Below are 56,246 nucleotides of genomic sequence, written 5' to 3'. Positions count from 1 at the left end.
GTTGATTTCATAATGGCATCAATGGTTTTTAACGTTTCATCTTCTTCCACATAAGAAGCTCTTCCAAAGAGCCTTCCCCTGCCGAGCTGTTCAAGGGCACGCCGGAGTTCCGGCTGAAAGATAATAATAATTGCAAGCAGTCCATATGTAACCGAGTTTCCCATAATCCATTGAAGCGTCCGCAGACCAAAAAAACTGCTTATAAACCAAACAGCTAAAATAACGGCAATGCCTTTTACCAGCTGGACGGCCCGAGTGCCCCGGATAATCGTGATCGCTTTGTAAATGACATACGCCACCAGCGATATGTCTACGACAATTCGTATGATGTTAAGTAAATCGAAATCTTGTCCAGCAAACATGGCACTTCCTCCAATTGGTTCTATCCCGTAAGCAAAGTAACGGTTATATTATATCACAATCACTTCTATTCTCTGCGTGCTTTATTCGGATTTCCGGCAAATTTTATTATACAGTTTGCCGCTAGAATAATATACAAACAGCAGCACGCTCTGCTGAAAGCCTGCTGCTGTTTATGAACGCCAGTATTATGCCGCTTCGTCATCATCCATATGCCAGGCTTCCTGACTTATCCGTTTCGTATGGTACCAGATCCATTCAAGCACCTGGTCCACTTCCTCGATATTGCCGGAAACACTCCCGGCCGAAGCCATGTAGGGTTCCCCGTTAATCACCGTAAGGTCCCCATTTACGTTTCCGTGTACATCAACTTCTCCGTTTCGAACGGTTAAATCCCCCTGAACCGTTTCATCCTCCGGTATGATTACTGCCTTGTTATCGTAATCAATATTTACATTCTCCCGGTCGCCAGTAACCGTCATCTCAGCCCCCGACTGATCATTCCAGGCAAACAGCACGCTTGAAGCCATCAGCACAATAAACATGGAAACTGCAACCAGCACTGGATGCTGCCTGGACCATGATTTCCAGGCTTTCCGTTTTCTTTTCTTAGGCAGTTCTTTCATGATGCTGTCGGTAAACGTTTCTGGAGCCCAAACGTGCGAAGTTCCCTGCACTATTGTCACTGTCCGCTTCAACTCCTGGAGACGGTGCGCACATTCCGGATTTTCTTTGATGTACGTATGGAACTTTTCTTTTTCACTTTCATCCATATCACCGTCAATGTAGCGCTGGATGTACTCTTCCTCCCGCTCGTTTAAAGCCATGGTCCCACCCCCCTCATTCACGTGTTCCCCAAATGTTTTCTTAAAGCTTCGCGCCCCCTGTGCACATGCGTTTTCACCGTATTTTCGGGAAGCTCCAGTATGTCACTGATTTCCTGAATCGAAAGATCTTCAATGTAGCGAAGGACGATAGCTGTCCGGTATTTCGGGGGAAGCTTCAATATTCCTTCCTGCACCCATTCCTGCATTTCCATCGTCACGACTTGTTCATCCGGCAGCTTGTCTGGCGAAGAAAGCTGCGAATATCCATCAAGGCCCTCCGCTCCGGGTATTTCTGCGTCCAGGGAATAATCCGGTTTTTTCTTACGAAGACGGTCAATGCAAAGATTTGTAGTAATACGGAAAAGCCAGGTGGAGAATTTTCTATTTTCATCATAGCTTTCAATATTGGCATATGCTCTTAAAAAAGCTTCCTGAGCCATATCCTGAGCTTCATAGGCATTGCCCACCATCCGGTAGGCGATTTGATATACCTTGTCTTTATACAAATCAACCAGTTCCCGGAAAGCGTCCTGATCCCCGTCTTTTTTCACTTCTTTCACTAGCCGTTTCACTGTTGCATCCATTTGGCGACCTCCACCTCGTGGGACTATACATACGTTCAATGGGTCTATCCGTTTCATTTATTTAACAGCATTCGGCTGCTTAACCCATCTTTATTATGGTAATTTTTTCAATTCAGCCAATTGTAACATGATTTCGCTCCCCTATCTTTATCCATATTACTATTTATGCACCCTCTAGAACCATAGTCACATTTTGGAAAATATGGCATAAATACCTTTGAAAATGAGGTAAAATGGGTAATAATGTAAACACGAATAAAATAGGAGGTGAAGAACGTTTGTCTCAACAATATTTACGGCAGGAGATAGAACAAACAAGAGACAGACTCCATCAACTGACTTCCGATCATACGGCTTCCCTGATTTCGGATGATGTCCTGGCTTTAAGTAAGGAACTCGATGTTCTTTTAAATAAATATGAGCTTATATCCCGTAGAACTCTTATGCACTCTTCCTAAATGCATAAGAGTTTTTCTATGTCCGCGTATTCTACCATGATTCTTCAAGACATTCACCCCTGGGAGATTTAAATTCTTAAAATGGACATAAAAAAATCAGCCCATCAGGCTGAATACGTTCGTGTTGTTTGGTGGAGCCTAGCGGGATCGAACCGCTGACCTCCTGCGTGCAAGGCAGGCGCTCTCCCAGCTGAGCTAAGGCCCCCTGAGCATATTTGATATAACAAAAATGGAGCGGGTGATGGGAATCGAACCCACGACATCAGCTTGGAAGGCTGAGGTTTTACCACTAAACTACACCCGCACAATCTATATACAAATCAATATTATTCATACTATCACTGCTTACCCTGCTCGTCAAATAATGGAGCGGAAGACGGGATTCGAACCCGCGACCCCCACCTTGGCAAGGTGGTGTTCTACCACTGAACTACTTCCGCAGTTCAAAGCATGAAAATTACAATGGTGAGCCATGGAGGATTCGAACCTCCGACCCTCTGATTAAAAGTCAGATGCTCTACCAACTGAGCTAATGGCTCGTATAAATGGTGGAGGGGGACGGATTCGAACCGCCGAACCCGAAGGAGCGGATTTACAGTCCGCCGCGTTTGGCCAACTTCGCTACCCCTCCACATATGGTGCCGGCCAGAGGACTTGAACCCCCAACCTACTGATTACAAGTCAGTTGCTCTACCAATTGAGCTAGACCGGCGTGTGGAAAACCTGATATATGCCTCCCGGCAAAAACAGCTTTATGTATGGTGACCCGTACGGGATTCGAACCCGTGTTACCGCCGTGAAAGGGCGGTGTCTTAACCACTTGACCAACGGGCCATAAACTGCATGAAGCTTTTCTTTCATTGCTACAGTAAAGTATTTTAAAGCATTTTTTTCTCTCTTGCAACCAAATTACTATATTCAAAAAAGTTTGATATTTTCCCGTTTTATTCTGTCGGCATATAAAAAGCCGGCCCTTCTATCAGGCCGGCTGAACAATTATTACCGATTGGATGATGTTCCTGTTTTTGTGCCGCCTTTGCTGCCCTGGCCGCTTTGAAGAGAAAACAGGTTGGAATCGATCGAAAACGTCAGTCTTTCTCTTTCCCGTTTCCGCTTTAACGCCAATTGAATCAGCTGGTGAATCAATTCGCTGTAGCTTTTTCCAGCCGGATCCCAGAGATAGAAGGAAAGCGAGCCCGGGATCGTATTGATTTCATTCACAAATACTGTTTCGGTACTGTCCTCAATCAGGAAATCAATTCGGGAGACACCACTGCATCCAAGAATTTGGAACGTGTCCTTGGCAAGCTCCCGTACTTCACCTGCTTTTTCTTCAGTGATGGGCGCCGGAATCTCCCGGTCTGTCGCTTCCATCCCCTTGGAAGAACTTCCGTTTTTGCCGCCCTGGTATTTGTCCTTATAGCTCAATATTTCATCTGTTTTGAGTACCTTTTCGATTACCGACGCTTCCACATCTTCGTAGTCACCTACAACAGAGCAGTTCACCTCTGTCATACCTTCGAGCATTTTTTCCACTAGAATTTTTCCTGCGAATTCAGTGGCTTCCTCAACCGCCTGCTCCAATTCCTGCCGGTTTTTTGCCGTGCCGATACCGACGCTTGAGCCAAGGTTAGCCGGCTTTACAATTACCGGATACGGAACACTTTCTTCAATCATGGCAATAACACTTTCAGTATCCTCTGCCCAGTGGTTGCTGTAGAACCATACATCATTTAGTACCGGCAGACGGGAGTCTCTCAAAATCTGTTTCATCATCACCTTGTCCATACCCACGGCCGAAGAGGCTACATCGCAGCCGACATAAGGCAGACCGTAAAGCTCAAACAGCCCCTGAAGCGCGCCGTCTTCGCCGAACGTTCCGTGAACAATTGGAAAAGCAACATCAATGGCTGCCACTTCTTTTTTGCCGAATTTAGGTGCAGGCTTTTTCTGAAGCACTACATTGTCTTCCTCACCGTATGTGATCAGCACCTGCTGAGCTTCGTTCAATAATTTCGACATGTCTTTGTAGGCTTCAATGTCCCTTAAAATATCACCGGTGTACCATTTGCGTTCTTTACTGATATAAATCGGGACAATTTCGTACCGGTCTTCATCCATGGATTCCATAGCCTGTACAGCTGAAATGACAGAAACCTCGTGTTCGACAGATATGCCCCCGAAAAATACTCCTATTCTCGTTTTCATATTATTCCACTCCCTATGTCTTTACTCGTTGAATGAATCCGGAAGGTCATTTTCAAGCAGTACCACGGATGGCTGGGTCGCGATTTCGTTCATTTTTGCCAGGGCGTCCTGAAGATCGGAGGCAACGTACAGCTGCTCTTCTGGATAATTTTTTTCTTTTAATCCGTCCTGAAGCGGCACCGTCTGTTTCTTCCCGACCAAAATAATGAAATCACACGCATCTGCCATGTAAGTACCGAGCGCTTTATTTAATTCATATTCTTTTTCCCCAAGCTCAATCATCCCCGGGGTTATGGCAATTTTGTATTCCGGCATATGACTTAATACTTCCATGGCCATCTTAGAGCCAACCGGATTGGAATTAAAGCTGTCATCAACAATCGTAATGTTACCGTTCGTTTTTTTCAGCTCCAGACGGTGTTCCACCGGCTGAGCCTTCCGCAGCGCTCTCGCTATTTTTTCAAACGAAATGCCCTTCTCAGAACCAATAGCCACGGCTGCTAAAATATTATAAATATTATGGCGGCCGAGCAGCTTGGTCTGAATCTCTGCAGTGGTCCCGTCATATTTTACCACGGTAAATGTCGTCCCTTTGGAAGAGTATCCAATATTTTTAGCCCGGTAATGCAGATCTTCGGCATCGATGCCGTAGTAAATTGTCCGGCACTGATTCTGCTGCTCGTAGCTCATAATGTTTTCATCGTCTTTGTTCACAAAAGCAGTACCTTCCTGTGGAAGCGTTTCGACAATTTCAAATTTGGTTTTTTTAATATTATCGAGCGTTTTGAATGTTTCGAGATGCTGCTCGCCTACCGCAGTTAAAACGCCGTACCGCTGGTGCACAATGTCACAGATTTCTTCGATGTCTCCCGGCCTTTTCGCACCCATCTCAGCAATAAAGATTTCGTGGTACGGCTTTAGCATCGTCCGGATCGTTTTCGTCACACCCATCGGTGTATTGTAGCTTTCCGGCGTCATCAGCGTATTAAATTCAGAGGAAAGCACTGTTTCAAGCATATGCTTTGTGCTTGTCTTTCCGTAGCTTCCCGTGATGCCTATTACTTCAAGGTCCGGCATCGATTTGATAATTCGCTCTGCATCATTGACGTAATGCTGGCTGATTTTTCGTTCCATTGGATAGTTAATATAGTTTGCGCCCATCGTAATAAAATACGTAAGGATCGTCGCGATGACTGTTAAAAACACGAGCCATCCATACGTATAAAATAAAGCCGTGTTACCGAGCAAAAGACCTGCTGCAGTAAACAGCGCGAAGAGAATACCGATCGTGATAAACAGCCGTTTCACCCGTGCCGTGACTACCAGCGCCTTCTTTTCCTTCAGCTTCGGCATAGTCAGAGCCATAAATAGAAAGTAAAGAAAGCCAATAATCAGTCCCAGTGCTTCTGCTCCGAACAGAAACGGCACAACAGCTACAAGCCCGATCGTGTTCCGGATCGGAAATGCCCTTGAAGCATGGCTTTTAATCCATCCCCAGAAGCGCTCGTTCTTGTAGGAATTCTGCTGGAGCATATGTGTGCTTCGTTTCGTAAAGCGCACAGTGTAAAATGCCCAAGCCGCCAGGTATAAAATTGCTAATATAGTGTTAATCATGCTGTGCGGCCTCCTGCTCTTCGTTTCTTAAAAAGTGGTCAATAATGATTAAAAACTCATTTAAATTGTCAATGTACGAATAATGGCCGGCCCCGCGCAATACCACAAGACCCGCATTTGGCATTTTCTGTTCCATGATCCTGGCGTCTGATACAGGAGTAGCCTCATCATTTTCTCCCCATACGAGCAGCACTGGAGGCGTAACATGCTCAAAATGGTGCTGGAGGTCTTCATTGACCACCTTCACCATCGTCTGCTGCATCACACCGGAAACATTTTGATAATCCGCCGACCCCACCCGGCCTTTAACTTTATCGAGAATTTCCTGCTCCCGGCTTTTTAATCCAGGCAGCTTCAGCAGCTTTTTAAAGGTTTTGTACGTATATACTTTCACGTAATATTTCAGCTTTCGTTTTGGCTTTACGCCCGCGCTGTCCACCAGAATAATTTTTTTCACCGGGTTGTCTGCTGCGTACTTGATCGAAACCCGGCCTCCGAAGGAGTGTCCGATAAGAATCGGGTTTTCTATGCCAGTTTTCTGCAGCCATTTTTTCAACATTTCGGTGTAGTCACCGACCGTCCAGGATTCAGGCGGCTCCCCGCTTTGACCAAAGCCCGGAAAATCAATCGACCAGACCCGGAAGTTTTTTTCAAGCGATTGATGCACGGGGGCAAATGCTTGAATGTTTGCGCCCCATCCATGTAATAAGACGACATCTTCCCCTTCGCCGGACACATGGTAGTTCACGTTAACCCCATCTATATCTATATACACAGTGAGACTCTCCTATTCTAATTTTTCTATAGTCTGCATGAGGCAGACCTGTCATTTATAGCCGTACCCTATGTAATAAGTCTTTATAATACAGTAAAAAGTCAGCTGAGACACACTTCTCAATGATTTTTCGTATACACAAATCCACCACTTTATATTATCACATAATCTTAAAGACGAGAATGACGACTTTGTGATTCAACGAGGCACCGGTGCAGCTTCGTTCATTATATTTGTCTCCGGGTTTTGTTTCAGTTAGTATATGATAGTTCCATACAAAACCAAATTCCCTGAAACTAACAATAGAAAGCGTGAATTTTTATGACGAATGAATCCTTACATGTTGGCCCGGCCCAGAAAAAGAAGCTTATTTTTCTGGTGGCTCTGATTTTAACCATTGCGGTTATGAACGGCACCATGTTTAACGTGGCCATTCCGGATATCCAGTCGTACTTCGGCATCTCTTCCTCCCAGGTCAGCTGGGTACTTACCTCGTACATTATGGTCTACGCTATCGGGGCCCTGATGTACGGAAAACTAGCAGACTTTTATTCCATTAAAGCTCTGCTCACCTTTGGCATCATTCTTTTTGCCGCCGGGGCCACGCTCGGCCTTTTTTCTCAAAGCTTTGCCATGCTTCTCGTCGCCCGGGTGCTTCAGGCGGCAGGCGGAGCAACCATTCCCGCACTCGGGTTTGTGATACCTGCCCGCTTTTTCCCGGAGGATAAAGGCCGGGTATTTGGCCTGATTTCCTCCACAGTAGCCTTTGCTTCGGGCGTCGGGCCAATTGTTGGCGGGCTGCTCGGGGGGTGGCTCAGCTGGCGTTATTTGTTCTTATTTTCTATTCTATCGCTTTTAGCTCTCCCTTTTCTTAGAAAATGGCTGCCGGATGAAGAAAAACGTTCCGGGTTTATCGATTATTTAGGTGCTGCTCTTTTCGGGGTGGCAATAGCCGGAATTTTATTGTTTGTTACTACTCTTCAATGGAGCTTTCTTCTTCTATTTATCGTTTTCATGGCTGTTTTCGCTGTCCGGACGGCAAAAGCGGACGATCCATTTATACGCCCGTCCCTTTTGAGAAACAAATACTATACGGTTACTATTTTGACGAGTTTTCTCGGCGTCTGCAGCATGTTCGGCCTTTTGTTTATCATTCCGCTGATGACCAGAGAGCTGTATGAACTTTCCACTACGCAGATCGGCCTTGTTATCTTTCCGGGAGCAATCCTTGCCGGCTTTCTCGGACGCACCGGGGGCGACCTTGCGGACCGCCACGGACCAAAGGTAGTCGTTATCGCCGCCCTGGTTTTCATTGCTTTTGGAACCATGCTGCTTTCCGGATTTGCCGGCGTTTCCGCGGTCGCTGTTTCTGTTGTCCTGATTATTGCTTATATAGGATTCCCACTCATTCAGAGCTCGACCGCCAACATTTTGTCTTCTGTTCTTGAAGACAATGAAACAGGCGTCGGCATCGGTATGTTCAACCTGATGAACTTCATGGCCGGAGCTTTCAGCAGTGCCATCTTTGGAGCTGTGCTCGGAATTCAGGGCGTGACCACTTCGTTGAACCCGTTTGCTTCCGGAGGCAGCAGCGCCATTTATTCCAACGTTTACCTCGCTTTGACCCTGATTTCCTTATTTGCCCTTGCCATGTTTACGTACACCTTCCGTGCCTTCCGGGTCGAACCCCGGTCGTAGAAGAACCCCGAATAAAGAGTCCGGCCCGGCGCCGGTCTCTTTTTTGCTATAATAGATAAAATCAAACTGAAAGGAGCGACTGCCTGTGCAGAGACGCCGTGTATCCGTAAGCGATTTAGCCTATGAAGCTTTAAAGCAAAACATCATTGAATTTCATTATTCCCCGGGGCAGGCGCTTCGCGAGGAACAGTTAACTGAAGAAATCGCAGTAAGCCGTACGCCGCTCCGTCAGGCTCTCTACCGTCTCGAGCTCGAAGGATTAATTGTAAAAAAAGCGAATGGCCGTATGGAAGTCCAGGCGCTCAGTATTGAAGAAGCCGTCGATATTTTTGCCGTCCGGGAAGCGCTCGAAGGGCTTGTGGCTAAAGAAGCTGCCATGCGGGCCTCCACTGAATCTGTAGCAGCTATGAAAGAGGCGCTTCTGCATATGGCTGAGGCAGATGAACGATTTACTTCCATTACCTACGGCAGCCGCTTCCATCATTTATTGTATGAACACGCTTCGCCCACCGCGGTCCAGTTTTTAAACCAGCTGAACAGTCGCCTCGAAAGATACCGGCGACTCAGTGGCTACCGCCACCCAGAATATACAATCGACACTCCAGTATCTGAACACGAAAAAATACTCGGCGCTATCGAACAAAAAGACGGCCCGGCGGCTGAGTATTACATGCGTGCCCATATTCGCAGAAGTCTCTCTTCTACGAAAGAAACGCTTGAATTTCATATTTCTTCTTCCTAGGAGTTTGGCGAAAAGGGTTTTGCCTTTTTCCAAATAATTGTATACAATTATACAAAGAAGCAACTTATATTTTTAACCGTTTTTGAAAACGCTTTAAAAATAAAGGAGGCACCACTATGTCTGCAGAAAACGAGTACAGCCCCGGCCTTGAAGGGGTTATTGCTGCCGAGACATCAATTTCCTATCTTGATGTCGAGCAGGAACAAATTGTTATACGCGGCTACGACCTTATTGAACTAGCGGAAAATCGTCATTTTTTGGATGTTGCTCATTTGCTTCTCTACGGCTCTCTTCCAAAAACAGTAGAGAAGGAATCGTTTCAGGACCGCCTTTATCAACAGCTCGAGCTGCCGGAAGCCCTCACTTCGTCCTTTTCATTGTTTCCTGCTTCGATGAGCGCCATGGATATGCTGCGTACCGGTATTTCCATGCTCGCCGGCTCAGAGGAGCACATGCATGATCATTCTCTAGAAGCCAATCAAAAAAAAGCGGAAAAACTGCTAGGTGCTATCCCTGCCATTATGGCCGGCAGTTATCGTACACAGCAGCAGGAAGCGCTGATACCTCCAGACCCTTCCATGTCTTTTAGTGCCAACATGCTTCACATGCTCACCGGGAGAACGCCAACAGCATTGGAAACCGACGTGTTTGACCAGTCGCTTGTGGCTTATATTGAGCATGAAATGCCAAACTCAACATTCGCAGCCCGGGTGATTGCCTCCACCCAGGCCGATATGTATGGTGCCTTTACGGGCGCAGTGGCTTCTCTGAAAGGACCGCTGCACGGTGGCGCCAACGAAGCCGTTATGCATCTGCTGCTTGAAGCCGGCACCCCGGACGGAGTGGAGCGTCTTTTCCGGGAAAAGCTGGCTAACAAAGAACGCATCATGGGATTTGGCCACCGGGTGTATATGAAAAAAATGGACCCGCGTGCCCAGCTGATGAAAAAATCGCTGCACCGACTCGCTGAAAAACAGGATCGTATGGACCTGTATGATATGTGCGTACGCGGTGAAGAGCTGATTGCAGAAGAAAAAGGACTGCATCCGAACCTCGACTACTACGCAGCGCCGGTGTATTATCTGCTCGGCATCCCGATCGATCTGTATACGCCTATCTTTTTTGCATCACGGGCCGCCGGACTCGGAGCTCATGTGATCGAGCAGCACAGCAATAACCGCTTGTTCCGCCCGAGAGTCAACTACACCGGCCCACGGGGCATCACGTTAACCTAAAGGAGGAAATGAAAATGAACCAGACAATGCAGCAGACGGATGCTTTACTGACCGACATCGCCGACTATGTATATGACCAGGATATTTCAAGCAGTGAGGCGTATGATACCGCCCGCTATGTATTAATGGATACGTTAGGGGCAGGAATCCTGGCGTTAAGATACCCGGAGTGCACCAAGCATCTCGGACCTATTGTGCCGGGCACTATCGTCCCGAACGGCGCACGCATGCCAGGCACCCAGTTTGAACTCGACCCGGTGCATGCTGCTTTTAATATCGGCTGCGCGATCCGCTGGCTCGATTATAACGATACATGGCTTGCCAAAGAATGGGGCCACCCTTCCGATAACCTCGGGGGCATTCTTGCCACCGCCGACTATTTAAGCCGAAAGCGCGTGGCAGAAGGCAAAAATCCCCTCACGATGCACGACGTTTTAACCGCCATGGTAAAAGCCCATGAAATTCAGGGGTCCATCGCTTTAAACCACAGCTTTAACCGGGTCGGGCTCGACCACGTACTTCTCGTTAAAATAGCTACCACGGCGGTGGTTACCCACATGCTCGGCGGCAGTAAGCAGGAAATGATCAACGCGCTTTCCAACGCCTGGGTGGATAATTCCAGTCTCCGCACCTACCGCCATTATCCTAACGCCGGCTCCCGTAAATCATGGGCCGCCGGTGACGCCACCAGCCGTGGTGTCCGTCTCGCCTTAATGGCTGTGAAGGGGGAGATGGGGTATGCTACCGCTCTTTCTGCTAAAGGCTGGGGCTTTCAGGATGTAATGATGAACGGCGAGGAGCTTTCTGTGCCGAAAATGGATGCTTATGTGATGGAACACGTCCTGTTCAAAGTCTCCTTCCCGGCTGAATTCCATGCCCAAACTGCTGTGGAAGCCGCGATTGAATTGCACGGGGAGGTAAAAGAACGGCTGCAGGATATTGAGCGCATCGATATTGTCACTCATGAAGCTGCCATCCGTATTATCGATAAAACCGGCCCGCTGCAAAACCCTGCAGACCGTGATCACTGCCTGCAGTATATGACAGCCGTCGGTTTGATCTTCGGCCGGCTTGACGCTGATCACTATGAAGATTCCGCTGCCGCAAATCCTGTGATTGACCAGCTCCGGAACAAAATGATCGTTAAAGAAAACAAACAGTACACCGGGGATTATCTGGATCCATCCAAGCGTTCCATTCCCAACCAGGTGCAGGTACACTTTATGGACGGTACAAGCACAGACCCAGTAGAAGTGGAATACCCGCTCGGCCACCAGCGCCGCCGGGAAGAAGCCAAGCCGCAGATTATCGAAAAATGCCGGCAGAATCTAAATGCCCACTATCCGCCGAAACAGGCCGCCCTGCTTCTGGAACAAATGCTCGATTATGACCGGCTGACAGAAACTCCTGTTCATCATTTTATGTCAGACTGGGTTTACTAAAAGGAGGAACTACATTGAGTTGGTTAACCGAAGAACCTGTTTCCCAAAAGGAACTCGCCCAATTATTTCGTGACCGTATTAAGCAGAAGCCGGCGGTAAAAATTCCCGGCGTTCATGACAGCATGTCTGCACTGATCGCCAGAAACACCGGCTTTGATATTTTATATCTATCCGGCGCTGCCTATACAGCGAGCCGGGGACTGCCGGACCTTGGCATCATTCATTCCCATGAAGTCGCTGAACGGGCCCGGGATATTGTGCGAGCAGCAAAGCTCCCTCTGCTAGTTGACATTGATACCGGTTTTGGGGGAGTACTCGACGTAGCACGCACCGCTCGGGAAATGACCGAAGCCGGGGTGGCCGCCGTACAGATTGAAGACCAGGAACTTCCGAAAAAATGCGGCCATTTAAACGGAAAAAAATTAGTTTCCGCCGAAGAAATGGTGCAGAAAATCAAAGTCATCAAAGAAGTTGCTCCGACGCTCGCCGTTATTGCCCGCACAGACGCCAAGGGCGTGGAAGGTATGGATGCAGCTATGGAACGGGCCGCCCTGTACCAGGAAGCCGGCGCAGACGGCATCTTCCCGGAAGCTCTCTCCGCAGAGGAGGATTTCCGACGGGCCGGAGAGAGTCTCTCCAGCACGCCGCTGCTCGCTAACATGACCGAGTTTGGCCGCACCCCTTATTATCATGCGGACCAGTTCGAATCATGGGGATTTAATATGATTATCTATCCGGTTACTTCCCTGCGGGCCGCAGCCAAAGCCGTTGAACGAGTTTTTCAGGAAATTCATGATAAAGGCACCCAAAAGGATATGCTTGAGGATATGCAGACGCGCGAAGAGCTGTACCGCACGATTTCGTATTACGATTACGAAGCTTTAGATGAAAAGATCGCAAAAACTGAGCTGCCGACAATCGATGAAAATTAAAAAATAAAGCCTGGGGAAGCCCCCAGGCTTTATTTGTCTTCTTCGCTGTTTGATGAATCTTTTTCGAACTCTTCCCCGTAATATTGTTCCATCACCCAGTCGTTTTCGTGAAGCGTTCCCGCTAAATCTTCCCCTACATACCGTACGTGCCAGGGCTCATACTGATAGCCGGTAATCTCCGTTTTATCCTTAGGATAGCGGATTACAAAGCCGTATTCATGCGCATTTTCTTCAAGCCATTCTCCCTCTTTTGTGTCACCGAGATCTGTCGTTAACGAATAGCCGACGGATGCAGCACTCACGTCCATCGCCAGGCCACTTTGATGCTCACTCTCCCCGGCCCTTGCACTATATTTATTCGCCTCTTCTTCCCCGTCTTTTTCCGCGTTAGCGGCAAATATACTTTCCTGACGGTCATACGAACGGTATCCCGACACAGCCGAAAGCTCAATCTCCTCCTCTTCAGCCTTCGCGAACATGTTCTCAAGCTGCACTGCCGGCTCCTCTCTCATATACTTTTTCTGAGGCTCTCCTTCAAATGGAAAAGCCACATCCGGAATTACCAGGTTTTCCGGTTCATAGTCTGACGGCAGATGATACTCCCGGTTAATTAAAGCATCTACAGCCGCGGGGTTCTTTAAATCCCCGTTTTCTTCGGTCTCTGGTGCATCCTCTCCTGCATCTGACTGTCCGTCATTTTCTGCTTCCTCTGTATTCTCTTCTGCATTGTTCTTTGTTGCTTCCTGACTATCTTCGTTGTTTTCCTTAGAAGCACCCGAAGAGGTTTCTTCAGCTTCATCAGTTCCGTTCTCTTCGCCCCCGTTATTGGCACAGCCGGAGCTGACCAGGAGCCCCGACATTCCTGCAACCATCATCCATTTTTTCATCATGGGCATCCTTTCCTGCCATCAAGGCGGTTATTCATATGTTTAGTATTTACAAGTCTGCTTGTCTAGTTAATTATTCCTTACTTCCTCATGAATTTTTCCATCCGTCTTTATGTTAGCATCTCAAGCACCGATATAAACAGTAGAATCAAACATAAAGGGATTGATACGTATGGATAAGGCATCAATCATCGGTATTATTATAGCTTTCGCAGCTATCATGAGCGGTATCGCCATTAAAGGGATGGAGCTCATTTCTTTGCTGAACCCGGCCGCTTTATTGATTATTTTTGGAGGCACAATCGCCACCGTAGTGATTGCTTTCCCTGGTAACGAATTAAAAAACGTGCCGAAGCTTTTCGGTGTTTTATTTAAAAACCAAAACGAATGGAGCGTCGCGCAGCTTGTTCCCATGTTCTCCAGCTGGGCGCAGACAGCAAGAAAGGAAGGTCTTCTGGCTCTCGAAGGGGATGTTCAAGACATTCAGGACCCCTTTCTCCGTAATGGCATGACGATGGCGGTGGACGGGCAGAATTCAGATTTTATCCGTGACATTATGAGCGAAGAGCTGGAAGCCATTGAATCCCGTCATCAAACAGGCGTTTCTATTTTTACCCAGGCAGGAACCTACGCTCCCACACTCGGCGTGCTCGGTGCTGTAGTCGGTCTCATTGCGGCGCTTGCCGACATGTCTGATATCGATAAACTCGGAGAAGCGATCAGTGCTGCCTTCGTTGCCACCCTTCTCGGTATTTTCACCGGCTATGTGCTCTGGCACCCTTTTGCCAATAAACTTAAGCGCAAATCCAAGCACGAAATCCATGTCCGCAGCGTCATGATTGAAGGGGTATTATCGGTGCAGGAGGGACAGCCGCCAAAAACGATTGAACAAAAGCTTCTAATGTACGTGCCGGCGAAGGATCGCGAAAAGATTATGGAAGCAGCCCAGGAAACCGAATGGAAGGAAGGTACCGAAAATGGCTAGGCGGCGGAAGCGGAAAAAGGAAGAGGAAGAACACGTCAGTGAAGCGTGGCTTCTTCCCTACGCAGACCTCCTGACACTGCTGCTTGCGCTGTTTATTGTGTTATTTGCATCAAGTGAAGTGGACGCCCGAAAATTTGACCAGATCTCCGATTCCTTTAACTCTGTTTTCACAGGCGGAAGCGGTATTAATGAATCCGGAAGCTCTGTCGAAGAGCTGAATGCCGAAGACAATATTGATGAAAGCCCTCCAACAGCGATCGAAGAGGCAGAGGACCAAAACGAACTTGCCGAGCTTCAGGAAAGAGTGGAAGGCTTTATTGATGAACGGGGGCTTGAAGGCCAGTTTACGACCCGACTCTCTGATGATGGGCTGCTCCTCTCTATTAAAGACAATATTTTATTTAATGTTGGTGAAGCAGAAATACGCAAAGAAGCTCTTGAAACGGCCGAGGATATGTCCGAGCTGCTGGTACTAAACCCTCCGCGCAACATTATTATCAGTGGCCATACGGATGACACCCCTATCGCAAATGCAGACTTCAGCACAAACTGGGAACTCAGCGTCATGCGGGCAGTGCATTTTATGGAAATTGTGCTCGAAAATCCTGACCTCGACCCAAGAGACTTCAGTGCCAAGGGGTTCGGCGAGTTTGAGCCGGTTGCTTCTAATGATACCGAAGAGGGCCGTGCCCAGAACAGGCGCGTGGAGGTATTGATTCTTCCACGTAATCAAAACGACTCCTCTGAATAAGAACTACCCAACCAAAAACTGGCTGCCCCTTCACGGAGCAGCCAGTTTTCTCTATCTTTCCGATTTTAATTGTTCTTTATTATCCGCGTGTACCTGCTTTAACGGTGCTTCAAATTTATGACGGTCAATAAAAGCAAAAATGGCGCTCTCCACGTATGGGTCTTCCAATGATTTTTTCGTATTTTCAATATACCATTCTGAATCCCGGAGACGCTTTTCTATTTCCTCCGGCTTCGAAGCAACGAGGCCGTGTCCCGGGACCACAGTGCTGTATTTGCTGTCCTTCCAGAGCTCGTCCAGCTTCTTTAACGTAAACTGATAGGATTCGCTGTGATATTCAATAATTGGAATCTCTACATTGCTTAAATAGTCTCCGGCGATGCAAAGGCCGAGCGGCTCTACAACTGCTGCCAGACCGTCTACGGTATGGCCCGGCGCCAGATAGAATGTAATTTTGGTTTCCCCTTCTTCAAGCACCTGCTCATCCGAATCAACAATAATATCTGGTTTCGGATAGAGGGGTTCATAGCTGCGGTGAATATAGTAGGCATCGTCAAATTCTTTCATTTTCTGCACAATCTCTTCTTTGTCTGATCTCGCATTAAATCCACGGGAAGCAATAATAGTTGCTTCCGGAAAAGCACCGGCTCCGATAACGTGGTCGAAATCTGAATGGGTCAGCAGCAGATATACCGGCTGGTTCTTTTTTCGTTCCTCGACAAAATTCCGTATTTCTTCAATCTCCGCCGGAAGCCATGTAGGATCTGTGATTAATATTAAATCATCTGTCACTACGACAGTCGTATTTGTCTGATAGAGCTCGCTTTGAAATACGCTCCATTGTTCACGATCTAATCTTTTTGCCACACTGATCACCTTCTTCTTAGTCTTCATTTACAGTTTCTTTCCCGAAAATGAAAGTTTTCATTCATGAATTGAAGTATTATTTTATTGAGTAATTATATAAATCCATATAAAGCCTGGGCAGAAGCTTTTTGTTTTTATAAGCAAATCGTTCGCATTCGCCTTTTCTTTCTCTTATCGTAAAAATACATTCCAATACAAAAGGAGGAATTTTTGTTGCTGAAGCAATGGATAAGAAGCCTCTCTTTCTCAAAGCACTGCTACTACTGCAGATCAAAAACGTCCTATATGCGCCCATACTTTACAAAACAGAATGAAAAAGTATTTGTCTGCGAAAAATGCCTCGAATACGCTGAAAGAAGGGCTATGCAGCGAGCCGACTAGGAAAGAACGTATGTTATTTTCGTTTTATATATATCGTTTTACGCTTATCTCTTTTTTCGATCCTGATCTATATTACAATAGAGAAAAAGACCGATTGGAATTGGAGGGGCCCCGATGAACGAACATGATAAGGAAATGCTCGAACTAATTGAAACTGGCGTGGTCACGTTAATGCGACGGGCGGATTTTAAACGTACGCTTGACAGCCAGGCAAACAGCCTGGATCGTTCCGCTTATTTAATCCTTCAGGTGCTGCACCAGCAGAGCCCCCGTTCTGCACGTGAACTCGCTGATCATTTTCTCCTCGATATCTCAACACTCAGCCGCCAGATCCACTCCCTGGAGAAAAAAGGCCTTGTATCCCGCCGGCCGGATCATCACGATAAACGGGTCAACCAGATTTTTATTACAAACGAAGGAATCGAGGCGATTAATACGCTGAAGCAGGAACGGATTCATATGTACGCCAGCCTGCTGGCCGACTGGGACAAGGAAGAGCGCGATCAATTTGCCCAGCTGCTTGAGCGTTTCAATAACACCCTCGTACAAAAAAGGGGTCTCCCTTCTTCCTAATGCAAAAGCCGGGCCCTGGACCAGGGCTCAGTTTTTTACCCAAAATAAGAACATTTGTTCGTTTAAAATATTTATTTTGAGGTATACTCTATAGAAAGAAGCAACTGTTTTACCGAAGGAGGATGGGCCGTGGAGCGGATTATTTTTCTTATCGACATGCAGTCGTTTTATGCCAATGTTGAAAAACTGTATTATTCCGGCCTGCAGCATAAACCGACAGCCGTAGCCGGAGACCCGTCCATCCGGAGCGGTGTGATCCTGGCTGCCTGTCCTGTTGCTAAACGTGAAGGAGTGAAAACAGCCGAAACCATCAGAGAAGCGCAGCAAAAGTGCCCAGGGCTCGTGATTATCCCTCCGCGCATGGAGCTGTATTTAAAAATTTCTGTGCAAATTGCGACGGCGCTTGAAGCTTACACAGATAAAATAGAACCGTACAGCGTGGACGAGCTTTTTGCGGACATGACGCATACATACAAGCATACAGCTTCTACACCCGAACAGGCGGCTTTATTCATCAACCGTCACCTCCTCCGGGCGTTTGGCGTCTATCCCCGCACCGGCATCGGAGCGACCAAGGTGCTAGCCAAAATGGCCTGTGACCATTTTGCCAAAAAATCCTCTAATGGGATTTTCACCCTGAAGCAGGAACAGCTGGCTTCAACACTTTGGCCTCTCCCGGTGAATCATCTGTTCGGGGTCGGGCGCCGGATGGAAAAACACCTGCGCCAGATGGGGATTCGAAAAGCCGGCCACCTCGCTGCCTATCCTGTGGAAGAGCTTCGGCACCGTTTTGGGCTGAACGGAGAGCTTCTCTGGCAGACAGCGCACGGCATTGACCCTTCCCCTGTCACTCCCGGCACTCACACGCACCGAAAGGCTGTCGGCCACCATATGACCCTTCCACGTGATTACTCGAGCTGGGATGATATCAGCGTCGTGCTTCGCGAGCTGAGTGAAGAGGTTGGACGCCGCACCAGGAGGGAAGGCTGCAGCGGCTGGACAGTTACCGTAGGAGCCGAGGGTCATGACAACGGGAATTCTCTTCATTTTCACCGACAAGCGGCCCAGGCTGAACCGGTTAACGACGGCAAAGCTATCTACAGGGCCGCTGCCTCCCTGTTTCGTAAACATTGGACATACTATCCAGTCCGGGGACTGAGTGTCAGCCTGCAGCAGCTTGAAAGCGATCAATTTGTACAGCTGGATTTGTTTTCCGAAAAAGAGCACCGCGAAGATTTAAACAAAACGATCGACGCCCTTAAAGACCGGTACGGCCCGGCAGCTGTACTCCAGGCCTCATCGCTCCTTCCCGGCGGGCAGGCTCTTGTGCGGGCAGAAAAAATCGGGGGCCACTACAAGTAGTCCCGGCTGCTTCAGAAACAAGAGTTGACGGCAAAGAGAAAAAACGGGATGCTGTAATAAATTGTACTTCCAAGGAGGAAAACTCATGAAAGAATCATCTGAACAGTTTTTATACGATCTACTCCAAACACCCTCTCCCTCCGGACACGAAATGGCTATTCAGCGCAAGTGGCTTCAGTACGTCTCTTCGTATGCGGATGAAGTTCAAACAGATACGATAGGCAATGCCTGGGGTGTCATCAACCCGGAGGCCTCGTTTCACGTCCTTTTAGCCGGCCACTGCGACGAAATCGGTTTTCTTGTAAAATCTATCGACAGCAGCGGCTTCGTGCGAGTGGAAAAGCTCGGCGGCATCAGCCAGGCGCCCGCCCTGGGGATGAAAGTGACATTTCAGGGCAGGAAGGGCCCTATCACCGGCGTAACGGGCGTTAATGCAGAACACAAGGGCGGCAGTAAAAAAGACTTCGCTTTTTCTGATTTGTACATAGATTTTGGGGCTAAAAACAAAGAAGAAATGGAAAAGTACCTTTCCGTCGGTGATGCCGGAGTTTACGACCGCACTCCCGAAAAGCTCCTAAACGACCGTTTTAGCGGACGCGGGCTCGACAACCGGACAGGGGCCTTTATTACTGCAGAAGTGCTTCGCCGGCTGCAGGACAAACGTCCGGCAGTGGGGGTCTACGGCGTGAGCACGGTTAACGAAGAAACAAATATGGGCGGGGCTCATTTTGCCGGTGCAGGTCTCCGTCCGGATTTAGCAATTGCCCTGGACGTTACGTTTGCATATGATTATCCCGGGTCCAATCCAAATCAGGAAACAGAAGTGACGCTCGGCGGCGGTCCCGTCCTCGCCAAGGGAGCTCCGATCCACCCGACAGCCAATAAAGGACTGGAGCAGGCGGCTAAAAAGGCCGGCCTCTCCGTACAGTACGAGCTCACCCCGAGGGTGACCGGCACTGATGCCGACCGGCTGCGGCTCGCCGGAAACGGCGTTCCAAGCGTCAACGTTTCTCTTCCACTACGGTACATGCACGCTCCCGTAGAGACAGCCAGCATGGACGATATCGAAAATGTTATCGAACTGTTGGTCGAATACATTGGTTCTCTGCAGGAAAATGAAGATTTGCGGCCTGTTCGTCCGTAATCTACTTTTATATATCTTGTACTTCACGCTCTCTTCTTTTTCAGGAAGGGAGCTTTTATCATTTGTACTTTTTTGATTCAAGGCTGTTCATTTGAGTCTAAAACCGCTACGATACAATTATGAATATTTGTATCTACATCACTCAAAGGAGCTGCAGCTAATGGAAGAACGTTTAGCAGAATTCGGACAAATCATCGATCAGATTATTTCCCGGGTGCCGGGAACCTTCGGAGAAAATATCGCTGTATTTGTGCTGGCTATTTTACTGTATCTTTTACTGCGTCCCATCTTCTTTTTATGGAAACCGGCTGCTGCCCGGCTGCTAAAAATGCTGTGGTACGCGGCCCTCGGTTATGTTCTGCTGCAGGAGGCCGGATCCATTTTCTTCATTCTTGGCTTTGCAGCTGCTGTGGAGGCATACGATCAGTTTTTTCTCTTCTTTGAGGAGCGAAAACGGCGGGCTTCCATCCCAAAGGCGGAAGCGAAAACACGGACGAGCCGGAAAAGAAAAGGAAGCTCTTAGGAGCAGCTGATATTTAAGGAGGTTTTACATAATGAATTTTGCCACTGTGGGAACAAACTGGATCACCGAAGCCTTCATTCAGGCCGGCAGTTCGCTTGATGACTTTCAGCTGCAGGCTGTTTATTCCCGGAATATTGAGCGTGCCCAAACACTCGCGGATCAGTACGACGCGGCTTCGGCCTACGATGATTTAGAACAGCTTTGCCGGGATACAAATGTTGAAGCACTGTATATTGCAAGCCCTACGAGGCATCACTTTTCCATAGCTATGGCCGGGATTCAGCACGGCAAGCACATCATTTGTGAAAAGCCGATGTGTTCTAATGCAGAAGAAGCAAAGCGGCTTCTTGCCGCTGCTTCAGAATACGGTGTCACCATTATGGAAGCGATCAAAAATATGTACTTCCCGGCCTGGGAGACTGTTTCGAACCACCTTGACGAAATCGGAAAACTCCGCCGGGCATCGATTTCCTACTGCCAGTATTCGAGTCGCTACGATGCCTACCGCGAAGGGACCGTGCTCAATGCCTTTAAGCCGGAGCTTTCCAACGGGGCATCGATGGACATTGGCATTTACTGTCTCCATCCCGCCCTTGAACTTCTCGGCATGCCGCACACGGTACAAGCGCATGGCTATCTGCTTGAAACCGGGGCCGATGGCCAGGCCGCTGCGCTACTCGGCTATCCGGAAGCCCAGGCTGTCGTCAGCTATTCAAAAATTTCTGCTTCCACCCAGCCGGTGGAGCTGCAGGGGGAAGACGGAACGATCACCATCGATCATATTAACCATATGCACCGGGTGACCCTTACAAAAAAAGGTGAAACGACTGTTCTTTGGGAAAACAACCAGGAAGATTCCATGGCTCACGAAATACAGGCCTTTATTCAGCTTTGCAGCGGGGAAGACGTGCGGCACATTCCTATCGAACGCTCTATTCAAGTGCTGCAGGTGCTTGATGAAATACGTGCCCAGATCGGCGTCTACTTTCCTGCAGATACCGAGGAGTAGCGGAAGGTGATGAATCTTTCCTTTTTTTCCTTAGTAAATGAGGGATTAAGTGCTGTATTCGCCGTAGAATTGACCCAGGAATATGTATTTTTCCTGTTCAGCTTTGCCTTTTTTCTTCTCCTTCGGCCCCTGTGCTTTTTATGGATGCCCCCGCTTCAGCATTTGCTCCGATGCTCTTGGTACGCAATTATTGCTGTCGCTTTTTTTCAGGAATGGGCCGGAGCGCTTATTATTCTCTTTTTCGCTCTTGCTGCAGAGTGCTGGCATCTGCTGTTTGCTGCAATGGAAGCAAAAACCAGGAAAAGTCCGTCTTAAAAACGGGCTTTTCTTTTTATATGCTCTGTGATAAAATTCTCTCTTGTGTGCAAAAAACAGATGTGTCCCGTAATACATATTTTATAACAAGGGAGTAGATTTTATCATGAGTTCCACACAGGCGGTATCGTCTAAAAAACGGATCGGCCTGGCTATTCTGCTGGGCTCACTGGCTGCATTTGGCGCTTTAACTATTGACATGTATTTACCCAGTTTTCCTTCTATAGCACAGGACCTTGATACGAGCGCATCGCTTGTACAGCTCAGTTTAACAGCCTGCCTGCTCGGCCTCGCCTTTGGCCAATTAATCGTAGGTCCTATGAGTGATGTAAACGGAAGAAAAGGACCTTTATCTATTTTCTTATTTATTTATATAGCAGCTTCTATTTTATGTATATTTGCCCCAACCATCTGGATTCTGATTGCCTGCCGTTTCCTGCAGGGATTTTCAGCTTCGGCCGGCATCGTTATTTCCCGGGCAATTGTCCGGGACATGTATTCCGGAAAAGAACTGACAAAGTTCTTTTCCCTGTTAATGCTCGTAAACGGCCTTGCACCGATACTTGCTCCAGTGCTTGGCGGAGCCATTCTTAACTTCACGACATGGAACGGCGTCTTTGCCGTACTAAGTGCGATAGGAATCATTATCTTTATTATTGTTTTATCCCTGCTTCCGGAAACCCTCCCGGAAACAAACCGTTCAGACAGCGATATAAAAGAAACAGTACGTACCTTTGGCAGCTTATTGAAGGACCGTTCGTTTATGGGCTTCGCTCTCGCCCAGGGGTTAAAAATGGCCGGTATTTTTGCTTACGTTTCCGGCACACCATTTGTGTATCAAGGCATTTACGGAGCTTCACCGCAAACTTTCGGCTTTTTATTCGCACTTAACGGGATTGGTATTATTATCGGCTCCCAGACAACCGGCCGGCTAGCCGGTATTGTGCCGGAACGAAAATTACTCACTTTTGGGCTCGGGCTGACCCTTGTTTCAAGCTCCGTCCTGTTAACCATGACCTTGATCCAGGCCCCGCTTGCTGCTATCGTCATTCCGATGTTTTTCGTCGTTTCAAGCCTTGGGCTTGTAAATACGGCTTCGTTCTCTCTGGCGATGGAAGAACAGGGCCACCGTGCCGGCAGCGCTGCTGCTTTAATCGGGCTGCTTCCATTTTTATTCGGTGCGGCTTCAGCCCCGCTGGTCGGCATTGCCGGAGAGCATACAGCGGTGCCGATGGGAATAGTGATTTTTGGAGCAGACGCTGCAGCAGTGCTCAGCTACGTGCTGCTCGCGCGAGCGTCGAAAACACCTTCTGCCGAAAAAGAAAAATCATCTCAGGATTCCTATTATAAAAATGCAAAACCAAAAACCAGCTCATAAGCTGGAACACTAAGGGACCCGGTCATTTCAGCTTTTTGTGCAGAACTGTATATCAGCGAAAACCCTGCAGCCGAACATACGGCTGCAGGGTTTATTTATTAATCCTCGATTTTTTTCCATTCCTTCGCCGATTCTGCTGCTTTTTTTACTTCTTCGAGCGTTTTTCCCATGCCGGCTTCAACCGCAGCGATATACGCTCCTTCCACAAGCGGGGCGTCAGCTATTGTAATACGGCCTTCAAGCTCCGGAAGCATTTCAAGAGCCATTTCCGCATTCATTAATGCACTGCCGATGTCAAACAGAAGCAGTACGCCTTCTTCCGTCGTCACCGATTCTACAGCCCCGGTAATCCGGTCAACGCTCGTGCCAATTTCTCCTTCTTCGGTCCCGCCGGCTGCGGCAATGGCAACGTCCTCCTGCTTCGTCTGAGATACAAGATCCACGATGCCGTCAGCGAGCTCTTTGCTGTGGGAAATAACGATAATGCTGACTTTAGCCATTAAGAGGCCTCCTCTTTGTACACTTCTGCCAATGCTTCAAAAACGAGCTGCGATGAAAAGGCTCCGGGGTCCATATGACCCTTTGAACGCTCGCCTAAATAGGAAGCCCTTCCTTTTTTAGCGACTTTATCGATGGTGGCTTCTGCTTCTTTTTCAGCTGTTTTGGCAGCCTTCTCTGCGTCTGCGCCGTGCTCTTTCATTTCATCGCGCACAGGAATCCATACGTCGAGCATCGTCTTGTCCCCAAGGGAAGCCTTCCCTCTCGTTTCGATACCGCCGACAGCTGCCTCGATGCCTTCAGTGAACGCTTCACTGTCGAGCATGTCTCTTCCCTTCCATGCATTGGATGCTTTAAGAAATGCCGTTCCGTACAGCGGTCCCGAAGCTCCGCCCACCTTTGAAATCAATGTTGAAGCTACGTCTTTATACATCGCGCCAATATCATCGTAGGAAGCGTCTTCCACTTTATTGGCTACTTCCCGAAAGCCCCGGGCCATATTATGCCCGTGGTCTCCGTCTCCAATGGCCTGGTCAAGCTCGGACAGCTTGTCCTTATGCTCCTGCATTTTTTCATTAATTCGTAGTGCCCACTGCTTCATTACTGCTGCGCTTAGTTCCATGAAAGTTTCACTCCCTGCCGGATAGTAGCAACCGTTTACGTTCCTCATCCAAATTTAAAATCGTTACCGAGCACCCTGTCATTTCAAGTGAGGTCATATATTCTCCTACAAAGGTTTTCTTTACGTGAATACCGCGGTCCTTCAACAGCTGAATGGCCTTTCTTGCCACAATATACAGCTCCATTAAAGGCGTCGCTCCCTGTCCGTTGATCATTAAAGCTACGTCGGTCCCGTCATTTAGGTGCATATCATCGAGCACGTGCTGAACCAGTTCTTCCGTAACGGCGTCTGCCTGCATCAGTTCGCGCCGCTCCACGCCCTGTTCGCCGTGAATGCCGGTCCCGATTTCCATCTCGTTCTCGTCAAGGGTGAATCCTGGTTTGCCGGAGGCTGGCACAGTACACGGTGAAAGGGAAACTCCCATCGAGCGGACATTATCAGCTACTCCCTGGGCAATTGCTTCCACCTCGTCCAGGCTTTTTCCCTCAGCCGCTGCTGCACCGGCAATCATATGCACAAGCGTCGTTCCAGCTACACCGCGGCGGTCATCCGGGTTGGAAATTGCCACATCGTCCCGTATAACGACCTGCTTCACTGTAATATCTTCTGCTTCTGCAAGATCAGCGGCCATATCGAAATTCATGACATCCCCGCTGTAGTTTTTTACAATCAACAGAACTCCGGAACCGCTGTCGACAGCTTTAATGGCTTCAAGCACCTGGTCGGGTGTCGGCGAGGTGAATACTTCCCCGCTTACTGCCGCATCGAGGAGCCCTTCACCGACATATCCGGCGTGGGCAGGTTCGTGCCCGCTGCCACCGCCGCTGATCAGCGCTACTTTGCCCTGCACCGGGGCATCTGCCCGCACGATGACATTTGTGTTTTCAATCAAGCGGAGCTTATCCGGATGAGCGGCCACCAGTCCCTCCACCATTTCAGAAACAATCTGATCCACACCATTAATGAGCTTCTTCATTTCTTTTCCTCCCTCAGTCTATAATTTTGCTTTTATATCTTGGATTTGAGCGATATGACGCTCTTCGTGGAGACCGATCATTTCCAGCCACTGATGAAGAGGCATAGGCCCAAAATTGGGATGCGAAATCGAACGTGCTGCTAGTTCCTCACTGGTATGTTTTTCCTCCAGGTGACGGATATAGTCTCTTGTTTCCTTTAGTTCTTCAAGCAGGCTCTTCTTACCAAATTCCATGTCCTCCGGCTGGAGCTCCTGCGGTGCTTCTGCCGGCCGGCGCCGGTACTTCATCATTTGAATCGGCTTTTCTTCCGCCCTTGTGGTAGGTTCTGTTTCCAGGGCATTTTTCATACTTCTCCCGACAAAGGCTTCAAACAACCGGAGGTGCTCGACTACCTGCGCGACACTCCAGTCAGTAGCGTCTGTCTTTATGTTCCAGTCTGCCTCCGGAACCGGTTCAACTTCTTCCAGGAGCTGGCTGCGTACATTTTCAATATATTCCATTCTAAAACCTCCATCTAACACAAGGATTCGATGTGTATGTTTAATAATCCTTCTTTCTTCCGTGCATACTGTTTATTCCCCTTTTCAGGAAAAGTAAATCCTGAACAAGCCTGCAGTTTCACACATAAATCACCTCATTTTCGGGGAAAGAAAATAAAGGCAAAAAAGGAGAGAAAACATATGAGCTTTAATTATGAAGAGGATTTTAACCGTATTAATTTTCGTGAAAAACCCGAGAAATACCGTGTAGGACGCGGAGAACAGGGCGTTTTAATGGTAGAGCCGTACAAAAGTGAAATTCTTCCGTACTGGAGGTTTAAGACCCCGGACATTGCCAGAGAGTCTTCCGGGCAGATTTATGAATTATTTTTGGAGTATAAAAAGCAAAAGGACTTCGTTGGAATGGATATGGCAAGAAAGTTTCTTCAGATGGGCTACACACGCTCCCGCCGGTACGCCAATTATAAAGGAGGCAAAAAATACGACAAAGATGGTAATGTGAACGAGCGTCAGATCAATGAAGAAAAAGCCGAATCCGCCCGGATTTTTGAGGAAAAATGGATCAAAGCCCGGGAGGACGAGACCTATTTATCATGGAAAAAAGACCATCAGCAAAAATATGGATGAAACAAAAAGCTAAACAATTTCATTATTTCACCGCTGCGGCTACGCCCGCGATCCGTTCAGCCGCTTCTTTTAATCGCTTTTCGTCTTCGAGCAGGCCAATGCGGACGTACCCTTCTCCCATGCTGCCAAAGCCGTGGCCCGGGGCGACTACTACGCCTGCTTCTTCGAGCAGCTCTTCGGTGAATGAAGCGGAGGTGCAGCCCTGAGGGACTTCCATCCATACAAAAAAGGAGCCCCGGGGCGCCTGCACCGCTACACCGTGATCGTGAAGAGCCTGAATAAATACATTCCTTCTGCTTTCATAAACATTCAGTATATCTTCAGCCATTTCTGTCCCGTGGTCAAACGCATATGCTGCGGTCTCCTGAACTGCCCCAAACAAACTTACATACAGATGGTCCTGGATTGTATTAATCATTTCTATAACTGAAGCATTCCCCACCGCCACAGCCGCACGCCATCCGGCCATATTAAACGTTTTCGAAAGGGTGTACATTTCCACACCCACTTCCTTTGCCCCCGGGGTCTGAAGAAAGCTGGGGGGCTTTTCGCCGTCATAGCCGAGCGACCCATAGGCAAAATCGTGAACGACACAAATGTGGTGCTGGACAGCGGTCCGGACCGTTTCTTCAAAAAATTCCGCTGTAGCAGTGCCGGCAGTCGGATTGTTAGGGTAATTTAAAAACATCATTTTTGCCCGGTTCAGCACATCTGCTTCAATCTGCCGAAAATCCGGACGAAAACCATTTTCTTTTTTAAGCGGCATAAAAGCCGTTTCTGCATTGGCAAGAGCTGTTCCCGAAAGATAATCAGGATAACCCGGGTCCGGCAGTAACGCAGTATCCCCCGGATTAAGAAGACACTGGCTGATCTCCACAAGTCCTGTTTTTGCACCGAATAAAACCGCCACTTCCGTTTTTGGATCCAGCGTCACACCGTATTCCCGCTGATAAAAATCCGCCGCCGACTGCTTCAAAAATTCATAGCCGCGAAACGGGGAATATTTATGATATTCCGGATTTTCAGCAGCACTCCTCATTTTTTCAACAATAGGGGCCGGAGTCGGCTGATCGGGATTCCCCTGCCCCAGGTTGATTAAATCCCTGCCTTCTTCTTTCAGTGTCTGGACTTTTCTTGAAAGCGAAGCAAAAAACTGTTTCGGCAATCGTCCGATTTGTTCAGACGGTTCAAATCGCATAAAATTTCCTCCTGTACGCAAAATCTCCATCACATATTTTACAAGCGTAAAAGCAAAGTACCTTCAGTGTAACGTTAAACAAACAAAAGCACATCCCTTCTACTTTTATAAAAAAATATACGAACAACATTTTTTGCTTAGTTCCAAAGGTTTACATTGTAATTATAAAATGGATACCATATAATAGTCGTGCAAATGATTATTATTATCATCTAGGAGGATATACATACATGGTTAAAAAATGGCTTTCTTTATTTGCAGTTGGATTCGCTCTTTTATTTGTGCTTGCCGCCTGCGGCAATTATTCATCCGGGGATTCCGGGGAGGGTGAAGATGGCGGCGAAAATGCAGAGGCTGAAATGAGAACTGTCACTGATCCCACTGGACGCGAGGTAGAGATTCCGGAAAACCCTGAGAATGTAGTAGCCCTGCAGAATGTGGCAGACATGCTGATTCTTGATGAGCAGCCGATAGGCACTTCTGACTATTATCTCGATACGTACGGCGATCAGCTCGAAGGAGTCGAAAGCGTTGGCGGCGATACGCCAAACGTGGAGCAGATCAATGAGCTTGACCCGGACATGATTCTTTTATCGGATTATCAGTCGGACTCTCTCGAGCAGCTCGAACAAATTGCCCCGGTTTATATGACTTCTTTTGATGATACACCGGAAGAACAGCTTCAAAATACCGCTGATGCATTAAATAAAGAAGACGCGAGCGAAGAATGGCTGACTGAATATGAACAACAGGCGGAGGAAGCCAGACAGACACTTGCAGACAATGACGTGCCGGAAGACGCAACAGCAGCCGTTGTCCAATTCATTGGTAAGGAAGTATACGTGCATGACCAATCCGTCTTTGCCGGCCTCTATGAAGGCGCCGGATTAGAGCCAACTGAAGGCGTCGAAGAAAATACGGAAACCCAGGCCATTTCTCTTGAAACAGTGCCTGATTACGTGGAAGGGGCAGATTATCTGTTCGTTCTCACCGACCAGGGAGAGCCAACAGAACAGTCCCAGGAGCTTCTCGACGATCTGCTTGCTGATACCGAAGCCGTACAAAATGATCAGTTTTACTACGTAAACAATACAAAATGGAGCGATTTCACGCTGCTTGGCCGTGAATACCAGCTCAACGATTCAGTCGAAAAAATCACCGGTGAATAAAATAGAGGCCCGTTCTTTTATAAGAACAGGGCCTTTTTTATTTACTTATTAATTTCTAAAGTGCCTGCATAAGCCGCTTCATACCTTTCTAAAATATCCTGATAAGAATATGGCTTCGGACTTCTTGCTAAAAGCCTTGTCTGCTTTTCGCCGCTTTCAGCCAATTTCACGAGATCGCTTTCTTTAATTCCGAACTGCCCCAATGTAGAAGGAATACCTACATCCTCAACAATGTTTTTTAACTCCCGCACTCCTGCGATCGCAGCTTCCCTGGCTGATAACCCTTCAGTATTTGCCCCTATACGCTCTGCTATTGTGCCCATCTTTTTCATGCAGGAAGGCCAGATGTAATCAAAAATGTAAGGCAGAAGTACAGCATTGGATTCGCCATGAGATATCTTAAATAGCCCGCCTAATGGATAGGCTAAAGCATGCACGCCGGCAACACCTGCGTTATAGAAACTAAGCCCTGCAGTCATGCTTCCCCAGCTCATTTGTGCACGTGCTTCTTTATCGCTTCCATTCCATACAGCTGTACGAATATTTTTTGCTATTCTTTCCATTGCGTCCAAAGCGAGCGCATCGGTCAGCGGAGTGCTGTTAACAGAAATATATGCTTCTACTGCATGAGTAAGAGCATCCACTCCCGTAGCAGCAGTAACCTTAGGCGGTACCGTCATAGTTAAATCCGGATCCACCACGGCAGCATCTGCCAATAAAAATTCATGGGTGATAACGTCTTTGGTGCCTTCGAGCGAAAATACACTTATATCTGTAACTTCTGCCCCCGTACCGGCGGTTGTTGGTATTAAAAGCTTTGGCAGACCTCTATTTGCAAGAGATTTATCTCCTGAAAGGTTTAAATAATTCTCAATGGACCCTTCGTTTCCGTGCAATACAGAAACTGCCTTTGCGATATCAAGGGAGCTTCCTCCTCCAATTCCGATAACAAAATCTGCATCAAATGATTTTAATGCCTCCAGGGCATTCTTACCAATTTCTACAGGCGGTTCCGGCTTTAGATCGGAATATATTTCGTATATTACTCCGGCCTCTTTTAACTGGTCTTCTAGAGGGGAAACAATGCCGGCATCCACCACCCCGGGGTCAGCAAATACCATCACCCGCTCTGCCTGATAGGACTTCAGTAAAGCTGGTATTTCATTTACTGCTCCTTCACCTGAAACAATTCTGATTGGGGAAACAAACGATTTATACATTTTTTCCACTCCTTGCATTTGGTTTCTGCTTTATATCTAAGCCGCTCTCCTTTGGAGATTCGGTAGTAGCTATGGTTACAATATACATTGTTAACATACCGACAATGACTCCAATACCGGCGGCTCCAAATGGATTCGAAAAATTAAGGCCGATTGGCAGATACACGAACCAATAAACAACTGTTGCTGCTATTAAAGAGGAAATAGCCGCTGTTTTGTTTGCGCGGTCCCATATACCACCAACTACGATAGGGCCTGCAGTAGCCGCCATGATGCCTCCAATGCCAATCCACATGAAAACCGCTAGGAATTCCGGCGGGGACCAGGCGAAAAATATTGCTGCAATTATCACTAAAAACGTACTGTAACGACTGATGATTAATTCATTTCGTTCCGCTTTTGCTTTTGAAATATTAATTCTGGGTACAATTGTTTTGCGATACAGATCGTTAGCGAGCAGCTGGGTCAGTGATACTATCAGGCCGTCTGAAGTCGACATTACAGCAGACAGCACAGCTATTGCCAGAAATGCTGCAATTACTGGCGGGAATATTTCACTGAAAAGGACTGGAATTATCTGGTCAGGACTAATACCTGCGTCTGCACCGACTACGGCCACTCCAAGCATTCCGCCCAACGCCATTAAAGGCAGGATTGTAGCAAAAATAGTACAATACATAATCAGCTTTCTAATATCTTTACTGCCTTTTACAGCCATAAATTTGTTACCAAGGTGCGGCTGCACGGAAAAAGGTAAGTGAGCTACAAATAGTAAGGCTACAAGCCAAAAAGCTCCGTACGTATTATCACCGGGAAGAAACAATTGATTAAAGCCGCCCTGAGGATTTTCATTACTCACTGTGTTCAGCATATCGGTAAAGCCACCATTGACGCCAACGCTCGTCATAAAGCAAACAAATACTGTAATGGCTACTATCAGCATTAAAAGTCCCTGTACAGCATCGGTAATAATATCTGAGTGCGATCCTCCCATAAAGACATACACAGCAAGTACTGCTGCTGTGATAATTAAACCAACTCCGTAATCAACGCCCATCATAGTTTGAAACATTGTTGCAGCAGCAACAAATTGAGAAACGACGTAAAAGATAAGCAAAATGGAAATAATCGTTAATGCAATGCGCAGGAAATCACTTTTGTATCTTTCGCCTATAAATTCCGGAATCGTTCTTGTACCGAATTCATCGCCATATTTCTTTATAACCTTAGCTACAAAAAGCATACCAATAACAGTAGCTATAGGGTAAAGAAGCGGATACCAGAGACTCGGGGTCCCGATACTGTAAGCAAGCCCCGGCATGCCCATAAATGTGGAGCCACTGGATATACCTGCTGCAATTACTAAGGCGATTACCAGGGGGCTGTAGCTTGACCTTGCGGTAGCAAAATCCTCTGACGTTTTCGTTCTTTTCATCCCGACCCAGCCGAAATAAAGCATCATTAGTATAAATAAGCCCATAAAAATCCAGGAATAGGTTACAATTTGTGTATTCATAGAATCCCCCTATTCTTTTTCCTTTAGAATATTTGTTTTCCAAAGTGTCAGTGCCATTCCAGCCCAGGTGCCAACTATACAAACAGCCATAATTATTAGGAAGTTCATTCTATTCTCCCCTTTCTTGATAAAATTGATGGATAATAGGAAATTTTTCTAATTTATCGTAAGATTCTGAACTCACTTCATATAACATGACCTTCACTTTATTGCTGTTAAGTTTTTTTGCATTTTCAATTTGATAAGGAGCATAAAAAACATACGTCTTCTCCCGTTTTACCACAGGAACCTTCCAGGAACGGCGTTGATATAAAAAGTATTTTCTTAATGTCTCTTTTCCCTGCTCCTGAAATTCCTGCTTCTCGATTTCATAAGGAATAATCGCTTCGTTCTGTACTTCGATAGTTTCACAGACCGGCAGACCATCTATGATTCCCTGCTGATTTGTTATCCCGTCTCCAGCGGTAATAATTTTTTCTGTTCGTTCGCCAAATAGTGTCTGAAACGTTACGATCCATTCGGCTGCGTACTTAGGATAATAACAAGTAAACAAATACTCTTTTTTCTTTCCCCTCATTGTCTGTATTTGCATACTACTCTCTCCTTAACGGTATTTTATACTTATCATTTTTAATTCCGTCATTTCTTCGATAGCATATTTTACCCCTTCCCTTCCATAGCCGGAATCCTTCACTCCCCCGTAAGGCATATGGTCGAAACGGAGAGTAGGGACATCGTTAATGAGAACCTGCCCGGCTTCTATGCGATGTGCCATATCAACAGCCTGTTTCAGATCATTTGTAAACACTCCCGCATTCAGGCCGAACCGGCTGTTATTCATTTGTTCCAGAGCTTCTTCAGAGCTTTTTACTTTGTTGATGATCACCACCGGCCCAAAAGCTTCTTTGCAGGATATAGAGGATGTAGAAGAAACATTGGATAAAATCGTTGGCTCTAGACCATTACCAACTTTTTCTCCTCCTGCCAGAACCTCTGCTCCCTCTGCTTTTGCTTCTTTAATCCATTCATACAGGCGCTGCTGTGATTTTTTATTAATCAGGCTCGAAACCTCCGTACTTTCTTCCAAAGGGTCTCCGAATTGAAGCCGGGCAGTTTTTTCTGAGCACTCTTGGATAAAATCATCAAAAATTTCTTCATGCACATAAATGCGCTGTGTACTTAAACAAACCTGGCCGTTATAAGCGAACGCTCCTTTAACTGATTTCTCAGCCACTTCACTCACTTCCCCGCGACATGATTGATCCACATACATCGGCGAGTTGCTTCCTAATTCAAGAGTCATTTTTTTCAGGCCGGCTTCTGCTTTGAGCAGCTTTCCTACTTCGGGGCTGCCGGTAAAAGATATTTTTTTAATCCGTTCATCCTTAAGCATTACCTCTCCCAGCGTTTTTCCATCTCCAGGAACTATGGCTATTGCCCCCGGGTGAAGACCTGCTTCACTTAATATCTCTGCCAGGAGCAGGCTTGAAAAAGGAGTTTGCTCCGCAGGTTTAACCACGATAGTATTTCCTGCCGCTATTGCCGGGCCGACCTTATGAGTAACAAGATTTAATGGAAAATTAAAAGGAGTAATTGCTCCAACCACTCCGATTGATTCATGAAGTGTATAAGCATCCCGCCCTTCGCCGCCTTCAGCAGCGTCTAATTGTAAGTATTCCCCGTTCATTCTCTTGGTTTCTTCGCCTGAAAATTGCAGAGTCTGCACGGTCCGCTGGACTTCTGTGCGGGCAGCAGTTACCGGCTTACAGGCTTCCTGAGAGATAATTCGCGCAGCTTCCTCCTTCCTATCCCGCAGAATCGTTGCAGCTCGGGATAAAATCCCAGCTTTTTCGTTTGATGTTAACGTTTTCATTTTTTTGTAGGCTTCATCTGCTTTTTCGATTGCTTCACTCATCTCGGACGGGGTGCCGTCAGCTGCTTCTCCAATCAAACCTTCCGTATGGGGATTAAAAACTGAATAGTAATTTGCAGCCGCCTTCTCCTCTCCTGATAAAAACAAACCCTTTTTCATCCTTCATCCTCCTAACAATATTTGTGAATACGTATTCTCGAAAGCGGAATTAAACCGCTCAGTTTATACTGAGCCTGGTTTAAAAGGTCCCGTCGTTTTTCTTTGATACAGCGCAGGTTCCAGGGTAACCTGGATCGGGGACATATTTTCTTTCCCGGCTTCAATGGAATTAATAAGGTGTTCAATTCCAAGCCTGCCTAAGTTTTTGTTGGACTGGGCGCCGATAGTGGTTAATTCAAACGCATGATGCCGGGCCATTCGTACATTGTCCACCCCGCAAATACTAATATCTTCAGGGACCCGGTAGCCGAGCTCCATGAGTGTATCCATGGCAGTAATAGCTATAGCATCCGTGGCAGCAAACACTGCTGTAGGACGTTCTTTGCGTCCCATCATTTTAAAAATGGCATCTGCTATTGCTTCTTCACTAGTGTCCGTTTCGTTTAAAAAAACTTTACCAGTTTCCATGGTTTGTTCCGCTATTCCTTCCGTAAACCCTAAATACCGGCCGTAAAAAGTGGATGTATACATCGGCCCTCCAATAAAGCCGATATGCTTGTGCCCGAGCTGATACAAATGGTCCGCAGCCATTTTCCCAGCCTGATAATTATTTAACTCAACAAAATTCCCACCTTCGTTATGCTTACGGTTAAACATTACATAAGGTATTTGAGACGTCTGTAATTCCTGTAGGATAGGATCATCCATGAAGACCGAAGATAAAATAATACCGTCCACCTGCATGGAGAGAACCGTTTCATATACAGCCATATTGTCTCCATTGTTTTCAAAAAAAACGTTTGTGTTGTACCCCTTTTCTTTGGCGTAGTTCACAATAGATGACGTAGTTTCCACAAAAAAGGGGTTATGCAACGGTCCTGATATAAGCGCTATGGTTTTGGAACGCTTACTGACTAAAGACCTCGCTATAGCGTTGGGTCTGTAGTTTAACTTTCTCATCGCTTCTGTGACTTTTGCTACGTTTTCCTTGCTTACCCTGTTTGAATTATTCAGCACCCTGGACACTGTCGACTGGGATACTCCTGCTTCTCTGGCAACTTCTTTGGAAGAGATCATTTTTTAACTCCTGGTGAATACGTATTCACGGTAACTTGGTTTTATTATGAAATCGCATACATAAAAAGTCAAGAACAATCTTCTCAATTTTATAAAAAGCACAGCCCACGTTGACTGGCTGTGCTTTTTACTTATTATTCCATGCCCTGCTGTCGGATTTCCATTTCATACATGCGGTTAAAACGGGCTTCTGTGCGTGCAAATACCGAACCCTCCGGATACGTACCGTCCTCGCGGCGTACGGCTCCCGCCCGTTCACCTGTCAGGATTTCCATACCTTCCGAAATATGGCCGACTGCCCATACATGGAAGCTGCCTGCTTCCGCCGCTTCCACAACCTCTCGAGCGAGCATTAAATTACGGGCATTCTGCTTCGGGATAATTACCCCCTGTCTGCCGGTCAGCCCTTTTTCCCGGCAAATGTGAAAGAATCCCTCGATCTTTTCATTTACACCTCCAATCGGCTGGATCTCTCCCCACTGATTGACCGATCCGGTTACTGCTATGCCCTGGTAAATAGGCACTTCTGCCAAAGAGGAAAGCAGCACGTACAGCTCTGTGCTTGAGGCGCTGTCGCCGTCGATCAGACTGTAGGTCTGCTCAAAAGTGATGCTCGCCGATAAAGGAATAGGACGGTTTTTAGCAAACTGGCCGGAAAGAAAGCCGGTCAAAATCATCATGCCCTTATGATGAATCTGGCCGCTGAGAGACGTTTCTCGCTCAATGTTCATCAACCCGCTTTTCCCGACATACGTCTGAGCCGTAATTTTCGTTGGAATGCCAAACATGGAATCTCTTGTTCCCATCACAGCCAAGCCGTTAATCTGTCCGACCCTGTAGCCTTCCGTTTGAATCATGATTGTTTCATCGTGAATTTTCTCCCGGTACTGTTCGGGAATATGGCTTGAACGCCTGTATTTCTCCTCAAGCGCCCGGAAGATGTGCTCTGCTTTGACGTAAGCGTTTCCCTCCTGCAGCGCGTAGTGGCTGGATTCTACGAGCAGCTTTGTAATATCTTGAAACCTGGTGGTCATTTTTCCCTGTTCATCTATCAACCGGGAGCTGTAGTCAATCACTCTGGCCACAGCCTCCCGGTGAAACGGCAGCAGGCCTTCTTCCTGAACGTAATTTTTCACGAATCCGGCCATTTTCCAGCTGTTTTCATCGCTTTTGGTCATGACGGTATCGAACTCTACTTTGACCTTGAACAGCTTATCAAACTCTTCATCAAGTCTCGACAGCAGGTCATAAACGTAATAAGAGCCAATAATGATAACCTTTGTCCGAAAGGGAATGGGTTCCGGTTTAAGTGCACTGGTTGGCAGCAGCCCCCGCTCTTCATAGGAGTTTTCGATATGCACGTGCCCAGTCTGAAGCATCCGTTTTAACCCTGGCCATGCACCTGGGTGCTGCAGTAAATCTGCAGCCTGAAGAATCAAATAGCCGCCGTTCGCCAGATGCACCGCTCCTGGTTTAATGAAAGTAAAATTCGTTACCAGGCTGCCAATCTGCCCCTGGTATTCCACCTTGCCAAACAGATTGTGATACGTCGGATTGGATTCGTAAATTACCGGGGCCCCGTCTAAATGCTTGTTATTAACGAGCAGATTCACCACATACCGCTGATACTGTTTTTCCTTCATCCCTTCAAGCGCCCCTGCTGAACCTTCCTCACCCTGGCCTTCGGCGAAAAAGTAAAAATGCTCTACAACGTCCCGCTCGTATGCGGTTAAATAAGCCGTAGCCTTCGGTAAATGCCCATACTGGCTGCGGAGCGGCTCAAATAGCTTTTGTACTGCGGCCGAGGCTGTGTCTGCCATAAATATCTGCACATCTTTGCGGAAGGTTTCCTCCATTTTGGCGATACGCCGGAGAGCTTCCTGCACTTTTTCCTCCACGAGTTTTTCGTTTGCCCTCAGCTGTTCCTTTTCTGCTTCAAGCAGATGCTGATACGTCTCCCGGTTCATTGGCTGACCGCGTTGAAGGGGAATTTTATTAATGCCGTTCTGCATACGTTCGAGTTTAAAATGATGCTGAACGGCAAACCGGTCGGTTTCTTTCCATAGCTCGTCCATCTCCGTACGCAGTCGCTCAAACATTTCCCGCTTCTGTCTTTCGTGGTTGTCGCTTGAGAACGCTGTCTTTAGTTCACGCTCGATGTTTACCAGAAGCTGTTCGACCTCGCGCCTGAAACGCTGCCCTTCTCCGGCCTGAAATGAAAGCACTTCCGGGCGGTCCGGATTATCAAAATTATGCACGTAGCACCAATCATCCGGCTGCTTCTGTTTCCGGGCCAGGTTTTCCACGCTGTGCTGGGTATACGTCATTCTCCCCGTTCCCGTTGGACCGACCACAAATAAATTATACCCCGCCTGGCTTACTGAAAGGCCAAACTCCATGGCCCGCTCGGCCCGCTCCTGTCCGATCATTTCATACGGAAAATCATTCATGTCCTCTGTCGTTTCAAATGAGAAGGTTTCAGCATTAAATTCCAAACGAAGCTCTGCTGGGGACAGCTCATGCAGAGCAAGCCTTTTTTCATAATCATGATGATTCACGAAACGCCCCTCCTTTCACCACCACCCGTTTTCTGCTGCACTTTCGGTGTTCGCCTTTAGACCAGAGCGCCGTATCGATTAGTACTATCTATTCCCGTTCTCGTCACTCCTATGCTTTGACTTTTTTATTTCCCTACAAGAAAAACAGGCAGTTTATGAAGTAAAGCTCATAACCGCATCTACAATACTGTAAACGCCGAGAAATATGCAGACTAAAACAATAATTCCACCTGCCAGATTCATCTTCCAGTGGTTTACGTAATGGCCAAGGCGGTTTTTGTTATTCATAATAACCAGGAGCATAATTGAGACAAAGGGCAGGATGAGACCGTTTAATGCCTGAGCAAAAAGTAAAACATCGAGTGGCTCGAATCCAAGTCCGGAGGAAATAATTCCAATAGCCATCACAGACAAAAACACCAGTTTGAAGCGGATATTTTTCATGCCGCGCTCCCACTTTAATACGCTGCTGACGGTAACTGCAGCCCCAAGCGGTGATGCAAGTGCGGAAGAAAACCCGGCGGCAAATAAGCCGATACTGATAAAAGCGGTAGCCCAGCTGCCAAGCAGCGGTTCAAGCTGCAAAGCAAGATCTGCCACAGACTCCACTTCCAGACCGCGGATCGTAGCCCCGGACGTAATTAAAATCGCTGCTGTAATTAAGCCGCCCAAACCAATTGACAAAAACACGTCCAGACGTGCTTCTTTTAAATGCCTAGGTTCACCCCAGCGTTCTTTTACATTTTCGGAATGAAGAAACAGATTATAAGGAACAACCGTGGTACCAACAATTGCAATCACGGTAATAATAGCTCCCGGCGGAATCGATGGAACAAAGGCACCCCGAAACAGATCTCCAGGATCAGGCTGTGCCGTGACCATGGTGGTCACAAACGTTATACTCATGACCGCAATTAGTACTATCATGACCCGTTCAATGAGCTTGTAGCTTCCACTAAGACCGATCAATAAAATAATAATGCCTACGACAGGACCAATCGTATTTTCAGAAACGCCCGTCAAGGTCGTTAATCCTAAAGAAGTACCGAGTAAGTCCCCTGCGATGTAGGCAGCACAGCCAAATACAATAGCGATAATCATCAGCCACATGGATCCGTATTTCAGCAGCGGGTTTGTGAACTGGTCTCTTATTGCCGCTCCCAGCCCTTTTCCTGTAATAATCCCCAGCCGCGAGCACATCTCCTGAAGTATGATGGTTGTAATAATTGAAAAAACCACTGCCCAGAGCAGGGCAAAACCAAAAGAGGCTCCTGCACCTGTGGCCGTCGTTACTGTCCCTGGGCCTATAAACGATGCTGCTACAATTACTCCCGGCCCAAGCACCTTTACTCTTTCCCTCAGCGGCCTCTTTTCTGTTCTCTCCATTATTTGACCTCCTTTGAAATAATAGCTTTATAAATAATCTTAATATTCATTTTATTAAAAATATTACAGCTGTTGAGATTGGCTCTTTTCCTTCCTCCCGCCGTTCATCTTACATTAGAGAAGAAGTAATCATTAATTATGTCCTATTTTCATAAATAACGTTATTAAAACGTAATCTGGCTGAAACCTCCCGAATCGTTTTGTTTGTTACACTTACTCACGGTTCGATAAATTGATCTACATCACAAGGAGGAACCTGAATGTTTAAATCCAACAGACAAGCACCTAAATATATATTATCCTCAGCCGTTGTTACGGCTTTAGCATTAACACCTGCTTTAAGCGGAAACGCCGATGCATTCGCTGATCCTGATGCTGACGAAAGCAGCAGCTCCAGCCAAAGCGACTCTTCCGATACAGAAAACGAAACTGAATCTGCGGATGACAGTCTGCTTTATCTCGGCGATACCGGCAGCAGTGTAGAATCTCTTCAGTCGACTTTAAGCGACCTTGATTACTATAACTCCGAAGCTGATGGTACTTACGATGATGAAACTGTACAGGCTGTAGAAGCGTTTCAAACGGAAAACAATTTAAGCATAGATGGCATCGCAGGCCCTGAGACAATGGGAGCATTAGATGAAACAGACGGCTCCTCCGAGGCCGGAAGCGAAACAGAAGAAAGCAGCAGCGAGAACAGCGAAGATAATGATGAAAGCGAAGAAGTTGCTTCTGCCTCATCTGAAGAATCTTCGGAGCCGAACGCTGAAAGCACATCAGCCAATACATCTGATTCCGGACTTGTCGATTCCGCAGAAAGCGTACTGGGCACTCCTTATGAATGGGGCGGAACTACCGCAAGCGGTCTGGACAGCAGTGGTTTTATCAACTACGTGTTTGAAGACAACGGTACAGACGTTTCAAGAACCCATGAAGGCATCTGGCAGAACAACGGTGAATTCGTAGAAGAGCCAAACGTGGGCGACGTTGTCTTTTATGAAGGTACGTATGACACAGAAGGCGCTTCGCACAGCGGCATATACATTGGAGACGACCAAATGATCCATTCCGGCTCAAGCGGTGTGGAAACAGCCGATACCACCAGTGACTACTGGGAAGAGCACTACATCGGTGCAAAATCAATCGATTAATTCCCTCATCTTTTAATTAACCGCCTCCCTGCTTGTTTGCAGGAGGCGGTTTTTCAATGTAGAGACGTATTGCCTTTTAGATTCTAATGGAATGAAACAAGCGCCCGGCACACCATTGCGGTGGCAAACACTGCTCCTAAAAATGAATGCCAATGGGCTTTCGTTTCTGGTATATTTTCCCGCTGCTCAATTGCTTGAATTAGTTGAACTAAAGCTAAAGGCAGCCCGAAAAAAATCAAATGCCCCATCAGAAAATTCCCGGATCCAATGGTCAAAAATAGCACACACGCCGACCCTGTCCATTCTAAAGATTTTTCTACTATAATTACTGATTTACTTCTCCTGCGCTTCGGTTTATTTTTGTAGGGCAGCCTGGTTTTCTGCCGTAACAGTCCATCGAATATGAACCAAACAATCAATATCAGCGCAAATGGAAACAGTACTTCTAAAATACTCTGATCCTGCGTGTACATAGAATAACCCTTCCCAATCGCTTAATAGTTCAATACAACCGGCTGCCAGAAATAAACAAAGGCCACAATAACGAAAATAGCAACAATGTTCATCCAAAACCCGGCTTTCACCATATCATCGATGGTTAAATAATCTGAACTGAACACCGCGGCGTTGGGTGGGGTGGATATGGGCAGCATGAAAGCGCAGCTGGCAGTAAGAGCCACGATGCCCATGATGGCGTAAGGGTCTACTCCAATGCCAAGCGCAAGCCCAATGCTGATTGGCATCAGCATATTCGACACTGCCGTATTGGACATGATTTCTGTCATAAATAATACAATCGCAGCAAGCACTATTAAAATCAGGACAAAAGGAAGTACTTCAAGTCCCCCCAACAGCTCGCCAAACCATCCTGTTAAATTCGAAGATTCAAACGCGGCCGCCAGAGACAATCCGCCCCCGAAAAGCAGAAGCAGCCCCCAGGGGAGCTCTTTCATATCCTGCCATACCATCAGCCCGCCCCTCTCCTGTTTAGCAGGAAGCAAAAACATCGATGTAGCTCCAATAATGGATATGGAAGTGTCGGAAAGACGGTAGGCTTCCGGAATAAAGCCGCTTGTAATCCAAAGAAAACCGACAATTGTAAAGATGGTCAGCACCGATTTTTCTTCATAAGACATCGGCCCCAGCTCTTTCAGCTGGTTTCTCGCAAAATCCGTTGAAATATCCTTTTGCGCTGTCACACGGAACTGAATTTTCGTTAAATAAAAATAAAGACCGGTCAATAGAATAACCGTTAAAGGAAAACCAAATAAAAACCACTCGGCAAAGGTCACCGTACGATCCAGATTGGAAGAAGCTACGGCGGCAAAAGCAGCATTGGGCACTGATCCTATTAACGTGGCCAGCCCGCCGATAGAGGCCGCATAAGCCACTGACAGCAGCAGCCCCTTAGCAAAACGATTCAGGGATACTTCATCAAAAAAATCTTTATCCTTCACCTCTTTAATTAAAGCCAGCGCAATTGGCAGCATCATTAATGCTGTCGCAGCATTTGAAATCCACATGGACAATAGGGCAGTTGCCAATATAACGCCCAGCACAATGCGCTGACCCCCAGTACCGACAAACGAAATAATTGTCATCGCAATTCGTTTATGTAAGTTCCATTTTTCAATCGCAAGAGCAATGGTAAAACCACCCATATACATGAAAACAATGGGATCAGCATACGCCATTGTTGCTGTTTCTTCATCCGCCCCTCCTGTAATTGGCAATAGAAAGATCGGGAGCAGCGACGTAGCTGGTATGGGAATGGCTTCTGTAATCCACCAGGAAGCTACCCAGACCGTAACGGCAAGTACTGCTCTCGGTTCGCTTTCAAGACCGGTAAGCGATGGAAGAAAAAATAATAACGCAAATAAAGCCGGGCCCAGCAGCAGCCCGATTTTTTTCCTTAATGGCATGGCGGCGCTCCTTTCAAATAAATATGTAAACAGTGTTAAATGCAGATCGGAATATTCTGTTTTTAACACCGCATAATGCTCATTATATAGAAAAAAACCATTTACTTGGATAAATATTATAAATAAGAAAAAAATAGCAAAAAAGGTGGATGCCTCTATGGCACCCACCTTCTGAACATCCTATTTTACCTGTACATAGCTTGGATGAGCAGTAATATACAGACCTGATTTTAAACGAAACATTTCAGTGCTGCTTCCGTCCACCTTCACTTTTTCCATAATAGTGAATGCTTCTCCCTGGCTGACCGTGCCCGCTACCGCATCGGCGTCAAAGGAAGGCCTGGAGCGTACATTCAATATTTCAGCCAATACTACCGCAAGCTTTCCTTTAACTGCAGAGGCTTCAAGAGCTTCCCAGGTGTTCGGGCCAACAATGCCGTCTACAGTTAAATTTTGTGACTCCTGGAAGGAACGGACTGCGTTTTCCGTTTCCTCTCCAAAATCTCCGTCTGTGCCGTACAGCGGGAGCTTTTCCCCAGCATCAATCAGCAGCTGTTGCATTCTGGCGACTGCCGGGCCGTTGTCGCCTGGACGAAGCGTTGGGGTTAAATCTTCTCCTACCGGGTGACCTTCACGTACCGCTTCTCTCACAATATCCATATCGATGCCCGGGCAAGCGTTTGAAGAGTGGCCAGGATACTCCCGGTGCCCTTTTACGCCACTGATGGAAACTTCTACGCCACTGGTACCTCTTAAGGCCGCCTGAAGATCAAAAAACGATCGCTCCTGCGCCTCGGTAAATGAACTGCTTCCGACCAGGCAGACACCTATTAATGGGGTGTTGTTGTTTCCTACATGGTATGAAATCCGGTCAATCCCATTGGCCCATTGAATCGTTCCTTCTTTTGTAATTACAAAATGATAGCCAACGCTCGGCCAGCCGAGAGAATCTACATGATAATTGGCAAAGGAAAAAGCATCGCCGCTTGTTGTTGCTGAATGGTGTCTTGCGATGCCTGTAATCTGTGATAGTGACCGCTTCTGGTAAGAACCATTTCTTTTTACGCTTCCCCGTACATCGACGAGCTGAGGCAGTTGTTGAAACATTAAAACATCCCCTTTTTCATATAGTCAGCCGGTATATTGCGGCTTCTATACATAAAAGGGGATGCCAGGCTGTATTTTACAACCACTTTACTGAAATTTTTTTGTATAGCTTTGAGCCCATCTTTCCATCGCTTCTAAAATCGGGAGAAGACCCGTCCCGGCTTCCGTAAGCTGGTACTCAACCCGGACCGGCACCTCTGGATAAATGGCACGTGTCAAAATGCCCGCATTTTCAAGCTCGCGCAGCTGGTTCGTCAATATTTTCGGGGTAACTTCAGGGAGGTTTTTCTGAAAAAAGCCGTATCTTCGGGGAGTACCCTCAGAGAGTATCCGGACAATATCTGCTTTCCATTTACCACTTATTACAGCCAGCGTCACTTCCATCTCGCAATGTGCCTGGAATGGATCCATCATATGAAAGCGCTCCCTTTTTTATACATAGTATCATGGCAGAAAGCAACAAACAAGAAAGTGCGTACTTCCTTGCTGTCAATTTATCAAATACACTGATAGTAGGGCGTAAGCGCTCCTACTTCACGACTATGAGGAGGAATCAAAGGATGAGCAACAAAGCAGTGGTTTATCAAGGTGCTGGTAACGTTGAGATTCAAGACATTGGCTATCCTGATTTAGTACTTCACGAAGGCCCCGGAGTCCCGCCTTCCAACGCAGGACGAAAGTGTGAACACGGTGTTATTCTTAAGATTGTGACGACAAATATTTGCGGAAGCGATCAGCATATGGTGCGCGGAAGAACGACTGCGCCTAAAGGACTGGCTCTTGGACATGAGATTACAGGGGAAGTAGTGGAAGTAGGACGCGACGTAGAATTTATTAAAAAAGGCGATCTTGTCTCTGTACCATTTAACGTCGCATGCGGCAGATGTAAATTGTGTAAAGAACAAAAAACTCATATATGCTTAAATGTAAACCCTGAACGCCCTGGAGGAGCTTATGGTTATGTAGACATGGGCGGCTGGGTAGGCGGTCAGTCTGAATATGTTATGGTTCCTTATGCAGACTTTCAGCTGCTTGCCTTCCCTGACAAAGAACAGGCAATGGAAAAAATCATGGACCTGACGATGCTTTCAGATATCTTCCCAACCGGCTTCCACGGAGCCGCTTCTGCAGGTGTACGTCCCGGTTCTACTGTATATGTCGCCGGCGCAGGGCCTGTAGGGCTTGCAGCCGCTCACTCCGCCCAGCTTCTCGGTGCCTCCGTTGTTATTGTAGGTGACCTTAATGAACAGCGATTGAAGCAGGCAGAAAGCTTCGGCTGCGAAACTGTTAACTTAACAAAGCACGACAGCCTTGGCGAGCAGATTGAGCAGATCCTCGGTATACCGGAAGTAGACTGCGCCGTTGACGCCGTTGGCTTTGAAGCATCCGGCCACGGCCCCGACGCGAAAGAAGCTCCGGCCACCGTGCTGAACTCGATCATGAGGGTTACAGAAGCCGGTGGGCAGCTGGGTATTCCGGGGCTATATGTTACAGAGGACCCTGGCGCTTCTGACAGCGATGCCAAGCAGGGGTCCCTGAAAATTCGTATCGGTTTAGGCTGGGCGAAGGCCCACACGTTCGTTACCGGACAAACACCGGTTATGAAATACCATCGCAATCTGCTAAAATTGATTCTAAGCGATAAAGCACAGATTGCCAAAGCTGTAAACGCCACACTGATTTCACTGGACGACGCACCTAAAGGCTATCAGGACTTTGACAAAGGGGCCGCGAAGAAATTCGTTATTGACCCGCACGGCTCTGTCCGGTCTTAATTAAATGCAAAACGAGCAGAGGCTTCTCTGCTCGTTTTTTATGACATCCGGTCCCATGATTCGATCCCTATTGTACCCGTAAGTTTATAAAATTCCTTCCAAAGCTGTACGTGCTTAGGCCCCCATGCTTCTTTTGCATGCACATGAGGTACATAATCCAGAGTAATACCTGTATTTGACATCACATCATCAAACTGAATTTTGGTCCGTTTCATATGGTAATCACTCGTTACCACCAGAGCAGAGTCAAAATCCCGCTCCTGCATAATCTCTTTTGAATATACAGCATTTTCATGAGTGCTGACTGCCTGATTTTCCATAATAATCGCTTCTTCAGGTATTCCTGCCCGCACAGCCAGGTTTTCATTAAAGCTGCCATCTTCTCCATTGGTTAAAATCACTTTATCTGCATAGCCTTTTTCTATTAAATCAGCTACCGTATATAAACGTTCAAAATCGCCGCTTAGAGCAATGATAACGTCTGCGTTTTTCGGTTCGTCCTGGTGTGTTAAAAGGGATGCTACGGTTTTTTGCGGAAGTGCAAAAAACGATGCATTGATTAATAAAGCTGCCCCTATAACAAAAAGCAGACTGTAAAAGATCTTTTTCATGCCTTGTTCCTCCGCCTCTAATGAAAGGTACGGATACATTGTATCAGAAAGACCATTCTTCTTAACAGCTATTTCTGAACAGCAAGCGTATCAGCACTGAGGATTATTTACACTATACCACTCTTTTCGAGCTTCCCCACACAAAAAAACCTGCTGGTTCAGCAGGTTTTTTATCATCGTTGGTCGTTTAGAGTTTTTTACGAAGAACGCAGGGCTTCAAAAGCGTTAATACGCGATTCTACCGTCGCATAAATGTTTCCAGCTTCTAAAGGAGAAACGTCGAATTTTTTACTGGCCAGAATTTCTACGTGTTCGTCATTCTTAGCTTCGTCAAACCGCTCCCCCCGCTCTGCCAATGCCTCATATTCATCTCTCATGTAGCGGAATATCGAGCTTTGCTGTTCCGGGAGCGAATTTAAAAATTCTTCTACGTCTGCATTTCTTTCAACCATTCTATTGGCCTCCTTGATAGCTGATGCCACCCGTTACTGCTAATAGGTTCTTCACCTGGTTCACCCAAGCATAACGAATGGTTCATTGTTATATAACTGGTTGATGGGTTTAGTATAACAAATATTACAGACGATTGGGAACAAAAAGCTTATACTTTATACATTATTACGTTTTTTGCTACAAGGAAACTTTTTTTCCCTTTAGTTATTTTTATACCTTTGTAGAAAAACGTTGCTGTAGACTCAATGGCAGCTTTCCTGCTACTCTATAGATCGATCAATTGCGCAAGGAGACCCGGTCATATGAATGATGAACGTATTCGTAACTTAAAACGCGGAGAGCGGGGAGCTATCATCAGCATCTTCGCTTATTTATTTCTCTCTGCCTTAAAGCTCACCGTCGGCCAGCTGGCTAATTCTGCCGCTCTTCGTGCCGACGGTTTAAATAACTTAACAGACACAATCGCATCGATCGCTGTTTTGTTCGGCCTCCGCTATTCCCAGAAGCCGCCGGACGCCGATCACCCTTACGGCCATTGGAAGGCAGAAATGGTTGCTTCTTTGTTTACTTCTTTTATTATGCTTGCTGTCGGTCTTCAGGTATTTGTGAGCGCGGTGCAATCTATTCTCGCGGGGCCAACCGACCCGCCCGGATTAATTTCTGCCTTTGTCGGCGCTTTTGCTGCCATCTGTATGTTCGGCGTTTACACCTACAACAAAAATTTATCCAAAAAAATTAACAGCCCATCCATCATGGCTGCAGCTAAGGATAATTGGAGTGATGCCATGGTGAGTATCGGTACAGTCATCGGCATTATTGGCGCTCAGTTTCAGCTGTATTGGCTTGATCCGCTGACAGCTGCTCTTGTAGGCTTATTAATTATTAAAACCGGCTGGGACGTTTTCCGGGGCGCGGCGCTGCAGCTCACCGACGGCTTCGATGAAAATAAAATTGAAGATTACCGGGAAACAATTTCCAAACTGTATGACGTGCAGAAAGTCCGGAATATTAAAGCAAGAAATTACGGGAACAACACCGTGGTCGATATTACCATTCTGGTGGACCCTTCAATCGATATCCAGGAAGCACACAATACAGCTACAAAGGTGGAATATGCTTTAATCGAGCAGCACGGTGTACATGACGTTCATGTGCACGTCGAACCGGAAAACGCTGAGCACTGAACACTGCTTCTGTTCAAGATATCCGGCCCATTTCAATTTCTAGTTCTATTATCGATGAAAATGGGTATAGTTAAAAGCACTTGGCCGACACCGTTCAATTTGGAAGTCAAGGAACCGAAATAAGAAATGGTACTGAACTTTTATAAACTATTATTCTATGATCGTTTTGTAACCATTAAAGTTACAGGTGGTGATCAGCAATGATAAATACACGATTCTCTGTCGCTGTCCATATTCTTTCGCTGCTTGCAAGTGAACCGGAGCGAAGACTCAGCTCCAGTTATATGGCAGCAAGCGTTAATACAAACCCCGTCGTTATCCGCCGAATTTCAGGTATGTTAAAGCAGGCGGGTCTGCTGCAGACAAAGCCCGGCGTCTCCGGTGCTTTAATTACGAAAGCTCCGGCAGATATTACGCTTCTTGAGATTTACCGGGCAGTTCAGCAGGACGACCCGCTATTTTCCACTCACAGCAGCCCAAACCCTGACTGCCCTGTCGGACGAAATATTCAAAGTACTCTGGACGAATCATTTAAACGGGCTCAGAATGCTATGGAAGCAGAGCTCCAGAAGCAGAGCCTGGCAGATGTGACGTCTCATCTTTTTGTATAAAATATAAAGAGAGGTTTTTTCCGCTCATATATGAAGCTGTAAAAACCAAAAACAAAAGGTGTGATTGATGTATGAAAGCAGGCATTATCGGCGCTTCCGGAAAAGCCGGCAGCCATATTTTAAAAGAAGCAGAAGCCCGGGGCATAGAAACGACAGCCATTGTCCGGGATGCTTCAAAGCTTCCTGACAGCAGCATGAATGTAAAAGAAAAAGACCTGTTTTCGTTAACTGCTTCAGACGTATCGGACTTTGACGTGGTCGTGAATGCGTTTGGAGCCGGTCTCGGGGAAGAAGAAGCACATGTAGAAGCCGGGCGGCACCTTATTTCTATTATTCAGGAAGCTGCAGCTACCCGTCTCATTGTTGTGGGAGGCGCCGGCAGCTTGTTTACAGATGAGGGAAAAACGACCCGGGTCGTGGAAACGCCGGAATTTCCCGAGGCAGTAAAACCCACCGCTAACGGTCAGAACCGGAATTTACAGGACCTTCAGCAGACAACGGACATACGGTGGACGTTTATCAGTCCAGCTGTAAATTTTGACGTAGAGGGCAGACGCACCGGCTCCTATTCCACCTCCCAGGAGGTACTGCCGCTTAACAGCGATCAGGAAAGCTATATCAGCTATGCAGATTACGCCGTGGCAGTTGTCGATGAAATCGAAACAGCGTCTCATGAAAACCAGCGCTTCGCTGTTGTGGGCGAACGCGCATAAAACCCAAATCCGCCGCTTTTTTTGGCGGATTTTTATATTACAGGCGCAGAAGAACAATCCCTATAAGGACTACTGCAAGGATTACCGTCTGATACCTTGTAATGCGTTCCTGCAGATAAAGCATCGAGAGCACCGCTACTAAAAGCGCGTGGGCCGCAAACAGTGGAGACACAATACTTGCCGGTCCTTCCCGAAGAGCGGCAGCGTATAACTGCATTCCCCCAAATGAAAAAATTCCTGTAACCAGCCCCCATCTAAATGCTTTTTTCGTATGTATACGAGCAGCGGCACTGGCCTGCTGATTCTTTGCCCGGCTCCACCCATATAACGAATAAAACATGCCAAACAGATAGCCCGCGAACAATACCGGGGTATTCTCAAGCCCGGCTTCTTCTGTTATTTTCAGCCCTCCATTCCGGAAAAACATAAATAATGTAGCTGTTAAAATAAACCCGTACCATACGCCGCTTTTTATCGAGAAGTCCTCCTTCGGATCCAGCGGGAGTACTGCAATAGCTGCCATAATTAAACCAATGCCCGCGTACTGAGCTGCTCCGATCTGCTCACCGTATATAAATACGCCTAACAGAACAATCAGAAGAATGTTTGTATTTACCAACGGAGAGGAAAGACTCGCCGGCCCAACATTTAAGGCCTTCATGTACAAAAGGTTTCCGAATGTGGAACCAGCCCCCACCATCACACCACCAAAAAGCACCGCCAAGCTTAAATGCCAGGAGCCCTCCATTAAAGCATAAATCAGAAAACCGACGCTCCCACTCGTGTAGAGCCCCGTCAAAAATGGTGTTAACGGCAGCTGCCAAAAAGAATTAACTTTCATGAAAAAAGAAGAAAATCCAAATACCAAGGCGCTTAACAGCGCTAAAATAAACCACATGGCCCGCACTCCTACTTGTTCTTATGTACTAAGAAGCCGCAAGGGCAGCTTCTTTTATAACAGATAAAACACATGACCGTACTTATCCACCCTGGAATTCGTACCATCAAAATAGACAGTTCCCTCCCCCGGTTCAAAAGGATCCTTCGTTTCAAAATCCACTTTAAAATAAGGAGAGCCGTCTATTGGCTCGTAATGCTCGCACGTGTACGTCAGCGTAATTTCATCATTCACCTGAATACGGTCACTGCCGGCAATCCCGGAATCAAAAACTACTTTTAGTGTCATGTCCTGCTCTCCCTCCTATTTAATTTCTTCGGCTATTCTCTTTATGGCCTTTTAAATATATTCCCTGCTCTTCCTTTCTTTATACATAATGATTGCGAAAAGAGAGGAAATGTATTATTTTTAAGCGGAGAAAGGGGAATTTCCATGAGCATCCGTCAGGCTGAAGAAGCCGATATTCACGCGATTACCGAGATATATAATGACGCAATCGTAAACACCACCGCTGTCTACGATTACCATCCTTATTCAGAAGAAAACCGGCTGGAATGGCTGCGGACAAAAAAACAAAACGGTCTTCCTGTGTTTGTTTATGAACAAAATGGAAAGGTTCAAGGATATGCTGCTTACGGTCCATTCCGCCCCTGGGCAGCTTTCAAATACTCCATTGAGCATTCAGTATATGTTCATCCTGGCGCCCGTGGCGCCGGGGTTGGCCGTGCCCTTCTCCGCACAGTAATCGATCATGCGGAACGGGAGGGCTTCGCCACTATGATCGCCGGCATAGATTCTTCCAACCCGGGTAGCATTTACCTGCATGAAACAGAGGATTTTGAGTATGTTGGCACGGTGAAAAAGGCCGGGTACAAGTTTGAACAATGGCTTGATCTTGTCTTTTACCAGCGCGCCCTCTCCGGCCCGGAGACACCCGTGGAACAATGACAGCTGCCTCTCCCTATTCGGGAGAAGCAGCTTTTTACGGTCTTCTTTTCGTTTGCCCTTCAGGAAACCGTTTTGGCCTCCCCTGAGTGGTAAGCAGCACACCAGCTATCACAATCAGCGCCCCGATTACCTTGGCTGGCGTTAACGTTTCCCCGAGCCAGAGCACAGCTCCCGCCATCGTAACTACCGGCAGAAAATTCAGGAAAACCGAAGCTTTGGAGGCTCCAAGCTGGTCGACCGCCCGGTTATAAAACAATAGAGCGATGAACCCTGGAAAGAGCCCCAGATAAGCAAGGCTTGGCAGCTGCTCGCTTAAGGAGAAGGAAGGCACTCCGAGAAAGAGCCACTCCGCCGTAATAAAAGGAACTAAAATTATAATTGATGCCCCTGTCATTACGAGCAGTACACCGTACGGGGGAAATAGATGCATATAACGTTTTACAGCGATGGAATAAATGGACCAGCAGGCTATCGCCCCTATCATAATACCGTCACCGGCATTCCAGTGCATTTCCGCTATAGCAAACAATCTCCCATTCATTACGACCCACAGTGCCCCTACAATTGACAGCACGACACCAATCCATTGAATAAAGCGCAGTCTTTCTTTTAAAATGTATGTACTCAATAAAACGGTTACCGCTGGAATTACTGTTTCCAGTACAGAAACATTGGTGGAGGAAGTAAATTGGAGCGCTCCATAAATGAAGGTGTTAAAAAACGTAACCCCTGTAACTGTTAAAACAATAAGCGGCAGCCTGTGCTTCCAAAATACGTTTCGTGCCTTCCAGGCGCTTTTCCATCCCAAAGGTATGATGCATAAAAAGGCAATTAACAGCCTGAAAAAAGCTATCGTAAAGGGAGGCAGCTCGTTGATGGCCTTTCCTACTAAAATATTTCCGGAATAAAAAAACACTACCATAATAAGCATAATATAAGCAGCCATACTAAGCTCCCACCTTTTCTTTCCGAAATATTATGGGCATTTCCCGGGAAATTTTGAGATTTCCCTACATTCTCCCGTAACTTTCAATACTTTTTTCTTCTTTTACAAGTTTTCATAATAATTATACATTTTTATAGACTATTAAAGCATACAGGAGTAACGGCGTGTGTTACAATGCCCGGAGAGCATACAATGGAGAGGAGAAATCAGAGTGAGCAAAAAATGGATTCTGAGCACAGGCCTCGCCCTTTCGGTGGCAATTATTGGCGCCTGCAGCAATGGCGATGGCGGGGAGAATTCCTCTGACAATAATAATGGCAACGAAGAGCAGCAGTCAGAGGAAAACTCCAATAACAACAATGAAAACAACCAGCAGGAAGAATCAAATGAAGGATCCTCTGATCAGCAAGCTTCGGGTAATAACGAGGACTCTGGTAATAACCAAAGCTCCGGCAATAATAATGATTCCGGTGAACAGCAGTCTCAGGATTTGCCTGAACCGGACTTAAGCGATGTGCCTGATGTTGTCGCTACCGTGAATGGAGAAGAAATTACCAAAGAGGAATTTGAACCAATATTCACTACTAACTATGAGCAATATGCTCCTCAAGCTGCCGCTTCCGGTGACCAAAGTAACGAAGAACTCCAATCAAACTTAAAGGAACAGACAGCTGAATCCCTCATTAACCAGGAGCTTTTAGTACAGGAAGCTAAAGCAGGAGATTATGAGGTAAAGGAAGAAGATGTAGATGAGCAGGTAAGCTCTCTTAAAGAGCAGTTTGAATCTGATGAAGAATACCAGCAGGCTCTTGAAGAACAGGGGTACACAGAAGAAGAACTGCGCGAGGAAGCACGAACCTCCCTGCAGATACAGGCGCTCCTGGATGAAGAACTTGAAGATGTTGAAGTTACTGATAAAGAAGTAGAAGAGATGTACAATCAAATGACTCAAGGCCAGGGCGAAGATGCCGGTTCTCTTGAAGACCTGCGCCCGCAGATCGAACAGCAGCTTAAATCACAGAAACAGCAGCAGCAGCAGCAGGAATACACTGATCAGCTGCGTGAAGACGCAGAGATCGAAAACAATGTAGCTTCTGAGTCAGAAGAAAACAGCAATTCTGAAGAATAACGGATTTAAAGTCCCGGCTGCTAAGCCGGGGCTTTTTATATCAACAAAACAGCGCAGCTTCTTATGCAGAGGCTGCGCTGTTTTTTAAGTTAATTAAAAAGAAACGTAGGAACGCGGGTTAACGGCGTTTGATTTTGCACCGTTCCAGGCGCCTTCATGCACTTCAAAATGCAGGTGTCTGCCTGAACTCCGTCCGGTATTACCCATGATACCGATCGTTTCCCCCTGAGATACTGCTTCCCCGTTTGATACGTTAATGGACCTTAGATGAGCGTACAGCGTATTGTACGTTTGCCCGTTAACAGTATGCTCTAAAATAATTGTATTGCCGTAGCCATTCATAGTGCCGGCATATGTTACTGTTCCCGAAGCAGAAGCAGAAATGCTTGAACTGCCGCCGTACCCAATATCGATTCCATTATGGGAGCCGCTTCCGCGCTGGCCGTATTCAGACGTTACGGGACCGGAAGCCGGGAGCGCAAATCCGGAGCTGCTATATGTAGACTCCGCGGCTACCGCTGTATCCTCTGACGAGTCAGAGCTGCCTTCTGAAGCGTCCGAATCACCTAAATTCATCTCTCCAAATGTTTGTGGTCCGGCAATGCCATCGACGGAAATGCTTTGCGCTGCCTGAAACGCTTCAACACCCTGCTTTGTCAGCGGTCCAAAAATACCGTCTACAGGCCCTGCTTCGTAGCCTTTATCATTCAACCACTGCTGCAGCTCCGAAACATCTGAATCTTTCATTCCTGATTTAAGGTTCTGATCCCCAATGGAAGCGTCCGCTACTGAGGGAGCGAATAAAATTGCTGCCGCTACCGCCGAACTCATTACAAATTTTTTCATAAATAGTACACGCTATGTTTATTAACAGTGTTGCCTTTGGGGTACGTCTTTGTTTCCTATATGTATAAACTCTGCCTGTTAATAAATTAACGCTGTCACCTCCTGATTTTTTATTTGATATGTTTGCTTACGGCTTAGTATACGTAGCGGCTCTCAGCGCTACAAGGTCTTACACAATGTTGTTAGAAGACTGTAAACTATTACAATTTTTTGAAATATACCTGCAATGTTTGTCATGCAATAATATTCAATATTTATCCTCTTCCATACTTTCCCTTCATAATTTTCTAGTTATATAAGAAATAGCTCCCGGAGACTTTATTCCCGGGAGCTTTATTCTATCTATATTTTATTTTTCGCGTGGAGGAGACCCTTCACCTGTTCCACCAACTCTTCAGCATCCTGCGGATTATGAACGACATCGGTCTTGTCCATATCTACAATTAGTGTATCACTTGCGCTATAGTAATTTTCCAACCAGTCATCGTAGCCTTCCCATAGCTTCCGGTAGTATTCCACCAACTCCTCATCCTGTTCGAAATCCCGCCCGCGTTCGAAAATCCGGTCCATTACTGTTTCAAAGGAGCCACGCAGATAAACGTTAAGATCCGGTGCTTTTTTATAAGGAAGGCCTTCAATTTCTTTCATCATTTCTTCAAGCAGGCCTTCATAAATGGAAAACTCCATATCGTTAATATTTCCAAGATCACGATTAATTTTTGTGAAATACCAGTCTTCATAGATACTCCGATCTAAAATAGCATCGTCATCCTTGTAAGCCTGTTTGATCGATTGAAACCTCGTCCGGAGAAAATAGAGCTGAAGCAAAAAAGGGTACCTTTTTTCATTAATTTCTTTTTGATCTGCCTTGTAAAATAAAGGAAGAATCGGGTTTTCTGATACATGCTCATAGTACACTTTCGAATCCAAGCCGTCCCCAAGTATCTGCGCGACACTCGTTTTGCCAATTCCAATCATTCCGCTTACTACAATCACCAAAAATAACCCCTCAATCTAATTATGGATTTGTACACATTGCACTATTATAATATACTTCGCTGCGCAGTTGCGACCATTTAATTTTTCCACTCTGCATTCAGCAGACTATATACTGCAATATCCACGTATTGGTCGTGCAGCCAGTGCTCCTGCCGCAGTATGCCTTCCTGCTTAAATCCCAGCCTCTCCGGTACAGCACGGCTTTTTTCGTTAGCTGTGGCCACTTTAATAATGATTTTATTTAAGCCAAGCTGGTCAAAGCCATAGGAAATAAACGCTTCTGTAGCTTCAGTCATAATGCCTTTTCCCTGATACTCCTCTCCAAGCCAGTAACCAATTTCCCCAAGGTTGTTTTGATGTTCCAGACGGTTAAAGCCGGCTACGCCGGCAATGCTTCCTTGAAAAACGATACCGGCAGAAAAAAGGTTTTGATCCGCCCATCCCTGGCGCACACTCCGGATGAACGCTCTTGTGTCCGCTTCTTCATTCGTATGGTCCACCCATGGCAGCCACTGTCTTAAATAATCACGCGAGTTGTCTGTCAACGAAAAAACGGCCCGGGCATCTGATGGCTCCAGCAGCTTTAAATAAAGATCTTCACGGATACGGTATGTAAACATTAAAAGCTCCTCTTTTTTTCCAATTTTATTATAAAGGAGAGCCCCCTGCGTTATAATTACAAGGGGCAGGAAAGAGTCGATATCAACTTGGAATCTCGCAGAGACTCCTGGTTTGCTTTAAAACCCGCTTAAATACATATAATTAATAAATATGGAGGTGCTTTCACTGACTGTTCTGCGACGCACTGGCGTAGTTTTCTTTACAGTTATGCTTGTATTCGGAATGGGAATGATCTATCAGGCATTGACCTGGGAGCTGGGCGACAGAGCCCACGAAGTACTCCGACTCGGGTTTTATCTTTCAGCGCTTTTCACCTTAGCCTTTGCCGCAACTCTTACTATTCGTGACCCGCGGATACGGGTTAACACCATATCTTTACTCGGGGGCTTTCTTATCGGTCTTCTTTTTGCTGTAAATGCAGGTATTGCTTTTTATCAGCTCTTTATGTAATAACCAGGCTTTTAAAAAAGCCTGGTTATTATTTATTCAGACATCTGCATTTCTTTAACACGAATGGCGGTTTCCGCCCGCATCATAGCTTTCCCAACCGCTCTGGCATACGTATAAAAAGAAGAAAGACGGTTACCTCTATTCGCACTGCGCAGGTCTTCATTAGCAAAAAAAGCACGGCGCTGGGCTGAACTGATCTCAAGCTGTACGCCCCGCTTTCTTTTATTTTTGTTACATATATTCCCCTGGTACTTTCCTTCTATGGCAGATGGAGGTTCAAAATCCACATTAAAACCAGCAGCAGCCAGCTCTGTACCTATAAGGTCTGCCGTGGACGTATCCAGTCCACCTATATAGGTTTTTTCTTCATCCTCCCGGTATCCATGGAGAGTAACTGTAAATAAAGCTTCAGCAGCCAGAGAGAGGGCTCTTGGTTCATCAAAGCATGTAGACCTGATATGCAGGCTTCTGTTACCAGTACGTTTTTTGGCGCGAAAATCATAGGTGGAAAAGTGACAGCTGTAGTGAAGCTCTTCGACCAGTTCACTTGTTCCTGCTTCAATAGCACCTCCGTGCGGAGCCAGAGCCGCCAGGGCTGTATGGCTGCCCTGAAGTACACGTATTTCATAATCACGGCCTTCTAATTCTGCAGCATTTAATTCAGCATAATCAGCGTACTTCTTTTTCCTCATTTAAACTTCACCACCGCTTCTTTAACAGTAACCGTTCTTTTATCAGAACGAGTATAGTTTACCCTATTCCGCCACTTTTTAAAATAAAGAGTATGTTTTTCCAGCTCGCGTTCTGTGGAAAGCGGCCTGGATAAAAAAAGCCAGTCCGACGTTTCGGACTGGCGTTGTCATTTAACTAATGGAGCTTCCTACCGGATTCGAACCGGTGACCTCATCCTTACCATGGATGCGCTCTACCTGCTGAGCTAAGGAAGCAGATAAAATAAAATGTCTCAGCTATGTAAACTTACAAATGCCCTGTTCGGACACAAGTACTATTGTAAAGGGCGTTAAAGCCATAGTCAACCACAATTATTAAATCATTTCATATAATAAAAGCCTTTCTCTCCAGTAAGAGAAAAAGGCTTTAGTGCCCGGCAGCGATCTACTTTCACGGGGGGAGAACCCCCGGCTATCATCAACGCTGAAGAGCTTAACTTCCGTGTTCGGCATGGGAACGGGTGGATCCTCTTCGCTGTTGCCACCGGACCGGCCCGTCGGGCCCTGACAACCAAATACCGAGACCGCAGCCACCGCCGCGTATCGTGCTGTGCGTGGATAAGACTTCGACCGATTAGTATCCGTCCGCTGCACATGTCGCCATGCGTCCACGCCGGACCTATCTACCTCGTCATCTCCAAGGGGTCTTATCTCCGTAGAGGGGAAAGGTCATCTTAAGGGGGGCTTCATGCTTAGATGCTTTCAGCACTTATCCCGTCCA

Annotated in this window: 57 protein-coding genes, 8 tRNA genes and 2 rRNA genes (1 of these 67 running past the window's edge); 24 read left to right on the top strand and 43 right to left on the bottom strand. The window is 46.7% G+C overall.

What is annotated here, in order from left to right:
* The 3 genes from cdaA to sigW all read right to left on the bottom strand — a co-directional run.
* Positions 1-362, bottom strand: partial view of a diadenylate cyclase CdaA gene (gene cdaA, locus G548_RS0111420; protein WP_022794289.1) — the start only. It extends 457 nt beyond the left edge of the window; only the first 362 of its 819 coding nucleotides appear in the window; the start codon lies at positions 360-362; the stop codon falls past the left edge of the window.
* A gap of 186 nt (positions 363-548) precedes the next feature.
* A complete protein-coding gene (locus G548_RS18030; protein ID WP_022794288.1) occupies positions 549-1,187 on the bottom strand; it encodes an anti-sigma factor family protein in 639 nt (212 codons plus the stop codon).
* A 17-nt stretch (positions 1,188-1,204) separates the two neighbouring features.
* The gene (gene sigW, locus G548_RS0111410) at positions 1,205-1,771 is read right to left on the bottom strand and encodes an RNA polymerase sigma factor SigW (protein WP_022794287.1); all 567 of its coding nucleotides are present in this window, start codon (positions 1,769-1,771) and stop codon (positions 1,205-1,207) included.
* Between the two features lie 233 nt (positions 1,772-2,004).
* Between sigW and G548_RS19710 the strand changes: the two genes are divergently transcribed.
* Complete coding sequence (locus G548_RS19710) at positions 2,005-2,229, top strand: aspartyl-phosphate phosphatase Spo0E family protein (protein WP_084687339.1); 225 nt, start codon at positions 2,005-2,007, stop codon at positions 2,227-2,229.
* 129 nt (positions 2,230-2,358) lie between these two features.
* On the opposite strand, the gene G548_RS0111400 is transcribed toward G548_RS19710, so the two are convergent.
* From G548_RS0111400 to G548_RS0111355, 10 genes are all read right to left on the bottom strand, one after another.
* Positions 2,359-2,434 (bottom strand) — tRNA-Ala (locus G548_RS0111400).
* A 25-nt stretch (positions 2,435-2,459) separates the two neighbouring features.
* Positions 2,460-2,533, bottom strand: a tRNA-Gly gene (locus tag G548_RS0111395).
* A 61-nt stretch (positions 2,534-2,594) separates the two neighbouring features.
* Positions 2,595-2,669, bottom strand: a tRNA-Gly gene (locus G548_RS0111390).
* Between the two features lie 23 nt (positions 2,670-2,692).
* Positions 2,693-2,768 (bottom strand) — tRNA-Lys (locus G548_RS0111385).
* A 7-nt stretch (positions 2,769-2,775) separates the two neighbouring features.
* Positions 2,776-2,860: transfer RNA gene (locus G548_RS0111380), tRNA-Tyr, on the bottom strand.
* A 5-nt stretch (positions 2,861-2,865) separates the two neighbouring features.
* Positions 2,866-2,941, bottom strand: a tRNA-Thr gene (locus tag G548_RS0111375).
* Positions 2,942-2,988: 47 nt separating this feature from the next.
* Positions 2,989-3,063 (bottom strand) — tRNA-Glu (locus tag G548_RS0111370).
* Positions 3,064-3,228: 165 nt separating this feature from the next.
* Positions 3,229-4,437, bottom strand: coding sequence for a D-alanine--D-alanine ligase family protein (locus tag G548_RS0111365; RefSeq protein ID WP_022794285.1), 1,209 nt, complete (start codon positions 4,435-4,437; stop codon positions 3,229-3,231).
* A gap of 21 nt (positions 4,438-4,458) precedes the next feature.
* On the bottom strand, positions 4,459-6,051 hold the full coding sequence (locus G548_RS0111360; RefSeq protein WP_022794284.1) for a Mur ligase family protein: 1,593 nt from the start codon (positions 6,049-6,051) through the stop codon (positions 4,459-4,461).
* Positions 6,044-6,826, bottom strand: coding sequence for an alpha/beta fold hydrolase (locus G548_RS0111355; RefSeq protein WP_022794283.1), 783 nt, complete (start codon positions 6,824-6,826; stop codon positions 6,044-6,046). Before G548_RS0111355 ends, G548_RS0111360 begins: the two co-directional genes overlap by 8 nt.
* Before the next feature lie 321 nt (positions 6,827-7,147).
* Between G548_RS0111355 and G548_RS18025 the strand changes: the two genes are divergently transcribed.
* The 5 genes from G548_RS18025 to prpB all read left to right on the top strand — a co-directional run bounded on the left by G548_RS18025 (position 7,148) and on the right by prpB (position 12,875).
* The gene (locus G548_RS18025; RefSeq protein WP_022794282.1) at positions 7,148-8,524 is read left to right on the top strand and encodes an MFS transporter; all 1,377 of its coding nucleotides are present in this window, start codon (positions 7,148-7,150) and stop codon (positions 8,522-8,524) included.
* An 85-nt stretch (positions 8,525-8,609) separates the two neighbouring features.
* Positions 8,610-9,266: a GntR family transcriptional regulator gene (locus tag G548_RS0111345; RefSeq protein ID WP_022794281.1), complete on the top strand. Its 657-nt coding sequence runs from the start codon at positions 8,610-8,612 to the stop codon at positions 9,264-9,266.
* A 116-nt stretch (positions 9,267-9,382) separates the two neighbouring features.
* Positions 9,383-10,501: a citrate synthase gene (gene mmgD, locus G548_RS0111340; RefSeq protein WP_022794280.1), complete on the top strand. Its 1,119-nt coding sequence runs from the start codon at positions 9,383-9,385 to the stop codon at positions 10,499-10,501.
* Between the two features lie 8 nt (positions 10,502-10,509).
* Entirely contained in the window at positions 10,510-11,943 is a 1,434-nt protein-coding gene (locus tag G548_RS0111335) for a bifunctional 2-methylcitrate dehydratase/aconitate hydratase (RefSeq protein ID WP_027847372.1), read from the top strand.
* A 14-nt stretch (positions 11,944-11,957) separates the two neighbouring features.
* Positions 11,958-12,875 carry a methylisocitrate lyase gene (gene prpB, locus G548_RS0111330; RefSeq protein WP_022794278.1) on the top strand — a complete coding sequence of 306 codons (918 nt, stop codon included), beginning with the start codon at positions 11,958-11,960 and terminating at the stop codon, positions 12,873-12,875.
* A 29-nt stretch (positions 12,876-12,904) separates the two neighbouring features.
* On the opposite strand, the gene G548_RS0111325 is transcribed toward prpB, so the two are convergent.
* On the bottom strand, positions 12,905-13,762 hold the full coding sequence (locus G548_RS0111325; RefSeq protein WP_022794277.1) for a M15 family metallopeptidase: 858 nt from the start codon (positions 13,760-13,762) through the stop codon (positions 12,905-12,907).
* A 172-nt stretch (positions 13,763-13,934) separates the two neighbouring features.
* Here G548_RS0111325 and motA point away from each other — a divergent pair, with 172 nt between their 5' ends.
* Together motA and motB are read left to right on the top strand one after the other, a co-directional pair.
* Complete coding sequence (gene motA, locus G548_RS0111320; protein ID WP_022794276.1) at positions 13,935-14,747, top strand: flagellar motor stator protein MotA; 813 nt, start codon at positions 13,935-13,937, stop codon at positions 14,745-14,747.
* The gene (gene motB / locus G548_RS0111315; protein WP_022794275.1) at positions 14,740-15,498 is read left to right on the top strand and encodes a flagellar motor protein MotB; all 759 of its coding nucleotides are present in this window, start codon (positions 14,740-14,742) and stop codon (positions 15,496-15,498) included. The genes motA and motB overlap by 8 nt, the downstream gene beginning before the upstream one ends.
* 51 nt (positions 15,499-15,549) lie before the next feature.
* Here motB and G548_RS18020 read toward each other — a convergent pair whose 3' ends face one another.
* Positions 15,550-16,365, bottom strand: coding sequence for an MBL fold metallo-hydrolase (locus tag G548_RS18020; RefSeq protein WP_022794274.1), 816 nt, complete (start codon positions 16,363-16,365; stop codon positions 15,550-15,552).
* 495 nt (positions 16,366-16,860) lie between these two features.
* Between G548_RS18020 and G548_RS0111300 the strand changes: the two genes are divergently transcribed.
* From G548_RS0111300 to G548_RS0111270, 7 genes are all read left to right on the top strand, one after another.
* The gene (locus G548_RS0111300; protein ID WP_022794272.1) at positions 16,861-17,319 is read left to right on the top strand and encodes a MarR family winged helix-turn-helix transcriptional regulator; all 459 of its coding nucleotides are present in this window, start codon (positions 16,861-16,863) and stop codon (positions 17,317-17,319) included.
* Positions 17,320-17,448: 129 nt separating this feature from the next.
* Positions 17,449-18,681 carry a DNA polymerase IV gene (locus G548_RS0111295; RefSeq protein WP_022794271.1) on the top strand — a complete coding sequence of 411 codons (1,233 nt, stop codon included), beginning with the start codon at positions 17,449-17,451 and terminating at the stop codon, positions 18,679-18,681.
* Positions 18,682-18,766: 85 nt separating this feature from the next.
* Positions 18,767-19,825, top strand: coding sequence for a M20/M25/M40 family metallo-hydrolase (locus G548_RS0111290; RefSeq protein WP_022794270.1), 1,059 nt, complete (start codon positions 18,767-18,769; stop codon positions 19,823-19,825).
* A 160-nt stretch (positions 19,826-19,985) separates the two neighbouring features.
* A complete protein-coding gene (locus tag G548_RS0111285) occupies positions 19,986-20,348 on the top strand; it encodes a hypothetical protein (RefSeq protein WP_022794269.1) in 363 nt (120 codons plus the stop codon).
* 31 nt (positions 20,349-20,379) lie between these two features.
* Positions 20,380-21,357, top strand: a complete 978-nt coding sequence (locus tag G548_RS0111280; RefSeq protein ID WP_022794268.1) for a Gfo/Idh/MocA family protein — start codon at positions 20,380-20,382, stop codon at positions 21,355-21,357.
* Positions 21,358-21,363: 6 nt separating this feature from the next.
* Positions 21,364-21,672 (top strand): hypothetical protein, encoded by a 309-nt coding sequence (locus G548_RS0111275; RefSeq protein WP_156847938.1) that lies wholly within the window; start codon positions 21,364-21,366, stop codon positions 21,670-21,672.
* 106 nt (positions 21,673-21,778) lie between these two features.
* Positions 21,779-23,050 carry a multidrug effflux MFS transporter gene (locus G548_RS0111270; RefSeq protein WP_022794266.1) on the top strand — a complete coding sequence of 424 codons (1,272 nt, stop codon included), beginning with the start codon at positions 21,779-21,781 and terminating at the stop codon, positions 23,048-23,050.
* Positions 23,051-23,148: 98 nt separating this feature from the next.
* On the opposite strand, the gene dhaM is transcribed toward G548_RS0111270, so the two are convergent.
* The 4 genes from dhaM to G548_RS18830 are packed head-to-tail and all read right to left on the bottom strand — an operon-like array spanning position 23,149 to position 25,647.
* Positions 23,149-23,550, bottom strand: coding sequence for a dihydroxyacetone kinase phosphoryl donor subunit DhaM (dhaM, locus tag G548_RS0111265; RefSeq protein ID WP_022794265.1), 402 nt, complete (start codon positions 23,548-23,550; stop codon positions 23,149-23,151).
* Entirely contained in the window at positions 23,550-24,170 is a 621-nt protein-coding gene (gene dhaL, locus G548_RS0111260; protein ID WP_022794264.1) for a dihydroxyacetone kinase subunit DhaL, read from the bottom strand. Before dhaL ends, dhaM begins: the two co-directional genes overlap by 1 nt.
* A gap of 7 nt (positions 24,171-24,177) precedes the next feature.
* Positions 24,178-25,146: a dihydroxyacetone kinase subunit DhaK gene (dhaK, locus tag G548_RS0111255; RefSeq protein WP_022794263.1), complete on the bottom strand. Its 969-nt coding sequence runs from the start codon at positions 25,144-25,146 to the stop codon at positions 24,178-24,180.
* A gap of 18 nt (positions 25,147-25,164) precedes the next feature.
* A complete protein-coding gene (locus tag G548_RS18830; protein ID WP_022794262.1) occupies positions 25,165-25,647 on the bottom strand; it encodes a DinB family protein in 483 nt (160 codons plus the stop codon).
* A gap of 180 nt (positions 25,648-25,827) precedes the next feature.
* Here G548_RS18830 and G548_RS0111245 point away from each other — a divergent pair, with 180 nt between their 5' ends.
* Positions 25,828-26,274: a DUF4385 domain-containing protein gene (locus G548_RS0111245; RefSeq protein ID WP_022794261.1), complete on the top strand. Its 447-nt coding sequence runs from the start codon at positions 25,828-25,830 to the stop codon at positions 26,272-26,274.
* A gap of 22 nt (positions 26,275-26,296) precedes the next feature.
* Here G548_RS0111245 and G548_RS0111240 read toward each other — a convergent pair whose 3' ends face one another.
* Positions 26,297-27,472: a pyridoxal phosphate-dependent aminotransferase gene (locus tag G548_RS0111240; protein WP_022794260.1), complete on the bottom strand. Its 1,176-nt coding sequence runs from the start codon at positions 27,470-27,472 to the stop codon at positions 26,297-26,299.
* A gap of 230 nt (positions 27,473-27,702) precedes the next feature.
* Here G548_RS0111240 and G548_RS0111235 point away from each other — a divergent pair, with 230 nt between their 5' ends.
* Positions 27,703-28,641 carry an ABC transporter substrate-binding protein gene (locus G548_RS0111235; RefSeq protein ID WP_022794259.1) on the top strand — a complete coding sequence of 313 codons (939 nt, stop codon included), beginning with the start codon at positions 27,703-27,705 and terminating at the stop codon, positions 28,639-28,641.
* A gap of 41 nt (positions 28,642-28,682) precedes the next feature.
* Here the strand turns inward: G548_RS0111235 and G548_RS0111230 are convergent, their stop codons facing one another.
* The 7 genes from G548_RS0111230 to G548_RS0111195 form a co-directional block, all read right to left on the bottom strand.
* Positions 28,683-29,861, bottom strand: coding sequence for an iron-containing alcohol dehydrogenase (locus tag G548_RS0111230; protein WP_022794258.1), 1,179 nt, complete (start codon positions 29,859-29,861; stop codon positions 28,683-28,685).
* Positions 29,854-31,377, bottom strand: a complete 1,524-nt coding sequence (locus tag G548_RS18010; RefSeq protein WP_022794257.1) for a sodium:solute symporter family protein — start codon at positions 31,375-31,377, stop codon at positions 29,854-29,856. Before G548_RS18010 ends, G548_RS0111230 begins: the two co-directional genes overlap by 8 nt.
* A 109-nt stretch (positions 31,378-31,486) precedes the next feature.
* The gene (locus tag G548_RS0111215) at positions 31,487-31,969 is read right to left on the bottom strand and encodes a hypothetical protein (RefSeq protein ID WP_022794255.1); all 483 of its coding nucleotides are present in this window, start codon (positions 31,967-31,969) and stop codon (positions 31,487-31,489) included.
* Positions 31,970-31,981: 12 nt separating this feature from the next.
* Positions 31,982-33,409: an aldehyde dehydrogenase family protein gene (locus G548_RS0111210; RefSeq protein WP_022794254.1), complete on the bottom strand. Its 1,428-nt coding sequence runs from the start codon at positions 33,407-33,409 to the stop codon at positions 31,982-31,984.
* Between the two features lie 63 nt (positions 33,410-33,472).
* The gene (locus G548_RS0111205) at positions 33,473-34,486 is read right to left on the bottom strand and encodes a LacI family DNA-binding transcriptional regulator (RefSeq protein WP_022794253.1); all 1,014 of its coding nucleotides are present in this window, start codon (positions 34,484-34,486) and stop codon (positions 33,473-33,475) included.
* A 134-nt stretch (positions 34,487-34,620) separates the two neighbouring features.
* Positions 34,621-37,044 (bottom strand): Lon protease family protein, encoded by a 2,424-nt coding sequence (locus G548_RS0111200; protein ID WP_022794252.1) that lies wholly within the window; start codon positions 37,042-37,044, stop codon positions 34,621-34,623.
* A gap of 153 nt (positions 37,045-37,197) precedes the next feature.
* Positions 37,198-38,430 carry an Nramp family divalent metal transporter gene (locus G548_RS0111195; RefSeq protein ID WP_022794251.1) on the bottom strand — a complete coding sequence of 411 codons (1,233 nt, stop codon included), beginning with the start codon at positions 38,428-38,430 and terminating at the stop codon, positions 37,198-37,200.
* A gap of 260 nt (positions 38,431-38,690) precedes the next feature.
* Here G548_RS0111195 and G548_RS0111190 point away from each other — a divergent pair, with 260 nt between their 5' ends.
* A complete protein-coding gene (locus G548_RS0111190) occupies positions 38,691-39,581 on the top strand; it encodes a C40 family peptidase (RefSeq protein ID WP_022794250.1) in 891 nt (296 codons plus the stop codon).
* A gap of 83 nt (positions 39,582-39,664) precedes the next feature.
* On the opposite strand, the gene G548_RS0111185 is transcribed toward G548_RS0111190, so the two are convergent.
* The 4 genes from G548_RS0111185 to G548_RS0111170 form a co-directional block, all read right to left on the bottom strand.
* On the bottom strand, positions 39,665-40,054 hold the full coding sequence (locus G548_RS0111185; protein ID WP_022794249.1) for a hypothetical protein: 390 nt from the start codon (positions 40,052-40,054) through the stop codon (positions 39,665-39,667).
* Between the two features lie 21 nt (positions 40,055-40,075).
* Entirely contained in the window at positions 40,076-41,503 is a 1,428-nt protein-coding gene (locus G548_RS0111180; protein WP_027847367.1) for an SLC13 family permease, read from the bottom strand.
* Between the two features lie 180 nt (positions 41,504-41,683).
* On the bottom strand, positions 41,684-42,610 hold the full coding sequence (locus tag G548_RS18825) for a peptidoglycan-binding protein (protein ID WP_022794247.1): 927 nt from the start codon (positions 42,608-42,610) through the stop codon (positions 41,684-41,686).
* 87 nt (positions 42,611-42,697) lie between these two features.
* Positions 42,698-43,024, bottom strand: coding sequence for a winged helix-turn-helix transcriptional regulator (locus G548_RS0111170; protein WP_022794246.1), 327 nt, complete (start codon positions 43,022-43,024; stop codon positions 42,698-42,700).
* Between the two features lie 146 nt (positions 43,025-43,170).
* Here G548_RS0111170 and fdhA point away from each other — a divergent pair, with 146 nt between their 5' ends.
* On the top strand, positions 43,171-44,385 hold the full coding sequence (gene fdhA, locus G548_RS0111165; RefSeq protein WP_022794245.1) for a formaldehyde dehydrogenase, glutathione-independent: 1,215 nt from the start codon (positions 43,171-43,173) through the stop codon (positions 44,383-44,385).
* Positions 44,386-44,423: 38 nt separating this feature from the next.
* On the opposite strand, the gene G548_RS17995 is transcribed toward fdhA, so the two are convergent.
* On the bottom strand, positions 44,424-44,996 hold the full coding sequence (locus G548_RS17995; protein ID WP_022794244.1) for a YdcF family protein: 573 nt from the start codon (positions 44,994-44,996) through the stop codon (positions 44,424-44,426).
* A gap of 197 nt (positions 44,997-45,193) precedes the next feature.
* Complete coding sequence (locus tag G548_RS0111155; RefSeq protein WP_022794243.1) at positions 45,194-45,448, bottom strand: hypothetical protein; 255 nt, start codon at positions 45,446-45,448, stop codon at positions 45,194-45,196.
* Between the two features lie 303 nt (positions 45,449-45,751).
* On the opposite strand from G548_RS0111155, the gene G548_RS0111150 reads away from it, so the two are divergent.
* The 3 genes from G548_RS0111150 to G548_RS0111140 all read left to right on the top strand — a co-directional run bounded on the left by G548_RS0111150 (position 45,752) and on the right by G548_RS0111140 (position 47,957).
* A complete protein-coding gene (locus G548_RS0111150; RefSeq protein WP_022794242.1) occupies positions 45,752-46,633 on the top strand; it encodes a cation diffusion facilitator family transporter in 882 nt (293 codons plus the stop codon).
* Positions 46,634-46,833: 200 nt separating this feature from the next.
* The gene (locus G548_RS0111145; protein ID WP_022794241.1) at positions 46,834-47,244 is read left to right on the top strand and encodes an Rrf2 family transcriptional regulator; all 411 of its coding nucleotides are present in this window, start codon (positions 46,834-46,836) and stop codon (positions 47,242-47,244) included.
* A gap of 71 nt (positions 47,245-47,315) precedes the next feature.
* Positions 47,316-47,957, top strand: a complete 642-nt coding sequence (locus G548_RS0111140) for an NAD(P)-dependent oxidoreductase (protein WP_022794240.1) — start codon at positions 47,316-47,318, stop codon at positions 47,955-47,957.
* A 37-nt stretch (positions 47,958-47,994) separates the two neighbouring features.
* On the opposite strand, the gene G548_RS0111135 is transcribed toward G548_RS0111140, so the two are convergent.
* Both G548_RS0111135 and G548_RS0111130 read right to left on the bottom strand, forming a co-directional pair.
* Positions 47,995-48,855, bottom strand: a complete 861-nt coding sequence (locus G548_RS0111135) for a DMT family transporter (protein ID WP_022794239.1) — start codon at positions 48,853-48,855, stop codon at positions 47,995-47,997.
* A 54-nt stretch (positions 48,856-48,909) separates the two neighbouring features.
* Positions 48,910-49,143, bottom strand: coding sequence for a hypothetical protein (locus tag G548_RS0111130; RefSeq protein WP_022794238.1), 234 nt, complete (start codon positions 49,141-49,143; stop codon positions 48,910-48,912).
* Positions 49,144-49,287: 144 nt separating this feature from the next.
* Here G548_RS0111130 and G548_RS0111125 point away from each other — a divergent pair, with 144 nt between their 5' ends.
* Positions 49,288-49,803 (top strand): GNAT family N-acetyltransferase, encoded by a 516-nt coding sequence (locus G548_RS0111125; RefSeq protein WP_022794237.1) that lies wholly within the window; start codon positions 49,288-49,290, stop codon positions 49,801-49,803.
* A 34-nt stretch (positions 49,804-49,837) separates the two neighbouring features.
* Here the strand turns inward: G548_RS0111125 and G548_RS0111120 are convergent, their stop codons facing one another.
* A complete protein-coding gene (locus tag G548_RS0111120; protein WP_022794236.1) occupies positions 49,838-50,749 on the bottom strand; it encodes a DMT family transporter in 912 nt (303 codons plus the stop codon).
* 211 nt (positions 50,750-50,960) lie between these two features.
* On the opposite strand from G548_RS0111120, the gene G548_RS17990 reads away from it, so the two are divergent.
* Positions 50,961-51,878, top strand: a complete 918-nt coding sequence (locus tag G548_RS17990; RefSeq protein ID WP_022794235.1) for a SurA N-terminal domain-containing protein — start codon at positions 50,961-50,963, stop codon at positions 51,876-51,878.
* Positions 51,879-51,971: 93 nt separating this feature from the next.
* On the opposite strand, the gene G548_RS18820 is transcribed toward G548_RS17990, so the two are convergent.
* The 7 genes from G548_RS18820 to G548_RS0111075 form a co-directional block, all read right to left on the bottom strand.
* Positions 51,972-52,724: a peptidoglycan DD-metalloendopeptidase family protein gene (locus G548_RS18820; protein WP_022794234.1), complete on the bottom strand. Its 753-nt coding sequence runs from the start codon at positions 52,722-52,724 to the stop codon at positions 51,972-51,974.
* A 342-nt stretch (positions 52,725-53,066) separates the two neighbouring features.
* Positions 53,067-53,720 carry a deoxynucleoside kinase gene (locus G548_RS0111105; protein ID WP_022794233.1) on the bottom strand — a complete coding sequence of 218 codons (654 nt, stop codon included), beginning with the start codon at positions 53,718-53,720 and terminating at the stop codon, positions 53,067-53,069.
* Positions 53,721-53,800: 80 nt separating this feature from the next.
* On the bottom strand, positions 53,801-54,343 hold the full coding sequence (locus G548_RS0111100) for a GNAT family N-acetyltransferase (RefSeq protein ID WP_022794232.1): 543 nt from the start codon (positions 54,341-54,343) through the stop codon (positions 53,801-53,803).
* A gap of 483 nt (positions 54,344-54,826) precedes the next feature.
* Complete coding sequence (locus tag G548_RS17980) at positions 54,827-55,486, bottom strand: poly-gamma-glutamate hydrolase family protein (RefSeq protein WP_022794230.1); 660 nt, start codon at positions 55,484-55,486, stop codon at positions 54,827-54,829.
* 179 nt (positions 55,487-55,665) lie between these two features.
* Positions 55,666-55,741 (bottom strand) — tRNA-Thr (locus G548_RS0111085).
* A 156-nt stretch (positions 55,742-55,897) separates the two neighbouring features.
* Positions 55,898-56,014: ribosomal RNA gene (gene rrf / locus G548_RS0111080) — 5S ribosomal RNA — on the bottom strand.
* Between the two features lie 65 nt (positions 56,015-56,079).
* Positions 56,080-56,246 (bottom strand): 23S ribosomal RNA (locus tag G548_RS0111075); the annotation flags it as partial.

Origin of the sequence: Marinococcus halotolerans DSM 16375, from assembly GCF_000420725.1 — a bacterium.
Classification (GTDB): domain Bacteria; phylum Bacillota; class Bacilli; order Bacillales; family Marinococcaceae; genus Marinococcus; species Marinococcus halotolerans.
Note: the sequence above shows the minus strand (reverse complement) of the source record. Positions and strands in the feature narration are given on the sequence as shown.

Excerpts from the sequence above, each read along its gene's own strand:
- sigW (WP_022794287.1), bottom strand. The coding sequence starts at position 1,771 with ATGGATGCAACAGTGAAACGGCTAGTGAAAGAAGTGAAAAAAGACGGG.
- dhaK (WP_022794263.1), bottom strand. The coding sequence starts at position 25,146 with ATGAAGAAGCTCATTAATGGTGTGGATCAGATTGTTTCTGAAATGGTG.
- G548_RS0111325 (WP_022794277.1), bottom strand. The coding sequence starts at position 13,762 with ATGAAAAAATGGATGATGGTTGCAGGAATGTCGGGGCTCCTGGTCAGC.
- G548_RS0111235 (WP_022794259.1), top strand. The coding sequence starts at position 27,703 with ATGGTTAAAAAATGGCTTTCTTTATTTGCAGTTGGATTCGCTCTTTTA.
- G548_RS17995 (WP_022794244.1), bottom strand. The coding sequence starts at position 44,996 with ATGAAAAAGATCTTTTACAGTCTGCTTTTTGTTATAGGGGCAGCTTTA.
- G548_RS0111230 (WP_022794258.1), bottom strand. The coding sequence starts at position 29,861 with ATGTATAAATCGTTTGTTTCCCCAATCAGAATTGTTTCAGGTGAAGGA.
- G548_RS0111205 (WP_022794253.1), bottom strand. The coding sequence starts at position 34,486 with ATGATCTCTTCCAAAGAAGTTGCCAGAGAAGCAGGAGTATCCCAGTCG.
- G548_RS0111155 (WP_022794243.1), bottom strand. The coding sequence starts at position 45,448 with ATGGTTGAAAGAAATGCAGACGTAGAAGAATTTTTAAATTCGCTCCCG.
- G548_RS0111365 (WP_022794285.1), bottom strand. The coding sequence starts at position 4,437 with ATGAAAACGAGAATAGGAGTATTTTTCGGGGGCATATCTGTCGAACAC.
- G548_RS18030 (WP_022794288.1), bottom strand. The coding sequence starts at position 1,187 with ATGGCTTTAAACGAGCGGGAGGAAGAGTACATCCAGCGCTACATTGAC.
- G548_RS0111150 (WP_022794242.1), top strand. The coding sequence starts at position 45,752 with ATGAATGATGAACGTATTCGTAACTTAAAACGCGGAGAGCGGGGAGCT.
- G548_RS0111285 (WP_022794269.1), top strand. The coding sequence starts at position 19,986 with ATGGAAGAACGTTTAGCAGAATTCGGACAAATCATCGATCAGATTATT.
- G548_RS0111290 (WP_022794270.1), top strand. The coding sequence starts at position 18,767 with ATGAAAGAATCATCTGAACAGTTTTTATACGATCTACTCCAAACACCC.
- mmgD (WP_022794280.1), top strand. The coding sequence starts at position 9,383 with ATGTCTGCAGAAAACGAGTACAGCCCCGGCCTTGAAGGGGTTATTGCT.
- G548_RS0111135 (WP_022794239.1), bottom strand. The coding sequence starts at position 48,855 with ATGTGGTTTATTTTAGCGCTGTTAAGCGCCTTGGTATTTGGATTTTCT.
- G548_RS0111125 (WP_022794237.1), top strand. The coding sequence starts at position 49,288 with ATGAGCATCCGTCAGGCTGAAGAAGCCGATATTCACGCGATTACCGAG.
- G548_RS0111270 (WP_022794266.1), top strand. The coding sequence starts at position 21,779 with ATGAGTTCCACACAGGCGGTATCGTCTAAAAAACGGATCGGCCTGGCT.
- G548_RS0111185 (WP_022794249.1), bottom strand. The coding sequence starts at position 40,054 with ATGTACACGCAGGATCAGAGTATTTTAGAAGTACTGTTTCCATTTGCG.
- G548_RS0111195 (WP_022794251.1), bottom strand. The coding sequence starts at position 38,430 with ATGGAGAGAACAGAAAAGAGGCCGCTGAGGGAAAGAGTAAAGGTGCTT.
- G548_RS0111210 (WP_022794254.1), bottom strand. The coding sequence starts at position 33,409 with ATGAAAAAGGGTTTGTTTTTATCAGGAGAGGAGAAGGCGGCTGCAAAT.
- G548_RS0111245 (WP_022794261.1), top strand. The coding sequence starts at position 25,828 with ATGAGCTTTAATTATGAAGAGGATTTTAACCGTATTAATTTTCGTGAA.
- G548_RS17980 (WP_022794230.1), bottom strand. The coding sequence starts at position 55,486 with ATGAGGAAAAAGAAGTACGCTGATTATGCTGAATTAAATGCTGCAGAA.
- G548_RS0111145 (WP_022794241.1), top strand. The coding sequence starts at position 46,834 with ATGATAAATACACGATTCTCTGTCGCTGTCCATATTCTTTCGCTGCTT.
- G548_RS0111100 (WP_022794232.1), bottom strand. The coding sequence starts at position 54,343 with ATGTTTACATACCGTATCCGTGAAGATCTTTATTTAAAGCTGCTGGAG.
- G548_RS0111180 (WP_027847367.1), bottom strand. The coding sequence starts at position 41,503 with ATGCCATTAAGGAAAAAAATCGGGCTGCTGCTGGGCCCGGCTTTATTT.
- G548_RS0111335 (WP_027847372.1), top strand. The coding sequence starts at position 10,510 with ATGAAAATGAACCAGACAATGCAGCAGACGGATGCTTTACTGACCGAC.
- motA (WP_022794276.1), top strand. The coding sequence starts at position 13,935 with ATGGATAAGGCATCAATCATCGGTATTATTATAGCTTTCGCAGCTATC.
- dhaM (WP_022794265.1), bottom strand. The coding sequence starts at position 23,550 with ATGGCTAAAGTCAGCATTATCGTTATTTCCCACAGCAAAGAGCTCGCT.
- G548_RS0111130 (WP_022794238.1), bottom strand. The coding sequence starts at position 49,143 with ATGACACTAAAAGTAGTTTTTGATTCCGGGATTGCCGGCAGTGACCGT.
- G548_RS0111280 (WP_022794268.1), top strand. The coding sequence starts at position 20,380 with ATGAATTTTGCCACTGTGGGAACAAACTGGATCACCGAAGCCTTCATT.
- dhaL (WP_022794264.1), bottom strand. The coding sequence starts at position 24,170 with ATGGAACTAAGCGCAGCAGTAATGAAGCAGTGGGCACTACGAATTAAT.
- G548_RS0111300 (WP_022794272.1), top strand. The coding sequence starts at position 16,861 with ATGAACGAACATGATAAGGAAATGCTCGAACTAATTGAAACTGGCGTG.
- G548_RS0111170 (WP_022794246.1), bottom strand. The coding sequence starts at position 43,024 with ATGATGGATCCATTCCAGGCACATTGCGAGATGGAAGTGACGCTGGCT.
- G548_RS18825 (WP_022794247.1), bottom strand. The coding sequence starts at position 42,610 with ATGTTTCAACAACTGCCTCAGCTCGTCGATGTACGGGGAAGCGTAAAA.
- G548_RS18830 (WP_022794262.1), bottom strand. The coding sequence starts at position 25,647 with ATGGAATATATTGAAAATGTACGCAGCCAGCTCCTGGAAGAAGTTGAA.
- G548_RS0111215 (WP_022794255.1), bottom strand. The coding sequence starts at position 31,969 with ATGCAAATACAGACAATGAGGGGAAAGAAAAAAGAGTATTTGTTTACT.
- G548_RS0111240 (WP_022794260.1), bottom strand. The coding sequence starts at position 27,472 with ATGCGATTTGAACCGTCTGAACAAATCGGACGATTGCCGAAACAGTTT.
- G548_RS18025 (WP_022794282.1), top strand. The coding sequence starts at position 7,148 with ATGACGAATGAATCCTTACATGTTGGCCCGGCCCAGAAAAAGAAGCTT.
- G548_RS19710 (WP_084687339.1), top strand. The coding sequence starts at position 2,005 with ATGGGTAATAATGTAAACACGAATAAAATAGGAGGTGAAGAACGTTTG.
- G548_RS0111120 (WP_022794236.1), bottom strand. The coding sequence starts at position 50,749 with ATGGCTGCTTATATTATGCTTATTATGGTAGTGTTTTTTTATTCCGGA.
- G548_RS0111190 (WP_022794250.1), top strand. The coding sequence starts at position 38,691 with ATGTTTAAATCCAACAGACAAGCACCTAAATATATATTATCCTCAGCC.
- motB (WP_022794275.1), top strand. The coding sequence starts at position 14,740 with ATGGCTAGGCGGCGGAAGCGGAAAAAGGAAGAGGAAGAACACGTCAGT.
- G548_RS18820 (WP_022794234.1), bottom strand. The coding sequence starts at position 52,724 with ATGAAAAAATTTGTAATGAGTTCGGCGGTAGCGGCAGCAATTTTATTC.
- fdhA (WP_022794245.1), top strand. The coding sequence starts at position 43,171 with ATGAGCAACAAAGCAGTGGTTTATCAAGGTGCTGGTAACGTTGAGATT.
- G548_RS18010 (WP_022794257.1), bottom strand. The coding sequence starts at position 31,377 with ATGAATACACAAATTGTAACCTATTCCTGGATTTTTATGGGCTTATTT.
- G548_RS0111140 (WP_022794240.1), top strand. The coding sequence starts at position 47,316 with ATGAAAGCAGGCATTATCGGCGCTTCCGGAAAAGCCGGCAGCCATATT.
- G548_RS0111360 (WP_022794284.1), bottom strand. The coding sequence starts at position 6,051 with ATGATTAACACTATATTAGCAATTTTATACCTGGCGGCTTGGGCATTT.